Origin of the sequence: Ruegeria sediminis, assembly GCF_005938215.1 — a bacterium.
Taxonomy (GTDB): Bacteria; Pseudomonadota; Alphaproteobacteria; order Rhodobacterales; family Rhodobacteraceae; genus Ruegeria; species Ruegeria sediminis.
On sequence record NZ_VCPD01000010.1, the window covers coordinates 1 to 57090 of the forward strand.

Sequence of the window (57090 nt, forward strand, 5' to 3'; positions counted from 1 at the left end):
GACAACGTCGGCTTCACCGTCGAACTGATCGCGCCGATCGCCATGGAAGACGGCCTGCGCTTCGCCATCCGCGAAGGCGGCCGCACCGTCGGCGCCGGCGTCGTGTCGAAAATCATCGAGTAAGGCGCGCGGGCCGGGCTTCGGCCCGGCACGCCGTCGAACCAAAGAAGGCCGCCCCAACCCGGGGCGGCCTTTTTCTTATGACAACACCGCCTCCCGCGCGGACGGGTCAATACGTGATCCGGAAACCCTCGACATCCGGATCGGGATCCGCCGGTTCCGTCACCACGGCGGTCACACGAGCTGCGCGCGGGCCCTTGTGCAGATCGCGCACCATGTCGTCGACGTCGCGCGCAGGACCGACGATCAGGGCGCGCACCGAGCCGTCGGGTTCATTGCGGACCCAGCCCGAAAGCCCGCGGCGCTCGGCCTCGGCACGGGTCCAGGCGCGGAAGGACACTCCCTGCACCCTTCCGGTGATCCTTGCGGTCAACGCGATCACATCCATCCGGCCATCCTTTCCGCTTCGGACGGCGACAGCATAGCACGGCCGCGGCCCCGCGTGGACCGCGCCGTGTGTCGATGCCGGCTCAGGGCTTGGGCCGCCACGGTTCGCGCCCGACCATCCGGTCCGCCTCGGCGGTGATGTCGTTCATGTGCCGCTCGAGGCTTTGACGCAGCGATTCCATCTCATCCTCGCTGGCCTTGCGCGGCACGGTCTCGGTCCATTCCCGGCACAGGAACACCCCCTCGTTCCGCCAGGGGCGCGGCATCAGCAGCCGGTCCCAGGTTCCGGCCTCGCGCCCGTGCCGGGTGGAGTAGGTGATGCCGAAGACCCGCTTGCCCGAGCTTCGCGCCCAGATCAGCGGCACGGTCGAACAGACCCGTTCCGGCCCGCGCGGACCGTCGGCGGCGATGCCGATCGAGATGCCCTGCTTCATCTTGCCCAGAACCTCGCGCGACAGCGCCACGTGGCGCTTGTGGCTGGACATGGCGATGGTGTCCATTCCAAAGAGCATCTGCACCCGGCCCACCATGCTGCCCGCCCGCGCCGCCGAGGTGATCGAGCAGATCCGCCCCTTGTCCAGCGGAAAGAAATAGGGAGACTGCGCCAGCCGCTGATGCCAGAGTACGACGATCACCGGCTCGCCCTGCTCGGCCAGCCGGTCAAGCTCCTCGTAGCCGATGCGCTGCCACCTGGTGTTGCGGTGAACCATGCGGATATAGCTTGCGATGCGGCGCGCGAACCAGTTCAGCATGGCCTCGCTATCGGCGATCTTCTTGCGCAAACTCACGAACGGCATCCTCCTGCTGGGCCGGTGATTGTCATACCGGACTCCTCCGGTGGCGCAACTCGTTTGTCCCGGCCGAAGGGCGGGCGGAAACTGAAAAAAGCCTCTTGAGTCCGTCGTCGTGCTGGCATATCTGGTGGCTCACCACAGGGGTATAGCTCAGTTGGTAGAGCGACGGTCTCCAAAACCGTAGGTCGCGGGTTCGAGCCCTGCTGCCCCTGCCAGTTTCCGGACAGTCACCTGGTCGATCCGGCGCCTTGCGCCGCGGATTGGCGCATTGCGGCTATTCCGCCGAGCCGCCGGGCATTTGCGACGAATAGTAATAGGCGATGGCCTGCGCGCGGTTCTTGACCGAGAGCTTGTCGTATAGGTTCGACAGGTGGAACTTGACGGTGTTGGTGGAAATCCCCAGCGCCTTGGACAACTCCCTGTTGGACATGCCCTTTGACAGGGATTCCAGTATCGCCCGCTCCTTGCGCGACAGGCTGCTGATCGGATCCTGCTGCAGCCCCCGGACATCGATGAACGGGAACACCATCTTGCCCGCGGCGACATCGACGCAGGTTTCCAGCAGCCCCTCGACCGCGCCCGAGCGGGAAACGAACCCGGCGGCCCCGGCCTTCATCGCCAGCTTCGGCAGGTCGCCCGCATCGTCGCCATAGACCACCAGCCGGGGCGCGTTATCGTGCTCGCGCAGCACCTCGATCAGCTTGGCGGCGCGCAGCACCGGCAGGTTCCAGTCGATCACCCCCACCTGCACCGGCACCCGCATCACCAGCCCCAGGAACCCCTCGGCGGTGGCCGAGGTCGCCACCAGAGAGAATCGGGGATCGCGTTCAAAGATCTCGGACATGGCCGACAGGACCAGCGGATTGCCGTCGGCCAGCATGATGGTGATCGGGGCAGCGGGGGCATTAACCATCTGTATTTCAGCCTTTCAAGCCGGAAACCTACCCGAATGGGTGGGCCTTAATTCGGTACACATCGGTATTCTTGGGCTTTTGGGTGGGGAAGTACCCACCCATTTGGATACCCGAAAGCAGTAGTAACTTCCGTTGCGTCACTTCGCAAGTCGCGGTTTTCTGCTCGCCAGCCAGAACAACGAGGCCGCGTGGCCGCCGACGGAGGAATTCTCAGGATGACCAGCCAGATTTTCCCGCAACTCGACATTCCGCAGACGCTTGCCGCGGGACCGGGGCCGGGCAACACGGATGCGCGTGTGCTGCAGGCTTTCGCCCGCGCCGGCGTCGCCGACCACATGCAGGGCGACGTCCTGCGGGGCATGATCGAATGCAAGCTGATGCTGCGCCAGATCTGGGGCACCCGGAACACCTATACCTTCGCCGTCGCCGGCACGGGCTGGAGCGCGCTCGACACCATGTTCTCGGCGGTGATGCCGGGCGACAAGGTGGTGGCCTTCGTCAACGGCACCTTTTCGGGCATCGACGCGCTGACCCTGCGGATCAAGGCGGCGACCCCGTCGGAACTGGCCGCCAGCCCGCTCGACCCGCAGGCCGCCAGCGTCACAGTGATCGAAGTGCCGCACGGCCAGTCCGTGACCGCCGAAACGATCGAGGCGGCGCTGGCCGAGCACAAGCCGAAATGGGCCTTCATGGCGCATTGGGAAACCGGTTCGGGCCGGATCAACGACCTCCGCGGCTTTTCCGACGCCTGTGAGCGCCACGGGGTCATGGGGCTGGTCGATGCGGTGTCCTCGCTTGGCGTCGAAAACTTCGCCATCGACGACTTCCCGGGCGTCGCCGGCTGGGCCGCGTGCCCGCAGAAGGGGCTCTGCTGCCTGCCGCTCACCTATGCGCCCGTCAGCTTCACCGACGCCTACATCGCCTCGCTCAAGGCGACCGGCGCCTATACCTACGTGCACAACCCGATCTTCGAGGCCCGCCACTGGGGCATCGTGGACGACCGCGACGTCGAGAAGGGCACCTATCACCGGACCCATTCCGGCTATGCGGTCGCGGCCTTCCACGAGGCGCTGCGCCTGACGCTGCAGGAAGGGCTGGCGCGGCGCTCGGACGCCTACCGGCGCCACGAAAAGGTCCTGCGCGACGCGGTGACCGAAATGGGCTGCGAAGTGACCTCGGACATGTCCAGCCTGGTGGTGCTGAACCTGCCCGCCGACCTGGCCGGGCGCGAGATGGAGCTGGTGCAGAACTGCCGCGCCCGCGGGTTCGGCATCTGGCCGACGCTCAGCGCCCCGGTGCAGGTGCGCATCGGCATCCTCAACCAGCTCGACCGCGAGGCCGTCAGCACCATCGTGCGCCTGTTCGCCGACGCCATCCGCGAACTGGGCGGAAACGTCGATCACGCGGCAGTCGAAGCCCTGCTCGAAAGCCGCTACGGCACCTCGATCGCCGCATAAAGGGAAGAGATCAGATGGATATTCACGAATACCAGGCCAAGGAAATCCTGGCGAATTTCGGCGTAGACGTGCCGTCGGGCGCGCTTGCCTACAGCCCCGAGCAGGCGGCCTACCGCGCCCGCGAACTGGGCGGCGACAAATGGATCGTCAAGGCCCAGGTCCACGCCGGCGGCCGCGGCAAGGCCGGCGGCGTCAAGCTCTGCGGCACCGAGCACGAGGTGCATGAAGCCTGCGAGAACATGTTCGGCCGCAAGCTGGTGACGCATCAGACCGGCCCCGAGGGCAAGGGCATCTACCGCGTCTATGTCGAGGCCGCCGTGCCGATCGACCGCGAGATCTACCTGGGCTTCGTCCTCGACCGCTCAAGCCAGCGGGTGATGATCGTGGCCTCGTCGGAAGGCGGCATGGAGATCGAAGAGATCTCGGCCCAGCGGCCCGACAGCATCGTGCGCTCCACCGTAGAACCGGCGGTCGGCCTGCAGGAGTTCCAGGCCCGCGAGATCGCGTTCAAGCTGGGGCTGGACCCGGCGCTGACGCAGCACATGGTGCGCACGCTCAAGGCCTGCTACCGCGCCTTCCGCGAATTCGACGCGACCATGGTCGAGATCAACCCGCTGGTGGTCACCGGCGACAACCGCATCCTCGCGCTCGACGCGAAGATGAGCTTTGACGACAACGCCCTGTTCCGCCATCCCCAGATCGCCGAACTGCGCGACAAGTCGCAGGAGGATCCGCGGGAAAGCCGCGCCGCCGACCGCGGCCTGTCCTATGTCGGCCTCGACGGCAACATCGGCTGCATCGTCAACGGCGCCGGGCTGGCGATGGCCACGATGGACACGATCAAGCTGGCGGGCGGCGAGCCCGCGAACTTCCTCGACATCGGCGGCGGCGCCTCGCCCGAGCGCGTGGCCAAGGCGTTCCGCCTGGTCCTGTCGGACAGCAACGTGCAGGCGATCCTCGTCAACATTTTCGCCGGCATCAACCGCTGCGACTGGGTCGCCGAAGGCGTCGTGCAGGCGCTGCGCGAACTGCAGGTCGACGTGCCGGTGGTCGTCCGGCTGGCCGGAACCAACGTCGAAGAGGGTCAGAAGATCCTCGCCAAGTCGGGCCTGCCGATCATCCGCGCAACGACACTGATGGAAGCCGCCGAACGCGCCGTCGGCGCATGGCGGCAGGATCTGACCCAAGGCACCAAAATGAGGGCTGTCTGATGAGTATTCTTCTTGATCGCGACTCCCGCGTCATCGTCCAGGGCATCACCGGCCGCATGGCCCGGTTCCACACCCGCGAGATGCTGGATTACGGAACCAACGTGGTCGGCGGCGTCGTCCCCGGCAAGGGCGGCGAAACGGTCGAGGGCGTGCCGGTCTTCGACACCGTCAAGCAGGCGGTCGAGGCCACCGGCGCCGACGCGAGCCTGGTGTTCGTGCCGCCCCCCTTCGCCGCGGATTCGATCATGGAGGCCGCGGATGGCGGCATCCGCTACTGCGTCTGCATCACCGACGGCATCCCGGCGCAGGACATGATCCTGGTCAAGCGGTACATGTACCGCTATCCCAAGGACAAGCGCATGATCCTGACCGGCCCGAACTGTGCCGGCACCATCAGCCCCGGCAAGGCGATCCTCGGCATCATGCCGGGCCACATCTACCTGCCCGGCAATGTCGGCATCGTCGGCCGGTCCGGCACGCTCGGCTACGAGGCCGCCGCCCAGCTCAAGGAGCGCGGCATCGGCGTCTCGACCAGCGTCGGCATCGGCGGCGACCCGATCAACGGCTCGTCCTTCAAGGATATCCTCGAGCTGTTCGAGAAGGACGACGACACCCATGTCATCGCCCTGATCGGCGAGATCGGCGGTCCGCAGGAGGCCGAAGCCGCCGAATACATCCGCGACCACGTCACCAAGCCCGTGATCGCCTATGTCGCCGGCATGACCGCCCCCAAGGGCCGCACTATGGGCCATGCCGGGGCGATCATTTCGGCCTTCGGGGAAAGCGCCTCGGAAAAGGTCGAGATCCTGACCGCCGCGGGCGTGACCGTGGCCGAGAACCCGACCGTGATCGGCGAAACCATCGCCAACGTGATGCGGAGGGCGGCGTGATGGCGAAACCTTCGGTTTTCGTGACGCGGCGCTGGCCGCAGGCGGTCGAGGCGCGGCTGCTGGAAAACTACGACGCGGTGCTGAACACCGGCGACGTGCCCCTGACTCCGGTCGAGTTCCGCGAGGCGCTCAGGAAATACGACGCGGTGCTGCCGACGGTGACCGACAGGCTGGGCGCCGACGCGCTGGACGTGTCCGGCGCCCGGACCCGGATCCTGGCCAACTATGGCGTCGGCTACAGCCACATCTGCGAGCCCTCGGCGCGCCACCTCGGCATGACCGTGACCAACACGCCGGACGTGCTGTCGGAATGCACCGCCGATCTGGCGATGACGCTGCTTCTGATGGTGGCCCGCCGCGCCGGCGAGGGCGAACGCGAGGTGCGCGCCGGCAACTGGACCGGCTGGCGGCCGACGCATCTGGTCGGCACCAAGGTCAGCGGCAAGACGCTGGGCATCGTCGGCTTCGGCCGCATCGGCCAGGAAATGGCGCGCCGCGCGCATCACGGTTTCGGCATGAAGATCCTGGTGCAGAACCGCAGCCGCGTCGCGCCCGAGGTGCTGGCCCGCTGCAACGCCACCCAGGTAGAAGGCATCGACGAGATGCTGCCGCAATGCGACTTCGTCTCGCTGCACTGCCCCGGCGGCGCCGCGAACCGGCACCTGATCAACGCCCGCCGTCTCGACCTGATGAAACCCGACGCCTACCTGATCAACACCGCCCGCGGCGAGGTGATCGACGAGGTTGCGCTGACCCAGTCGCTGATGTTCGGGACCATCGGCGGCGCGGCGCTGGACGTGTTCGACGGCGAACCGCGGATCAATCCCGACCTGCTGCACTGCGACAACCTCGTGATGCTGCCGCATCTGGGCAGCGCCACCCGCGAGGCGCGCGAGGCGATGGGTTTCCGCGTGCTCGACAACCTCGGGGACTTCTTTTCCGGGCGCGACCCGCGCGACCGGGTGATCTGACGCCGGTTGCGGCGCGGCGCGACACATCCCGGCGGGCGACCGCCGGGCATCCAAACACACCAGGAGTTATCGTGACATGAGCTTCCATTCATTCGAACAGGCGCCCGCGCGCCTGAACCGCAGCGAACTGGCCGTGCCCGGCAGCGCGCCCCAGATGTTCGAGAAAGCGGCGCAATCCGAGGCGGACGTGATCTTCCTCGACCTCGAGGACGCCGTGGCGCCCGACGACAAGGAACAGGCCCGCCGCAACATCATCAAGGCCCTGAACGAGATCGACTGGGGCAACAAGACCATGTCGGTGCGCATCAACGGCCTGGACACCCACTACATGTACCGCGACGTGGTGGACGTGGTCGAACAGGCGGGCGAGCGTCTCGACCTGATCATGATCCCCAAGGTGGGAACGGCCGCCGATGTCTACGCCGTGGACATGATGGTGACCCAGATCGAGGACGCCAGGGGCTACAAGAAGCGGATCGGCTTCGAGCACATCATCGAAACCGCCCTCGGAATGCAGAACGTACACGAGATCGCCTCGGCGTCGAAACGCAACGAAAGCCTGCATTTCGGCGTCGCCGACTACGCGGCCAGCACCCGCGCCCGCACCACCATCATCGGCGGCGTGAACCCCGACTACTCGGTGCTGACCGACCCGCTCGGGGACGGCAGCCGCGGCGTTCATTGGGGCGACATGTGGCACTATGCGCTGGCGCGGATGGTGGTGGCGGCCCGCGCCAACGGCCTGCGCCCGGTCGACGGCCCGTTCGGAGACTTCCAGGACCCCGAAGGCTATCGCGCCGCGGCCAAGCGCGCGGCGGTTCTGGGCTGCGAGGGCAAATGGGCCATCCACCCCAGCCAGATCGCGCTCGCCAACGAGGTGATGAGCCCCTCCGAGGCCGAAGTCACCAAGGCCAACCGCATCCTTCAGGCCATGGCCGAAGCGGCGGCTTCCGGCAAGGGCGCGGTGTCGCTGGACGGGCGGCTGATCGACTACGCCTCGATCCGCCAGGCCGAGGTTCTGGTCGAAAAGGCCCGCCGCATCGCGGCCGAATAGGCAAGGCTGCCGCGCCAGCCGATGACAGGCACCGGACCGGCTCCGGTGCCTTTCGCGTTTTGCCTGCGCGGAACCACGGGCACTTGACCATGCGTCACCCCGCAGGCGCAGCAATCTCCGTGCTTGACCGGAACGCCCGGAAAGAAAACACTGTATGCCACGGATACCCGGCTTCGGAACGGACCGGGTGCGGTATCGGTCCGCAATGTGACGGGGCAGGCGGTCGCGCCTGACATTGGACAGTATCGTGGGCGAGTCATGAAAGACATCGGGGCATTTCTGGACGGGCTCGGCCTGGCGAAATACCTGCCCGCCTTCGAGGCGAACGAGGTCGAGATCGCGGATGTGCCGCACCTGTCCGACGACGATCTCAGGGAAATGGGCCTGCCGCTGGGACCCAGACGCCGGATCCTCGCGGCCCGCGAAAAGCTGGAGCAGATGCCGCTCATGCCGCATGGCGGCCCGGCGCCATCCCGCCATTCGGGCAAGATCGAGGCCGAGCGCCGGCAGTTGACGGTGATGTTCGTCGACCTGGTCGGCTCGACCCCGCTGTCCGAACGGCTCGACCCCGAGGATCTGGGCGAATTGATCCGCCGCTTCAAGGAAACCTGCACCACCGCCGTCGGGCGTTTCGGCGGCCATGTCGCAAGCTTCATGGGCGACGGCGCGATGATCTATTTCGGCTATCCCCACGCGCACGAGGATGCCGCCGCACGGGCGATTCACGCCGGTCTCGACATTCTCGACGGCCTGGCGCGGATCAAGGCCGACCAGCCGCTGCGCGCCCGGATCGGGATTTCGACCGGCCTTGTGGTCGTGGGCACCATCCACGGCGAGGGGCTCAAGGAACATGACGTGGTCATGGGCGAAACGCCCAACCTCGCCGCGCGCCTGCAATCGCTTGCCGATCCCAACACGCTGGTCATCAGCCCCTCGACCCGGCGGCTGATCGGCAACGCCTTCGAGCTTGAGGACAAGGGGCGGTTCGCGCTCAAGGGGTTCTCGGAAAAGGTGCAGGTCTGGACGGTGACCGGCCTCGCCCGCGTCGAGCGCCGGTTCCAGGTGCGGCCCGATGCGGCGGCGGGGCGGCTGGTCGGCCGGTGGACCGAATTCCGCAAGCTGCGCGACAAGTGGAACGAGGCTCGGCAGGGGGCCGGGCAGGCGGTGATGATCTCGGGCGAGGCGGGGATCGGCAAGTCCCGCCTGATCGAGGGACTGAACCAGGAGTTGCAGGGGCAGGATCATGTGCGGCTCAGCTTCCAGTGCTCGCCCTACCATTCCAGCAGCGCGCTTTATCCGGTGATCCAGCATCTTGAGCTGGCGGCGGGTTTCGCCCCGGCGGACAGCGACGCCGACAAGATCGACAAGCTGCGCCGCGTGGCCCGCAACCAGCCGGACGAGGATCTGCGCCTGATCGCCGACCTGCTGCACGTGCCCACCGAGGACCGGTTCGGCCCGCTGGACATGACCCCGCAGCAACGGCTTGAAAGGACACTGGCGGCCCTGACAGTGCAGCTTGCCTCGGTGGCGCGGCAGAAACCGGTCCTGGTGCTGTTCGAGGACGCTCATTGGGTCGATCCGACCACCCTGTCGCTGATGGACCGCGTGATCGACCAGATCGTCGAGCTGCCGGTTCTCGTCGTCATGACCTACCGGCCCGGCTTCGATCCCGGCTGGGGGCCGCGCCACAACGCGCTGCACCTGCCGCTGACCCGGCTCAAGAACCGCGACGTGGCCGAGATCGTGGCCGAGGTCGCAAGCGGCAAGACCGTGCCGGCCGAGGTCTGCGAACTGATCGCCGCCAAGACCGACGGCATCCCGCTTTACGTGCAGGAGGTGACGCGGGGCCTGCTGGAATCCGGCCAGCTGCGCGAAACCGACGACGGCTATGTCCTCAAGGGCCCGCTGCCCGCGCTGTCGGTGCCCAGCACGCTCCAGGATTCGCTGATGGAGCGTCTGGACCGCCTCGGCACCGCCAAGGAAGTGGCCCAGACCGGCGCCGTCTTCGGGCGCGAATTCAGCCTGTCGCTGCTTTCGCCGGTGTCGCAATTGCCGCTTTCGACCCTGCAGGAGGGGTTGGATCAGCTGACATCCGCGGGCATCATCCTTCATGCCGGTGCGGCAGAGGGCGAAGAGTACGTGTTCCGCCACGCCCTGATCCGCGACATGGCCTATGACAGCCTGCTGCGCACCGAGCGGCAGGTGCTGCACGACCGCGCCGCCGGGGCGCTGCTCGAGGTGCAGCCGCAGCTCGAGCAGACCCAGCCCGAAGTGCTTGCCCATCACTACACGATGGCCAACAAGGTCGACGAGGCCGTGCGCCACTGGCAGGGTGCGGGCCGCCGCGCCGTCGAACGCTCGGCCACCACGGAAGCGGTGACGCACCTGTCCAAGGCGCTCGACATGCTGGCCGGGCAGCCGAAAAGCGATGACCGCGACCGCCGCGAGATCGACATACAGGTCCTGCGCGCGGGCGTTCTGCGCTCGACCGCCGGGATCGCCGGCGAGGCCACCGGCGAGGCCTATTCGCGCCTGCGCGAGCTTTGCGGCCGCACCGGCGAGACGGAACAGCTGTTCCCAGTGCTGAACGGCCTGTACGCCTTTCACCTGGTGCGCGCCGAATACCGGCGCGCGCGTGACGTGGCCGCGCAGATCCTCGATCTGGCCCAGCAGAGCGGCAAGACCGAACACGGCATGGTCGGGCATCGCGCCATGGGGGCGGTGCTGCTGCACATCGGCGATCTGCCCGCGGCCCGCTCTCATCTCGAAGAGGCGCTGGCGCTATATGACGTCGAAGAGCACGGGCGCCTCGCCTATGTCTACGGCACCGACCACGCGGCGATCACGGCGGGGTTCCTGGGCATGTGCCTGTGCCTGACGGGCGATCCGGAACGGGCGTTGCGGGTGCAGCGGCGGGCGGTGGAAGGGGCCGAACGGCTGAACCACGCCCACAGCGTGGCGCAGGTGCTGACCTATCACTGCATCGTGCACCTGCTCCGCCGCGACGTGGACGCGGTGCTCGAGACGGTCGAACGGCTCGAACGGGTGTCCGAGGAGCATTCCTTCGCCTTCATGTCCATGACCGCGCGGTTCTGGCGGGCCTGGGCCGAGGCGGCACGCGCGCCCGACGCCGCGCGCATCGCCGCTTTGCGGCAGGCGACCGAAACCTGGTGGTCCAGCGGCGCGGGCAACTACAAGCCGTTCTTCCTGTCGCTCATCGCCGAGTTCCTGATCGAAGCCGGCGGCGTTCACGCGGCGCAGACCGCGCTGGACCAGGCCCGGCAATCCGCAGAAGAGACCGAGGAAGGCTGGGCGCGCGCCGAGCAGCTGCGCGTCGAGGCGCTGCTGGCGGAGAAATGCGGCCGCGATCCAGAACCCCTGCTGCTCGAGGCGATCGCGCTGGCCCGCGAAAGCCGCGCCGGCCTGTTCGAACTGCGCGCCTCGGTGGCGCTGGCCCGCCACCGCAAGGAGCGGGGCGAACCGGTAGACGCCCTGCTGCTGCCGGTCCTGAAGCGGCTGGGACAGGACACGGAACTGACCGACGCCGCCGAGGCGCGGGCGCTCGCCGAAACAACCACTTGACCGGCAAGGCGGTTTGCTGCCAGCTTGGGCGACTGAGGGGCGAGCAATCAATAATCAATGATTTCAATGACCGAGGCGCGGCCTGCGCTGTTTTCGGGCGCTGGCCGCATTTGATTCGAGGAACGCTTCATGCGCAAGATCAGCAAGACCATTCTGGCCAAGGAACGCATTGCACACAGCCGCACCGACCTGGTGCTGCAACGCTATCACCCGATCGACCCCGACGAGATCCGCGCCTTTGAAAAGGGGTTGGTTGGCTCGGTGGTCCTGCCGACCGATCCCAATTACAACAACGACCGCCAGCTCTGGAACCCGGCTTTCCAGGACTATCCCGAGATCATCGTCTATTGCGAAACCATCGAGGATGTGCGCGCCAGCCTCGCCTTCGCGCGCCAGCACGAACTTTGGGTCGTGTCGCGCTCGGGCCGGCACAGCACCGCGGGCTATTCCGTCAACAACGCGATGGTGCTGGACACCAGCAAGCTCTGCCACGTGGTCGTCGATCCCGACCCGAAGGCGCCGATGGCCTACGTCGGGCCGGGCACGCCGTTCAAGGTGCTGAACTCGGTGCTGAATTCCTATCACCTGCACGTGCCGGGCGGGGCCTGCCAGGACGTCTGCGTCGCCGGTTTCATGATGGGCGGCGGCTATGGCTTCACCTCGCGCCTGTTCGGCATGAACTGCGACAACGTCCTCGGCGTCACCGTGATGCTTTGGGACGGCAGCATCGTGGTGGCGGATGCCGACACCAACCCCGACCTCTACTGGGCGATCCGCGGCGGCACGGGCAACAATTTCGGCGTGCTGCTGGAAATCCGCTACCGGCTCCACGACCTTTACGAGGTCTGGGGCTTTCACATCCAATGGCCGCTGTCCAAGGCCGCGAGCGCGCTGGAATACCTTCAGGCCAACTACATGAAGGACTGCAAGTCCGACAGGTTCGGCGCCTACATCTTCATCGCCTATCAGGGCGACGAAAAGGTCCTGCTGGTCTCGGGTCTCTACCACGGCCCCGAAGCTGAGGGGCGCAAGGTCATCCAGCCGCTGCTCGACGATCCGATCGGCGGCAAGCTGGAAAACCAGAAGACCGGCACCTATCAGGAAATCAACTCGTGGCTCTATGACGAGAAATACGACATCCCCGTTGTTCCCGACCAGGCCCGCGAGGACAAGCAGGGCGGCTACATCGCCCGGCAACTGGACGCGGCCGAATGGCAGCGTGTGGTGGATTACCTGGATTCCACGCCCAACGCCTATGGCGCGGTGGCGATCGAACCCTATGGCGGCGCGATCAACCGCTACCCGGTGGGCAAGGACGGCAACGCCTTCATTCACCGCGACGTCCACATGAATTTCTACGTGGACGTGTTCTGGCTGTCCGACGACGAGCGCGACATCGTGGTGCCCTGGCTCGACGGGTTCATGAAGCTGATGACCGAAGAGGGCTTCTTCATCGACCGCTGCTACCAGAACTACCCGCGCGGCACGCAGCTTAACTACCGCTGGCTCTACTGGGGCGACAATTTCAACTCGCTTCTCTTCGTGAAGCAGAAATTCGACCCGAAGAACTTCTTCCACTACCAGCAGAGCATCTCGCCGGTTCCCGACGACGCGCCGCCGGACATCATTCGGGACAAGTCGAAGTCCTTCTTCTCGGATCCCAAAATCACCTACGAGCCCTATTCGAACCCCTGAGCCAAGATACCCTTCAGCACTTGGCCGCAAGGAGGCTGACCAATGGATTCAATCCGCGAGATCTTCTTTCTGCCGCCGATGGCGGTGGCCCGGCTCGGCCCGGGCAAGGTGCCGCTCGAAAGCTACGAATGGCAGCAGGATCTGGACGCCCACGGCAACAACAAGACCGTGATCCGTTCCAACCTCACCCTGCGCGAGAACGAGGATGGCAGCGTCTCGGCCTATCTGCCCGATCCCAAAAAGATCCGCTTCCGCGACGAAGGCACCGGCGCGCTGCGCCCGGTGGCGCCCTTCTTCGAGCTGTGGGCGCGGATGCACGATGCCGAGACCGGCGAGGAATACGAAACGCCGGTGACGTCCGACCTGCTCGACGCGCAGGGGCTGTCGCTGAAGCACGTCCGCTACCACGTGACGGTGGGCAACCAGAAGGCCGCGCGGCGCACCGGCGACGCCGCCTGCGGCTTCCGGGCCCGCGCCGAGATCGCGGGCGACGATTTCACCCGCAAGCCCCTGTTGGCCTTCAGCCCGCACACCTCGCAGCAGCAGCCGCTGGTCTACGAGCACAATCCGATCCCGCTGGGCGCCGTGCGCGCGATCCGGCCCGTCGCCGTCCGGGGCGCGGCCGACGGGCCGGCCTTCGATCCCGGCGTCCTGCGCCTGCGGTTCACCCCGCCCGCGGGCGAGGTCTATGGCCCGCCCGACGCCGCATACGGCCCGGCCACGCTGGCTGTGCCGGGCTACAAGAACGATCCGCCCAAATCCGAATACGGCCGCATCCACGAGATCGTGCCGCCGCAGAACCGCATCCTGAACCCCGACACGCCCTGGTCGCAATGGATCATGATGACCGGCATGTACGACGACCCGGAACCGCATGACAGCTATGACGGCGCGCGGGTCGGCAACAACCAGTCCTGGGGCGTGGTGGACGACACCAGCGACGGCGTCATCGAAGCCACGCTTTCGGTGCGCGGCGAACGCCTGACCGCGCGGGCGCGGATATTCACCGGCCCGCCCGATTTCGCGCCCGACTGCCGGCCCTTCTACAGCCTCGAGGACGATCTGGCCGACCGCGACCTGTCGCTGATCTCGGTGACGGACGAGAACTACCTGCAAGCCAAGGCCGAGGTGGTGGACATCTTCCGCCGCGCCTTCGAGACCAACAGCCTGATCAATCTCGACGACATCCGCGCCCAGGGCCTCAAGGACAACGCCTCGCTGCAGGCCCAGACCGGCATCGCGCCGACGCCGGGCCTGCCTTCGACCGACGCCGCCTCGATGACCGAGGAGGACGCGGTCAAGCCCGACAAGATCCCCGACCTGATCCGCCCGCAACCCGTCTCGGTCTTCTCGAACTCGGTGCCGAACGACCGGCTGCCCTATACGGTGGCGGTGAAATTCGTGCACGAGCAACTGATCGACGAGGAAAACCTGCTGGATTTCCTGCGCCGCAGGCCGGATTTCGTGAAGACCCTGATGCGTCCGCCCTTCGGCATCCTGTCGCAGTTCGAACCCGACCCGAACCCGGACCAGACCCCGAACCCGGCCTTCCGCGACCCGCGCATCGTGCGCGACATGATGCACGACGCCCGGATGCCGCCCTACATGCGCGATTCCAACTATTTCCCGCTGTCGCTGTCGCGGCGGCAGTACCACCTGGTGATGTCCTTCATCGACCATCTGGTGGCGCACCCGCCGCGTGAGGAAACCGCCGCCAAGGCAGGAGGGCCGCAGGATGCCTGAACCGATGAACCCGATCCGCGTCAAACCCCGCAACCTGACCGCCCGCGCCGCCTACCGCGTGCCGGGCAATCCGGACAACACCCGGCTCGACGGCTCGGTCGGCAACTGCTTTCCGGGGCTCGAGATGGATGTGCGCGACCTCGACCGCCGGTTCTTTCCCGGGCTGGTGTTCAACGCCGTGCGGGTGCCGCTGAGCCCGGTCGCCGAAGCGCCGAAGAACACCCAAGGGTTCCACCTGGTCTTCGTCGACTACATGTACGACCCGATGTTGCCCGACGACAGCCCCGACGACTGGGTGCAGACCCTGCTCTCGGCCTATCGCGGCGAGGTGGGCGCCAAGCTCGGCGAGGGGCGCTGGTTCCTGTCCTGGGTCGAGCAGGGCGGTCGGCGCATCGACTTCCACGACAAGGACCGCACGCCCTATGACGGAATGCTGGTCTGGCGCTTTGTCCGCAGCCTTGAAAGCGGTTCGGACAACCCGGTTTCGGTGGCGCTGGTGCGCCGCGACCACGAGGGCGCCGTCGATGCCGAACCGGTGGTGCTGCACGGCTACCGCCGCCGCTACCGCACCGAGGCGGGCGTGTTCGACGACGCCTACGACCCCGGCGAACTGACCCAGAGCCTGTGCAACCCCTGGTCCCACGACTTCCGCGACTGCGGCTGCCACTACTGGCCGTCGAACCACCCGGACGTGGTGATGGCCGAGGTTCCGCACGATCAGGCGCTGCCGACCGGGCAATCCTACAAGCCCGTTGCCGCCGAAACCCATCTGGACTGGCTGCGCGCGGACAAAAGCCCCTCGGGCAACGTGGCGGCGCTCAACACGGTCGAGCAGAACCGCCCGTTCCAGATCGACCACTACCAGGTCAACCGGATGTGGAGCGAGCTGCCCATCGTCGTCGAGGGCCGCGAGACCGGCGAGGTCTATCAGGCCGATCCCGAGTTGCAGGACGTCGAACCCTATGCCGACGTTCAGGAAATGGTCGCGGACCTGAAAAAGCGACTGGCGCCAATGGAGATGACGCTCAGCCTGCAATATCTCTACGCCTATTTCTCGCTGGCCGACCCGGAAACCGTCGATGCCGCCCGCTGGCCGACGCTGAAGGACGACCTGATCTTCGCCCGCCGTGCGCTGCTTGAGGTCGCGATCGGCGAGATGACCCACATGCGCTGGGCCAACCAGTTGTTGTGGGAGCTTCAGGGCGACGCCTACGAACCGGTGCTGACCCCCGCCGAAATCCTGCGTTTCGGCCCCGGATACGGCAGGGTGCATCCCCGTTCGCTGCGCCCGCTGACGGCCGAGGCCATCGACGATTTCATCGAGATCGAACGCCCCGGCGGCTATATCGACCGCGCCTATGCGCAATGCGTGGCGACGCTGGAAAACAAGGCGCTGTTCGCCCGCCGCCTCTACGCGCTGGCGGTGCGGATCGACTCGGACGGGGACGAGCATTACCTGCGCTTCCGCCAGATGAAGGAGGTGCTGGCGAAATACGACACCGGGCAAGGGCTTCCGGCCTATCTGCGCCCCGTCAAACCCGGCACGAAGGCGCAGGCGAAGCAGGCCCTCGCCCTGTTCAACAGCGTGACCGATGGATTGCGCCAGGCCTACGCGCTCGAAGCCTGTGACAAGTTCGCGCAAGCGCAGGAGCACATCGCCCGCGTCCGCGACACCATGCAGGATCTGCGCGTCACGGGCGACGAACTGGCCGCGAAGGGCATCGGCATCCCGTTCTGGCCGGAAGCCGAGACATGACCCGCCCCGAACCGGACCTGCGCGCGCCCCGCCGCGATGTGCATTTCTTCGACACCGAGCATGGACAGCACATGCTGGCGGTGGACGGCTCGCGCGTGTTCGACGTCCCGCCCGGCACGGCCGAGGCCCATGCCGGCTGGGACGACGCGGCCCGCGCCGGGTTCCTGGACGGGCTGGGCCTGCGTGACGCGCCCTTCATCGACGACGCGCCGCCGCAGGACATGCCCGTCCGGTCCCTGTCGCTGGCGGTGGCGCAGAAATGCAACCTCGCCTGCACCTATTGCTACGCTTCCGGCGGCGAGTTCGGCGGTCCGGCCCGGAACATGTCATGGGAGGTCGCCCGGGCCTCGGTCGATCGTCTCGTTTCAGAAGCGGAACCGGGCGACAGGATCAGCCTCGCCTTTCTGGGCGGCGAGCCCTTGATCAACCGCGACCTGATCCGCCGCGCCACCGACTACGCCGTGCGGCAGGCGCGGGCGAAGGACCTGCGCGTCGGTTTCTCGATCACCACCAACGGCACCCTGCTGCGGCCCGACGATGCCGAATTCTTCGAAGCGCACGGTTTCGCCGTGACCATCAGCCTCGACGGCATCGGCGCGGCCCATGACCGCCTGCGCCCCTACCGCGGCGGGCGCGGCAGCTTCGACGCGATCCTGAGCCGCGTCGCGCCTTTGCTGGAGGCGCAGCGCCGGATGCAGGTCGGCGCCCGCGTGACCGTCACGCCGCGGAACATGGACCTGCCCGAGACGCTGGACCGCTTCGTGGCGATGGGGTTCCACTCGGTCGGCTTCTCGCCCATGCTCGCGGCGCCCAACGGCAAGCATGAACTGGACCGGGCCGGGCTGGACGACATGCTGGCGCAGATGCGCCTCTGCGGCGCGGCTTTCGAGGCGGCGGTCGTGGCGGGGCGGCGCTATCCCTTCTCGAACATGGCGTCGGCGATGCACGAGATCCACCGCGGCACGCACCGGCCCTATCCCTGCGGCGCGGGCGCGGGCTATTTCGGCGTCTCCGCCGATGGCGGCCTGTTCGCCTGCCACCGCTTCGTCGGGGACGAGGCGGCCGCGATGGGCGACGTGACCAGCCCCGACAGCGCCCGCCGCAACGGCTGGTTGGCGGAGCGGCACGTTCATACCCAGTCGCCGTGCAACAGCTGCTGGGCGCGCTACCTCTGCGGCGGCGGCTGCCATCACGAGGTGATCCACCGCGGCCGCCCCGCCTGCGACTACATCCGCGGCTGGCTGCATTACTGCCTGCAGGCCTATGTCCGCCTGATCGAGGCCCGCCCGGATTTCTTCGGCGAAGGCGGGCCGCCAAGCCGGGCCGAGTGACGATGCCCGCGGCAGGCGGCATAGGCGAGGCCGAGATCTGCGTCGTGGGCGGTGGCCCCGCCGGATCGGCCACCGCGCTGCGGCTGGCGCAGCTCGGCCACGATGTCTGCCTGATGGAACGCGACGCTTTCCCCCGCGCCCATATCGGCGAGTCGCTGCCGCCTTCGGTGCTGCCGATCCTCGACGCGCTGGGCCTGCGCGGGCGGGTGGACGGGGCCGGGTTCCTGCGCGCCACCGGCTCGATCCTATATTGGGCCGGCGAGTTCGAGAGGCGCGGCGCCTCTGCCGGCCAGCCCGGGCTGCTTGTGGACCGGGGCCGCTTCGACGCGCTGTTGCTGCAGGCCGCGTCCGACGCGGGCGTCCGGGTTCTGCAACCCGCCCGCGCCCGCCGTCCCCGCCGCCGGGCCGGGGGGTGGGACATCCCCGTTCGCGGCATCCCGGATGTGTCGATGGTGCGCGCGGCCCTCATGATCGACGCGGCGGGCAAGCAGGCCGGGCTGGGGCGCAGGTTCCGGCGCTGTTCCGCGCCGCTGCTGGCGCTATTCGCCTATTGGCAGGCGCCGCCGGGCTTCGGCCCGGAAACCCGGGTCGAGGCGGGCGCGGCGCATTGGTACTGGGGCGCGCTGCTGCCGGACGGCACGGTCAACGCCATCGCCTTCGTCGATCCCGCCGCATGTGTGGGCCTGTCGCCCGCGCAGCGCCGCGACCTCTACCTGAATCTGCTGGCGCAATCGACGCTGCTGTCGCCCTGCCTCGAAGGGCGGCGCATCGGCCCCGTCCGCCGCTGCGACGCCGCCAGCTACATCGAGGAAACCCCGCCCGCCCCGGACCTGCTGCGCGTGGGCGAGGCCAGTTTTTCCATCGACGCGCTTTCCTCGCAGGGTGTCCAGTCCGCGCTGGGGCAGGCGATGCAGGCCGCGGCGGTTGCCCATACCGTCCTGACCCGCCCGCGCGACGCCACCCTGGCGCTGGATTTCCACGCCGCGCGTCAGCAGGAACGGGTGCGCGCCCATGCCAACCTCGCCGCCGAATATTACGCGCGCCAGGCGCGGCACCAGGCGGCGCCGTTCTGGACGGACCGCGCGTCGCCGCCTGCATGGCTGGCACAGCCGTCGCCGGAACCGCCTCCGGGCCAGATGCCCGACGACGCGCCGCTGCGCCTGTCGCCCGAGGCGGAAATCGGCATCTCCGGCATCCAGACTGGCGACCTGATCGCGCCCGGGCCGGTCCTGACACATCCGCATCTGGGACGCCCGGTGGCGCTGCTGGACGGCGTGCCGGTCGCGCCGCTGCTGCGCCAGCTTGACTGCGACGCGTCCGCCGCCGCCATTCGGCATCACTGGTCCGGCCTCGTCGGAGCCGGACGCGCCGACAGGCTGCTGCGCTGGCTCTGGCGCAACCGGGTGCTGGTTCCCGCCTGCCGCCTGCCGATCCCGGTTTCCTCGGACGCGCGGATGGCCTAAAGTCCGCGGGAATCTGAACAGCCCGATGGAGTCACATGTCGCGTTTCGATGGATATTTCCTGCGGCAGTTGCTTTTGCTGTTCGGTTTTTTCACGCTGGTTCTGGTCGGCGTGTTCTGGATCACCCGCTCGGTCAGCCTGTTCGACCGCGTCATCAGCGGCGGCCAGTCGGCGATGGTCTTTCTCGAATTCACCGCCCTGACGCTGCCCACGCTGATCCGCACGGTGATGCCGATGGCGGTCTTCGCCGCCGCCGTCTACGCCACCAACCGCCTCAACCGCGAAAGCGAGCTGACCGTCATGCTCGCCACCGGCTCCAGCCCGTGGAAACTGGCGCGGCCGGTCTTCACCTTCGGCCTGATCGCGGGGCTGATGATGGCGGCGATCAGCGTCTACCTGCGCCCGACCGCGGTGGCGCAGCTGGAACAGCGCCAGCAGGAGGTCGCGGGCGACGTGACCGCCCAGTTGCTGAACGAGGGAGAGTTCCTTCATCCCGCGGACGGCGTCACGGTCTATATCGGGCGCATCGACCGGGACGGCACCCTGCACGACGTCTTCGTCTCGGACCGGCGCGACCCGGACCTGCCCGTGACCTATTCCGGCTCCCGCGCCTTCCTGGTCGGCGGCGAGACCGGGATCAACCTGGTCATGCTCGAAGGCGTCGCACTGCGCTACGACATCGCCGCGCGCACGCTGTCCTCGACCCAGTTCGAGGACGCGTCCTATGACATCTCCTCGCTGACCAGCGGCAGCGGCCTTTATGAACGCAGCATTGGCGCCATACCGACGATGGAACTGATCACGGACCGCGCGTCAATCACCGATACGGAGCGGTTCACCGAAGGCGACCTGATCGAGGAACTGCACCAGCGGTTCTCCTGGATCGCCATCAGCGTGGCGGTGGCCCTGGTGGGCTTTTCGACGCTGATGCTGGGCGGGTTTTCCCGGTTCGGCCTCTGGCCGCAGATCCTGGGCGCCTTCACCATTCTGGTGTTTCTCGAAGGCGTGCGCGGCCTCGTCTCGCCCGTCGTCATCGCCCGCCCGGAAACCTGGTGGCTGCTCTACCTTCCGGCGATTCTCGGCGGTCTCGTCTCCTGCCTGTTCCTCGCGGTTTCGGGCCGGCCGCTGCTGCGGCGGCGCACCCGCGCGCAGGCCCAGCCCGCGGCCGCGTGACTAGCCGTCGGCCTCGTCCATCAGGCTGCGCACCCAGCGCCCCGCGGCCCAGGTCGCCGGGATCCCCAGCGGCACGGACCACAGCACTGCGTCCACCGGGCCGATCGCGGAATAGCCCAGCCCGTGCGCGATCAGCCCCGCCAGGAACAGGTTGATCGCCACCGCCCCGGCGGAAAACGGGTAGAGAACCAACGCCAGTTTCCAGACCGGCCAGCGCCCGTCAGTGGCTGGTTCCTTCCGAGAAGGTGATCTTGTTCCAGACATTGTATTTCCCCGAGGGTTTGCGCATCGGCAGCCGCCGGATCTCCTCCAGCGTCTTGGCATCATAGACGATCACCGCGCCGTCGTCCTCCCAGACCGACACCAGCGCATGGCTGCCGTCCTTGGTGAACTCCACATGCGCCACGGTCTTGCCCGGCGCGGGCCGCAGCGTCTCGACGATCTCGAGGCTCTGCTTGTCGATCACGTGCATCGCGTCCTTGTTCTCGCCGAAGAACACGTCGACCCAGACATAGGGCGAGTTCTCGTGGCTGCGCATGAAGAAGCCGGGGCCTTCGGTCTTGATCCGCTTGACGGTTTCCCAGCTGTCCATGTCGATCACCGACACCACGCCATCGGTCAGGTGCGGCGTAGCCATCACCGTCGTGTCGCCGTGTTTCCAGGTGATGCCCGATCCCAGGTGCGGCATCCCTGGCAGGTCCAGATCGGCCACCTTGTGCCCGATCACCAGGTCGATCACCTGGCCGCCCTTGCCGTCCCGCGACGCGCCCATGACATGCTCGTAGGCCTGGTCGAAGAAAAAGTCGTCCAGATAGTCCGGCGTGGTGATCTTGCGCACCGGAAACGGCGTGGTGTTGGGCGCCGGGCCCTCGATCCGCCAGTCATGGGCAAAGCCGTAATGCGGCGGGTTGGGACCGTAGAACACTTCCCAGATCTCCGGCACGTCCTTCAGCGCCAGCACGAAGCTTTCGCGCGGCGGCGCCTGGTAGACGGCCGATACCCGGCTGGGCGTGCCGTCCTTGCCTTTGACCTCGCGCACGGTGCCGACGCTCAGATCCTCGGTCGACAGGATGGTCAGCGAATTGGGCAGGTAGTTCGCCACCGCCAGCCACTTGCCGTCATGGCTCATGGCGATGTTGCGGCTGTTGACGCCCGCGCGCACCCGCCCCACCTGCTGCAGCGCCCAGAGGTCGTATTTCTGCACCCAGCCGTCTCGCGACATGATGAAGACATAGCGCCCGTCGGGGCTGAACTTGGGCCCGCCATGCACGGCAAACGGGGTCTCGAAACGGTCCAGCACCTCGAACGTGTCGCCATCCAGAACCGAGACATGGTGATCGCCGGTCTCCACCGCCAGCGTGATGTTCATCGGGTCGCTGTCCCAGACCGGCGCATCGACCGCCACGTAATCCTCGTCCAGCGTGCGGCTGGCCATGATCTCGGCCTCGCCCCATACCGGCGAGGTCTCCAGCGGCGTCTTCAGCCAACCCGCCAGTTCCTCGATCCTCAGCGCGTCAAGCTCATGGGAAAAGGCGGGCATCTGCGTGGCCGCGCGCCCCTCGGCGATCACCTCGGCGATGCGCGGCCCGCGCATCCGCTTCAGCGTCTCGGGGATCAGCGCCGGGCCCAGCCCGCCCAGGCGGGTGTCACCGTGGCATTCGGCGCAATGATCGGCATAGTCCTCGGCGGGCCCCGCAAGGGCCGGCGCCGCCATCACAGCCGAGCACAACAGCCCGATCTTCATCTTTTTCCAAATACTCCCGCCGGAGGCTCCCGCACGGGCCGCGCGCGCAGCCGTCGCGGTGCTGGGCGCGGATGTTTCAGTAGAACCGGTGTGCCGGGTCATGGCTCTTTCCTCGGAATGGCGTGACTTGCAGGCGCTCGGCCGCGTCGCTCACGCCGATCTCTTCATTCGACAGGTAGCAGGCCGGGTCCTCGGCCCAGGGATCGCCGGTCAGCTGCAGCGCCCGGATGCGGGTGTTGCCGCCGCAGACATCGCGCAGCGCGCAGGCTCCGCATCGGCCTTTCAGCGGCCGCGGTCGGGTGCGCAGCAGCTCCAGCATCTTGTCGCCGCCGGTCCACAGCTCGGAAAACGGCGTCTGCTTGACGTTGCCCACGGTGTAGTCCGACCAGTAGGTGTCGGGATGCACCCGGCCCAGGTTGTCGATGTTGGCGACGCCCAGCCCCGACGAGTTGCCGCCCCAAGCCGCCAGGTGGCTGCGCACATGCGCCTCCTTCTCGGCGTCGAAATTCTCGCGTACCCAGTTCAGGAAATACCCCGCGTCGGCGTCGTTGTTGCCGGTGACGATATCCAGCGGACGCCCGCCCGAAGCGGCCGCCCAGGCCCGCTCCAGCAGCAGGTCCAGCGCCCGGCGCGTGCGCAGGTGCTCGGCATCCTCGCTGCGGTTCTTGTCGCCGCGCCCGGCATAGACGAGATGGCTCAGGTAGAACTTGTCCACGCCCTCGTCGTCGCAGAGCTTCAGCAGGTCGGGAAGGTGCTGGTGGTTTCCCTCGGTCAGGGTAAAGCGCAGGCCGACCTTGATGCCGCGCTTCTTGCATTCGCGCACCCCGCGCAGCGCGTCGGCAAAGGCGCCCTCGACGCCGCGGAACCAGTCGTTGGTGGCGCCGATCCCGTCGATCGAGATGCCGACATAGTCGAAGCCGATCTCCGCCACGCGGTCGGCGGTCTCGCCATGGATCTTGGTGCCGTTCGTCGACAGCGCCAGCATCCGCACCAGTTGCCGGGCGCGGGAGGCGATCGCGAACAGGTCCTTGCGGTCCAGCGGTTCCCCACCCGAGAGGATCAGGGCCGGGACGCAAAATTGGCCCAGATCCTCAAGGGTTTCCATGGCTTGCTCATGGCTGAGCTCGCCGGGGAACTCGACATCCGCCGAGACGGTGTAGCAGTGGCGGCATTTCAGGTTGCAGCGCCGGGTCAGGTTCCAGATCACCACCGGTTTCACCGGGCCCTTGCCGCGCTTGCGGACCGGGGTCGGCTCGACCAGCTGGTGCATGTATTCGGTCAGGCGGAACATCGTCTCAGCCTTTCTGGCGGAGCCGCAGCCCCGTCTTTTTCAGGATTCGGGTCGAATAGAGGATGTCGCAGCCCCGCAGCGCCGCGCCCAGCAGGGCGCGGATCTCGGCGCGTTTCTCCTCGACTTCCTCGCGCGAGTCGCCATGGACCATGGCGAACAGGTTGTAGGGCCAGTCCGGCAGGGCGCGGGGCCGTTCGTAGCAATGGGTGACGTAGGGCAGGGCGCCCACCTGCGCGCCAAGCTCGGCGATGCGGGCATCCTCCACGTCCCAGACCGTCATGCCGTTGGCGGTCATGCCCAGCTTGTAATGGTTGGGCGCGGCGGCGATGCGGCGGATCACGCCGCGCGCCTTCATCGACCCGATGCGCGCCATCAGGTCGGGTTCGGGCATCCCGATCTGCGCCGCCACATGGGCATAGGGCGCCGGCACCAGCGGCAGGCCGCCCTGCAGCGCCTCGATGATCCGCCTGTCTGTGCTGTCGATTTTCATGCCGCGACCCGGAACCCGATGAAGAACTCTTGCAGTTTGGGGAAACGGAGGACTTGCACCCCCGTCTCCCGTTCGATCGCATCGGCGCAGGCTCCGATCCCCTCGGGCGTTTCGGTAGCCAGGACGAACCACATGTTCAGCCGGTGCGTGCGCTCATAATTGTGCGCCACCTCCGCGTGCGCATTGACTTTGGTCAGGACCGTCTCGAAATCCTCCTCCGGCACCGCCATGGCGCAGAGGCAGAAGGCGCCGCCCATGGCGGCGGCGTCGAAAAAGGGGCCGAACCGGGTGATCACCCGCTCGTCCTTCATGCGGGCCAGCCGTTCAAGCAGATCGTCCTCGGTGATACCCAGCTGCGCCGCCACATCCGCATAGGGATGCGCGGTCAGCGGCAGATCGTCCTGCATCCGGTTCAGGATCGCGCGGTCGGTTGCGTCCAGCGGCGTCATGCGGCCACCTCCCTGGCTTTGATCAGTGCGCCGGTCTGCTTGAAGCAGCGGGTCGAGAACAGCACCTTGTGCGCCGCGCCCGCAAGCTCGGGCAATTCGACCGCGCCGGCCAGCACGCCGCGCGCCTCGGGGCGCGAGCGGGCGTGGATCATGCAATACAGCCGGTAGGGCCAGACCCCTTCGACGGGGCGGCGCTCGTAGCACAGCGTCACGCCCGGATGCGCGGCCAGCGCCGGCCCGGCGGTGGCGACCCGCTCGGCCGGCAGATCCCAGACCACCATCGCGTTGGCGGACCATCCCAGCGCACGATGCCGCACGATCACGCCCAGGCGCGAAATGATCCCGGCGCCGTGCAGCGCGGTGATCCGCTCCATGACGTCGGTTTCGTCGCGCCCCAGCGATCTGGCGAGCGCCGCATAGGGATCGGCCACCAGCGTCAGGCCGGAACTCAGCGCCTGCAGCAGGTCGCGGTCGCCGTCCCGCATCGCGGTCCGGTCCACCTTGCGCGCGCTGGGCACCCGCGGCGTCGCCGCCGACATCCGAAAGCCGAGATCGACGTTGAACGGGCGCACCAGCCGCAGGTCGAGCACCTCCAGCCCCGTCCGCCGCCCGATCCGCGCCAGCGTGTCGTTGACGTGCTCGCGGTCGGGTCCGGTGGCGACGAACCAGAGGTTCCAGTCATCCTCGCGCTGATAGTTGTGATTGACGCCCGGCTCGGCGTCGATCAGCGCCGCGACCTCCTCGATCCGCTCCTCCGGCGCGGCCACCGCGGCCAGCGTGCTGGCCGACACGGTCCCGGGCGCGATCGTCGCGCCGACGCGGGTGATCCGGCCCGCCGCGCGCATCCGCGCCAGCCGGTCGATCACGTCGGCCTCGTCCAGCTCCAGCGCATCGGCCAGAACCTTGAACGGGCGCTCGGTGACGGGAAAGTCGCGCTGCCAGTCATCCAGCAGGCTGCGGTCCTTGGGATCGGTGATGTGGCACATGCGTCAAAGCCCCGTCCTGTGCGCGCGTGCTGTGAAGAAGATGCCCGAGGGGCTCTCTGCCTCGATTTCGCGCAGTTTCTCAAAGGTTTGCGTGTCGTAGACCATGACCTTGCCCGCGTCCCTCACGCTCAGCCAGACCTCGTGGCCGCGCGGCGTGAACTCCATGTGCAGCACCGCCGGTCCCGGCTTGAACTCGTGGACGACCTGCTTGGTCAGCGTGTCGATCACCTGGATCGTGTCGTTCAGCGGGTGGGCGAAATTCACCCAGACCTGCCGCCCGTCGGGGCGCGCCATGGCAAAGACCGGCTGGCCATAGGTCTTGGTCCGCCCGGTTTCCGTGAGTGTGGAGGCATCGACCCATAGCACCTCGTGATGCCCGACGGCCGGCAGGACGAACTCGTCGCCGGTATGCGCCCAGCCTTCCAGATGCGGCATCTTGTAGACCGGCATCTCCTGCTGCCCCCGGCCATAGCCGGGCAGCACCCGGATCGGCTCGGGGTTTTCGGACCACAGGTCCAGCGCCGTCAGCCCGTCCTCTCCGAACAGGCCGGTGATGTAGGTGCGGCCATTGGCGGTGATCAGCGCGTCATAGGGGTTGGCCCCCATGTCGGTGATCTTGGTGATCTGCGGGTCGGCGCCGGCGAAATCGGCGATCCATGTCTCGCCCGAATCCCACATGGTGAAGACAAAGCGCCGGCCCGGCGCATCGACCAGGCCGATGGTCTTGCTGCCGGTGGGGATGTCCGCGACCATCTCAAGCGTGTCCGCATCGAAGACGCGCACCCCGCCCGGCTCGTAATTCGACACCGCGACCAGCTTGCCGTCATCCGAGATGGCGCCGCCGATGGCGTTGCCCGCCTGCACGACGCGATTCACGATCTTCCGGGTGACGATGTCGACCTTCGTAAGCCCGCCGTCGCGCCCGAAGATATAAGCGAACTGCTGATCCGGCGAATAGACCAGCGAGGCATGGGACAGATCGCCCAAGCCCTCGATGCGGGCCAGCGCCGCGCGGTCCGACTGGTCCACCAGCAGCACCGATCCGGTGGCGCGTTCGATCACCAGCCCCAGATCGCCGGTGGCCGTGGGCTCGGCATGTGCGGTGGTTGCCAGAAGGGCGGCCATCAGGCCGAATGCAAGGCGTCTCATTGCTCCTCCGGGGTCAGCAGGTAATGGGCGATCCACTCGGCCTCTTCCTGGGTCATCAGGGGCCGCCAGGGCGGCATGGCGGTGTCGGGAATGCCGTCCAGGATCACGTCCATCAGGACGTCCACGTCGTAATGCTGCAGGTTTTCGGCGCGCAGGTCGGGCCCCAGCCCGCCCTTCAGCGACAGGCCGTGGCACGAGCCGCAGTCCTGGTGCACCAGGCGTTTCAGGGCGGCGGGGTCGATCGTTTCGGCGGCAAAGGCCGAGGTCGCGACGAACACGGCCCCCGTCAGCAGGGTCCGCGCGGTCCAGCCGCGTTTGGGTCTGCGGATGACGTCAGCCATGGGCTTCCACCTGTTCGACAAGCTCGGCCAAAGGCGCTTCAGCATACAGCGACACCACCTTGCCGATGATGAAAAGGGTCGGGGCCGTCAGTTTTGCCTCGCGCACGTCCGCGGCCACCCGGTCGAGGCGCGAGACCAGCCGGCGCTCCTCGGGCGTGGTGGCGCGGCCGACCGCAAGAACCGGGGTCGAACCCGGCAGGTTCTCGGTCATCAGCCCCATGGCGATCTGGCCGATATTGGCCACGCCCATATAGACGACCAGCGTGCTGTCGGGATCGGCCAGACGCTTCCAGTCCAGGTCCAGAACCTTGTCCGCCTGCCGGTGGCCGGTGACGTACTGGACCGAAGTCGCAAGCCCGCGATGGGTCAACGGCACGCCGGTCGAGCAGCTTGCCCCCTGCGCCGCGGTGATGCCGGGCGCGTATTCCACCGCTATGCCATGCGCGGCCAGATAGGCGGCCTCCTCCGAGCCGCGGCCGAAGATCATCGGGTCGCCGCCCTTGAGCCGGGCCACCCTGTGGCCGGCGCGCGCCTGTTCCAGCAGGATGTCGTTGATCCGCTCCTGCGGCACGGTGTGGCACTTGGGGGCCTTGCCGACCGGGATCATCAGCGCCCGTTCCGGGCTCATGGCGAGAATGTCGGCCGAGACCAGCCGGTCATAGACCACGACATCGGCTTCGCGCAGCATGCGGATCGCGCGCATGGTCATCAGTTCGGGGTCGCCGGGGCCGGCGCCGATGAGGAAAACTCTACCGCTCATTTGAAATCTCGCTCGTCCAGAAAGTGGCGGGATCCGGTCGCCCCGCCGCATCCCGCGCAGCCGCGGGGCGGGCTGCGGAACAACGAGAGATGGCTGGGCGAACCGGGCGTTTCATGAGGGCAGACTGGCCGATGTCAAAAGAGGTTGCCTTGACATAAGTTAAGGAGCGCGGGAAATGCCCCCGCGCTCCTTCGCTGCCTGTATCTCTGCCTCGGTTCCCGGTACTTCGCGTCAGGGTTCGACGGTGACCATTCCGATCATGTCCTGGGTTTCCCAATGCGGCCCGCAGAGATAGTCCTGCGGCCCCGGCGTCAGGAATGTCAGCTCCACCGATTCCTCGGGAAAGGCCCGGTCCGTTTCCGGCATGCTGCCGTCCTTCAGCAGCACGCTGTGGCTGGTGCGCTTGTCCACGTTGACCCAGCGCACCGTGGTGCCGACCTTGACGGTCAGCTCGGCTGGGCAGAAGTTGTACTGGTACATCAGCACGACCTCCACATCCTCGACCTCGGCCGAAGGCTGGCCGAACAGTTCGACATACCGCTCCTCGGCCTCGGCGCAGATCGCGGCCTTGTCCTCGTCCTTCGCGGCTGCGGGAAACGCCGCCGCCGCCGACAGCAGTATCGCGGGAAGAAGGCTTGAGTTTCGCATGTCCGATGTCTCCTTTCCGGCTGGGGAACGGCGGCCGGAAATCCCGGCCGCCGCGTTTTCCTATTGCTTCACCACATTGATGATGGCGGATGCGTCATCAAGTGCAAGGCTGGTGTCCAGCGTCACGTGGTGGAAGCGGGCCGCCGCGAAGTCGTCGTGGATCGCGAAGCCGACCGTGTATGTCTGGCCCGGAACCAACGGGACGTCGCCCGGCGCGCCGTTGTCCAGCGGACGCGAGAACACCACCGTCCACATGCCGCCGTCCAGGCTGGCCTCGGCGGCGATCTCGCCGTCGTTCTCCACCCGGCGTTCCAGCAGGTAGCCGTTGCTGGCGCTGCCATCGGCATAGACGCGCAGCAGGTCGAGATAGGTGCCGTCCTTCAGGTACTGCTCGATCTCGGCCTCGGCCTTCAGCAGGTCCCAGCCGCCCAGCGGCTTGTCGCCACGGCCCTTGATCTCGATGTCGGTCCGGCTTTCGCTGAGGTACTTGGTGACCGTTCCCTCGGCCTGCAGACGGCCCGCGACATCGCCATTGGCCGCGATCGCGTCGGCGCCCGGATCGAAGGGCATGAAGGTGTTGTCCGCGTGGCACGAGGCCCAGCAGCCCACCTGATCCCCCATCTCGATTCCGGTGCCGGTGATCATCATGGCGACCTTGATCTGGTTCTCCGGATCCATCTTGCCGCCATCGACGAAGGGCGCGGGGTTGTGCCCGGCATCCGGCCACTGCATGCGGACATAGAGGTTCTCTCCGTCATGCGCCGCCTGCACCGTGGCGTCGATCACGCCGCGCTTGCCCGGGATCGGGGTCGGCTCCAGGTCGCCGCCGGCCACCAGCTTGTTGCCGATCGCGTCAAGCTCCTTGGCGTGGCAGGTCGAACATGCGTCGCCACCCTTGGTCAGCGGACGCGCGCCGCCGTGGTTCTTGCCGTTCTGCACCCACTCGAAAGACGCCTGGCCGGGATAGAACAGCTTCATTTCCGCTCCGGCAACGGCGTTCCAGTCGATGTTCGACGCGACGTCGCCGCCTGCGGCCGCCGCACCGGCGCCGCCGGCGCCATCGCTTCCGGACGCCTCGCCATTGGCCTTGGCGCGTTCCTCGGCCACCGCCGAATCGACGGCCGCGGCGATCTGGGCCTGAACCGCTTCCTGCTGGGCCTGCTTGGCGGCCTTTTCAGCCTCGGCCGCTTCGGCCTCCTTCGCCTCGATCCGGGCCAGGCTTTCCAGGTAGGCCGCCGGGATCTCGCGGACGAATTTCGGGTTCGGCGCCTCGAGTTTCTCAAGATATTCTTCGGCCGCCCGGTCGCGGGCGTCGGAATGCGCGATGCCCTTGTGGCAGTCGATGCAGGTCTGGCCGGCTTCCATCGCGTTCAGGTGCTGCTGCCGCGCCCGCGGTTTCTGGAACTCGGGCATCATCGATTCGAAGTTGTGGCAGTTGCGGCATTCGCGCGAGTCGTTGGCCTTCATCCGCTCCCATTCGTTCATCGCCAGATGCAGGCGCTTGGCCTCGAACTTCTCGCGCGTGTTGATGGTGCCGACCATCTTGCCGTAAAGTTCGCGGGACGCCTTGATCTTGCGGATGATCTTGTGGGTCCAGTCCTTGGGCACGTGGCAGTCGGAACAGACCGCGCCGACGCCCGACCGGTTCACGTCGTGGATCGTGCCCTTGTATTCCTCGTAGACGAAATTCTCCATCTCGTGGCACGAGATGCAGAACTCCTTGGTGTTGGTGGCTTCCATGGCGGTGTTGAAACCGCCCCAGAAGATGATGCCGGCGACAAAGGCCCCGGCTAGCCCGGCCAAAGGCATTCCCCACAGGAAATACCGGCGCCAGATGGGCTTCTTTTCTTCCTTGTCGGTGGGCTGGGTCATTTCCAGGCTCCGTCTTGGCTTTCTTCTCTGGCCTTGGGTGACAGGCCGGTTGCGTTGCTGTGTTCTGGACCCTGGCGCGTCGCGGCATGTCTGATCCGCGAGGCCGGGAACGGGAAAGGGGCGGGCGCGGGGCCCGCCCCTTCCGTCGGCAGATGCCTATGCGTCAGGTGACGTGGTTCGAACGGTTGTAGACGTTGAACTTGCCGGTCGGGGCGAACAGCCCGTCGATGCGGCCGATTTCCTCAAGCGTCTCGGCGTCGAAGATCACGATCTGACCGTTGGGTTCCTTCGAGTCCGACAGGTTCCACTTGGAAACCCAGACCTCGGTGCCGTCCTTGTTGAACTCGAAGTGGACGGCGGCGCTGCCTTCATCCTCGGTGATCTGGATCGTCTTGACGATCTCGCCGGTCTCCTTGTCGATGACCTGCACCGACTGCTGGATCTCGGGCTCGGGGTGCTTGGTCTGGTCAGCCCACACGTACTTGGAATTCGGGTGCGTGCGGATGAACAGGCCGGGCCCGTCGGTTTCGACCTCGTAGCAGACTTTCCAGGCGTCGTCCGGGCGGTTCTCCGGATCGTTGCCCCAGACGGTCACGGTGCCGACGCCAAGGTGGGTCGTACCGGCCACCGGGCCGCAATTCGGATCGTCCCAGTTGGCGCCCGGGCCGGGGTGCGGCAGGGCGGCGGTGTCGATCAGCGCCTCGAGCTTGCGCTCCTTGGTGTCGACGACGACCATCTGGTTCGACGCGTTCGCGGCGATCTGGAAGTACCGGCCTGTCGGGTCGAAGAACCCGTCATGCAGGAACTTGGAGCTGTCGATCTTGTCGATCCGCAGGTTGTCCAGGTCGGAATAGTCCACCTGCCAGATCTGCCCCAGCTCCTTCACGGCGACCAGCCAGGTCGGCTCGTGCGGGGTGGTGTAGATCGCGGCCACGCGGCTTTCTTCCACGTAATCGCCGTCGATGTTCATGCCGCGCGTCGAAACCACCTTGAGCGGCTCCATGGTCTGCGCGTCCACGATCGCGAAGTGCGGAGGCCAGTAGCCGCCACCGATCACGTATTTGCCGTCGCCGGAAATGGCCACGTCGCGGGCGTCGTAGGCGATCTTGACTTCGGAAACCAGCATCTTGTCCGGCGTCTGCCAGAGGTCGATCTTGGTCATCTTGCCGTCGCGGCCCATGGTGTACCAGAAGCGGCCCGGGTTTTCCGGTTCGCTGATCGAGTGGTGCTCGGACGCCTTGATCACGTGCACGGCATAGCCGGTCGGGATGTGGGTCAGGACCTCCTTGGTGTCGCCGTCGATGATGGCCACCTTGCCCACGTCGCGTTCGATCACGACGAAGAAGTTTTCCCAGTTGCGGCCATGCAGCGGCTCGGTCGGATAGTCGGCCTCCTCCACATAGACCTTGCGGGTCTGCTTCATCTGCTCAAGCGACATCTCCGGCGGCTTCGGCGGCTCCATCATGATGTAGGTCGCCATGTCGCGGATCTCGTCCTCGGTCATGATGTCCGAGAAGTTGTTCATGCCGCCCTCGGTGCCCCAGGCGATGATCTTTTCAAGACGTTCCTGGCCGAGTTTGAGGGTGCCGCCCTCGGTGACGGTGCCGTCGGCCGCCGTCTTCTTCCATGAGGGCTCCAGGCCCTTGCCGGTGGCGCCTTTGCGCAGAACGCCGTGACAGCCGGCGCATTGTTCAAAGTAGAGTTGCTTGGAGGCCTCGAAAGCTTCCTCGCTGAGCGTTGGCTCTTCGGCGAAGGCTGGTGCGGCAACAGTGCCCAGCAGCATCGCCAACCCGGCGCCATAGGCGCGCCCGGTTTTCTTGTAGCTGATTCCAAGTGACATGATCACTCTCCATATGCGTGGTGAGGCAGGGCAGAGACTGCGGCAAGGGGGGGTGGTGCCGCCTTGACAAAAGTCAACGATGCTCTCGGAAACGTGAAACGGGGGGGAGTGTCATCCGGACGCAGGGGCGCTCGGCCCACACCCGCGGCGATTTTGGCCGCAGGATTTGATTTTGGTTAAGTGCGGCGGGCCGCTCCGCCGGTAGAGGTCGGTTTCGCGGGGCCGTGCGCATCATTCCATGCGCGCGCCCGCGATAGGGGTCTCATCGGTTTCGCGCCCGGCATTCCCCGATGCGCAGTCCGGGCCAGAGGAGAAAACGAATGTCGGCTGTTGTCGGACGTGTGATGGGCGAGGGGTTCCGGGTGTTCTTCCTGTCCGCCGGGCTCTATGGCGTGTTCACCGGACTGGTCTGGGGAATATGGCTGGCGATGCAGGCCGGCGGCGCGTCGATGGGCGAGCCGTCCTATGCCATGTCACCGGCGATGTGGCACGCGCATGAAATGATCTTCGGCTATTCCACGGCGGCGCTGGGCGGCTTCTTCCTGACCGCTGTGCCGAACTGGACCGGCGCGCCGGGCGCCCGCGCCGCCTACATCTCGGCTGCGGCGGGGCTCTGGCTGGCGGGGCGGATGGCGATGTGGTTCTCGGCGTCGCTGGCGCCCTGGCTGGTGGCGGCGGCGGATCTCGCCTTCGTGCCGGTCCTCGCCGTCAAGATCGCCTCGCAGCTGCTGCGCCGCCCGAAACCGCAGAACATGGTCTTCCTGGCCCTGCTCGCCTTCATCTGGACCGCCAACCTGATGACGCATCTCGAATGGCTGGGCCTGACCGGCGACACGCTCGGCACCGGGCTGCGGGCCGGGCTGCTGACGCTGTGTTCGATGATCGCCATTCTCGGCGGGCGGATCACCCCGGCCTTCACCCGCAACGCCATGAAGCGCGACGGCGAGCCGGAAGAGGCCTGGCCGGTCAGCGTCGAGCGGCTGGAAAAGACCAGCCTGATTCTGGCCCTCGCCCTGCCGCCGCTGATTCTGCTCTTCGGCGCGGGGCCGCTGGCCGGCGCGCTGGCGCTGCTGCTCGGCCTGATCCAGGTTCTGCGGCTGGCCCGCTGGCGCGCCCGCTGGGCCCTGCGCCAGCCGATCCTGATCGCGCTGCACCTGGGGCTGGGAATGCTGGCCCTCGGCCTGATTCTCTGGGGGATGGCGCTGCTGGGAATCGGCAGCGAGGTGGGCGCGCTGCACGTGCTGGGAATCGGTTGCGTCGGCGGCATGACCCTGGCGGTGATGAGCCGTGCGGCGCTCGGTCACAGCGGCCGCGCGCTGGTGGCGCCGCCGCCGATGGCGCTGGCCTACGGGCTGATGGCCGCCGCCGCCTTGCTGCGCTGGGTCGGGGCCGAGTTCGGCGGGATCTACATGGCCGCGCTGCTGGCGACCGACGCGCTGTGGGTCGCCGCGTTCGGGCTCTACCTTGTCTCGATGTGGCCCGCGCTGGTCGGCCCGCGGGCGGCCAAGTCCGGCTGAAGCATCCGCCCCCGCCGTTTTGGAAATCCCCGGATCGCGGCTAGACTTGGCCGCGCAACGCGGGAGAGGACGCGGCATGAAAAAGACGCCCCGGCACGGCGCCGACAGGCTTGAGACGATCGAGAACCGACTCGGCGCGGCCGCGGTCAGCGACGCCACCGTTGCCCACAGGACCGGGGTCGTGCGATCCTACATCGCCGCGCTCAACGCCGCGAATCTCGACGCCGTCGCCGCCGTCTTCAGCGACGATGCGGTCCTGCTCGATCCCCTGGGCGCGGACCCCGTCGCCGGTCTGCCCGCGATCCGCGCCTTCTTCGCCAACGGCCCGTTCCTGCACCCGATCGACGCCGCGCTCGACGGCGAGGTCCGGGTGGCGGGCAACGCCGCCGCCTTCGCCTTCACCGCCCACTCGGACGGCAAGACCATGCGGATCATCGACGTTTTCGAATTCGACGAAAACGGCAAGGTCTCCAGGATGGTCGCGTACTGGTCCGGGGCCAACGTGTCCACCGGCGGCCGCTAGGCCATTTCTCACGTCGAAATTCTCACCGCTCTCAAACCCTTGACTTTGGTTAAGGCGCGGGCGCGCGTTCGCGGCCATGTTCCGGCTATCAGCAAAGCGGCGCAAAGGAGAGCGCAATGCGCGAAGTCATGACAAAAAGCATGGCCCGCAACATATTCTATGGCGGGTCACTGTTCTTCATACTGATCTTTCTGGCTCTGTCCTACCACTCGGTCAGATACATCAAGACCACCTCGACCAACGAGGAAACCCTGACCCACAGCGTGGCTGCGGGCAAAAAGGTGTGGGAGGACAAGACCTGCATCAACTGCCATTCCCTGCTCGGGGAAGGCGCATACTTCGCCCCTGAACTGGCGAACGTGATGGAACGCTGGGGGGTTCTGGAAGATCCCGACGCCGCCTTCGAGACCCTGAAGGGGTGGATGGAGGCGCAACCCACCGGCATCGAAGGCCGTCGTCAGATGCCGAACTTCAATCTGTCCGACGAAGAAATCCGCAATCTCAGCGACTTCCTGATCTGGACCAACACGATCGACGCTCAGGACTGGCCGCCGAATGATGCGGGATAAGGAGACTTGAGGCCATGAAATATCAATCCCAAAGAATTGCGCTGGCCTACTTTGCGGTGGCCATGGCGCTGTTTGCGGTCCAGGTGCTGGGCGGTCTGCTCGCCGGCTGGATCTATGTCGCACCCAACACGTTGTCGGAACTGCTGCCGTTCAACGTGGTCCGGATGCTCCACACCAACGCGCTGATCGTATGGCTGATCACCGGCTTCTTCGGCGCCGCCTACTTCCTGATCCCGGAAGAGGCCGAACGCGAGATCCACTCGGAAAAGATCGCCTACCTGCAGCTCGCCATCCTGGTGATCGGCACGCTGGGCGTGGTCGTGACCTACACTTTCAACCTGTTCGAAGGCCACTGGCTGCTGGGCAAGGAAGGCCGCGAATTCATCGAACAGCCGAAATGGGTCAAGGCCGGCATCGTGGTGGCCGCGCTTCTGTTCCTCTACAACGTCACCATGACGGTGCTGCAGGGCAAGAAGACCGCGATCACCAACATCCTGCTCCTGGGTCTCTGGGGCCTGGCGCTGCTGTTCCTGTTCAGCTTCTACAACCCCGAGAACCTGGCCCTCGACAAGATGTTCTGGTGGTACATCGTCCACCTGTGGGTCGAAGGCGTCTGGGAACTCATCATGGCGTCGATCCTCGCCTACCTGATGCTCAAGCTGACGGGCGTCGACCGCGAGATCGTCGAGAAATGGCTCTATGTCATCGTTGCCGCCGCCCTGTTCTCGGGCATCCTCGGCACCGGCCACCACTACTACTGGATCGGCACCCCCGGTTACTGGCAGTGGATCGGTTCGATCTTCTCGAGCCTCGAGGTGGTTCCCTTCTTCGCGATGATGGCCTTCGCCTTCGTCATGGTCTGGAAAGGCCGTCGTGACCACCCGAACAAGGCCGCGCTTCTGTGGTCGCTCGGCTGCGCCACGCTCGCCTTCTTCGGCGCCGGCGTCTGGGGCTTCCTGCACACGCTGCACGGGGTGAACTACTATACCCACGGCACGCAGATCACCGCGGCGCACGGCCACCTGGCCTTCTTCGGAGCCTATGTCGCGCTGAACCTCGCCATCTTCAGCTACGCCATGCCGATCCTGAAGAACCGCGATCCCTACAACCAGGTGCTCAACATGGCATCGTTCTGGCTGATGGCCGGCGGCATGACCTTCATGACCTTCGTGCTGACCTTCGCCGGTACGATCCAGACGCACCTGCAGCGGGTCCTCGGCGACTACTACATGGACGTTCAGGACCAGCTGGCGATCTTCTACTGGATGCGCTTCGGCTCCGGCCTGGTGTTCGTGATCGGCGCGCTGCTGTTCATCTACGCCATCTGGATGCCGCGGAAAGAGGTTGTTGAACCCGGTCCGGTCGAACAGGATCGTCTCGACAAAGACCCTGACCACGTGGCTGCGGAGGGATGATCATGGACGGTTCAATGAACCTCGGGATGGGGGCGGCAGACGCCCCCTTCTACCTCGCGCAGGGCGATGAATGCGATGTCTTCACCGCCGCGCATGAAAACAACCTGCCGGTCCTTCTGAAAGGGCCGACAGGCTGCGGCAAGACCCGCTTCGTGGCCCACATGGCCGCAAAACTGGGCCGGCCGCTCTATACCGTGGCCTGCCACGACGACCTGGCCGCCGCCGACCTGATCGGCCGCTACCTGCTGAAGGGCGGCGAAACCGTCTGGGTGGACGGGCCCCTGACCCGCGCCGTCCGCGAAGGCGCCATCTGCTATCTCGACGAGGTGGTCGAGGCGCGCAAGGACGTCACCGTGGTGCTGCACCCGCTGACGGACGACCGCCGCATCCTGCCCATCGACCGCACCGGCGAGGAACTGGTGGCCGCGCCCGGCTTCATGCTGGTGGCCTCCTACAACCCGGGCTACCAGAACATTCTCAAGACCCTCAAGCCCTCGACCCGCCAGCGGTTCATCTCGGTCGAATTCGACTTCCCCGCGCCGGATCTCGAGGCGCGCGTCGTGGCCGAGGAAAGCGGCCTGGCGCTCGACCGCTGCAAGCCGCTGATCCGGTTGGCGAACAAGCTGCGCGGGCTCAAGGGGCAGGACCTGGAAGAGGGCGTATCGACCCGTCTCGTGGTCTACGCCGCCACGCTGATCGCGCAGGGCATGTCCACCGACCGGGCCATCCTTGCCGCCATGATCGAACCTCTCACCGACGACGAGGATATCAAACGCGGGCTCCTCGATCTTGTCACGGCCGTCTTTGGGTGAGGCCGGCCAATGGTCAGGATCGACTTCGAGCCATGGGAACCCGAAGAAACCATCGGGAAACTGTGGCACAACCTTGCCAGCCGCCTGGATGCGCCCGAGGCGCATGAAGGAGCCGCAGTCGACCTCTCCGAGGTCGGCGGGCGGCTGGCAGTCCTATTCCGGGGCCTCGGGGGCAGTCCGGGCGTCGAGTTGCGCCCCGTCTCGCCCGAGGTCTCCCGCCACCGGCTGAGCTGGCGCCGCCGTCTGGGCACCGAGGCGGAACTGCTGCCGCGGGCCTCCTTCGACGGCGAGGTGCTGCGCCTTCCCGACCGGCTGGCCGTCTACCCCTCCCGCGAAGCCAATGGCGCGCTCTACGTCTGGCTGGCGGCAACGGCGGCCCACGCGGGCACGCGGATCGACGAGGACGACCCCCTCCGCGCCGATCTCCGCGCCCTGACTGCGGCGCAGGTCATGGTCGAGGCGACACTGGAAAACGCCCCCGGCCTGCGCCCGCTCTACATCGAGCTTTGCAAGGGGCTTCTGCATCAGCGCAACCTGCCGAATCTGCCGCCCGCCGAAGCCGCGGTCGAAGAACTGATCCGCCAGATGCTCGGTGACCCGACGCCGCTGACGCCCGAGGCGCGCCGCCTGCAATCCGCCGACAGCGACCCGACCGCGCCGCGCGGCTATCAGCCCTTCCGCCCGGTGCCGCTCTGGCCGGAACTGCGCGCCGTCGCCTTTTCCGAGCATCAGGAGGTGGAAAGCCGCGACACCGACGGTCCGCCCGAGGAATCCGGCGAAAAGACCCACCGCGCCCGCCGCCGCAAGTCGGACCAGGCCGAGCGCAACGACAGTTTCATTCTGCACAAGTTCGAGGCCATCCTCAGCTGGGCCGAGTTCCTGAACCTGAACCGCCGCATCGACGACGACGACCCCGACAACGCCAAGAAGGCGGCCGACGACCAGGACGAGATCGGCCTGGGCCAGATCTCCAAGGCGCCGCCGACCCGGCTCAAGCTGCATCTCGACCTCGCCCCCGAGGACGTGGACCGCGAGCGCCTCTCGGGCCGGGTGCTCTATCCCGAATGGGACGTACGCTCGGGCCAGTATCTGCCCGATCACGTCAACGTCCTGATCTCGGACGCCGAGATCCGCGAGGACGCCGCCGAGTTCGGCAAGGACCCCGCCACGTCCCGCCGCATCCGCGCCGTCAAGCGCCAGTTCGAGGCGCTGCGCCCGGGCCGGGTGATGACCCGCGGTCATCTGGACGGCGACCAGCTGGATGTCGAGGCCGCAGTGCGCGCGCAGGTGGACAGGCTCGCCAACGGCGAAGGCTCCGAGCGGGTCTGGATGCAATCCCGCCCCGAAGCCCGCGACCTGGCGGTGTCGATCCTGCTCGACGTCAGCCGCTCCACCGAAAGCGCCGTCTCGGGCCGCGCCGTGATCGACATCGAACGCGAGGCGCTGGCCGCGCTGGCCTGGGGCCTCAACGCCTGCGGCGACGATTTCGCCATCCACGCCTTCTCGTCGCTCAAGCGCAGCCGCGTCTACGTCCAGCGGTGCAAGGGCTTCGGCGAACCGATGACCTCGACGGTCGAACAGCGCATCGCGTCGCTGCGCCCCGGCTTCTACACCCGCCTCGGCGCCGCCATCCGCCACGCCTCGGCCGATCTGGCCACCCAGTCGCGCAAGCGCCGGCTGCTGCTGGTCATCACCGACGGCAAGCCCAACGACCTCGACCACTACGAGGGCCGCCACGGCATCGAGGACACCTGCATGGCCGTCCGCGAAGCCCGACGCGCCGGGCAGTCGGTCTTTGGCGTGACCATCGACAAGACCGGCAAAAGCTGGTTCCCCCGCATGTTCGGGCAGGGCGGCTTCGCCGTCATTCCCGACCCGGCCCGCCTGACCATGGCGCTGCCGCAGATCTACCGGCAACTGGTGGGCGCATGAGCGACGCATCCCTCATAGACGAGCTTCCGGGCGAGCTGCTGATGTGGGTGCTCATCGTCTCGGAACTGCTGGTGTTCGGGGCCGGCCTCGTCGCCTTCATGGGCGTGCGCCTGACCGATCCCGCGGGCTTTGCCGAGGCGCAGTCCTATCTCTACCGCACCGGCGCGGCGCTCAACACGGCGGTGCTGGTCTCTTCGGGCTTCCTCGCCGCCCAGGCGCTGCAATGGCGCCGCGCGGCCAACCGCCAGGCGGCGCGCCTCGCGCTGGTCGGGGCCGCGGCGCTGGGCGTGGTGTTCCTGATCATCAAGGGTGTGGAATATGCCGGCAAGGCGGCGCAGGGCATCAATTTCGAAACCCACCCCTTCTTCATGTTCTACTACCTGCTGACCGGATTTCACGCCGCCCATGTGGTGGCCGGGGTCGGCATCCTGCTGCTCGTCGCCTGGCGCGACGATCCCCGCAACATCGAGGCCGGGGCGCAGTTCTGGCACATGGTGGATCTGGTCTGGGTGATGCTCTTCCCGGTCGTCTACCTGCTGGGCTGATGCGATGGAACAGGCTTCACCCCTTCCCAAAGACTGCCGCCGCCGGCGTCCCGACCTGCTGACCGGCGCCTGGCTCGCGTTGCTGCTGCTCAGCCTCGCATCGGCGCTGCTGACCATGCTGCCGATCCTGCCCGAACTCGTCGGCGGCGGCATCCTGCTGCTGGCGCTGGCCAAGGCAAGGGTGATCCTCGCCCGCTACCTGGACCTGGCCGACAGTCCCGCCTGGCTGCGCGGATTCACCATCGTCCTGTCGGGTTTCACGATCCTGGTGTTCGTCCTCTACCTGCTCTGACCGGCCCCCGGCGTCTCAGCCCCGGAACGCCGCCGCCAGATCCTCCGGCAGATCGAATTCGTACAGAACCCGCTCGCGCGCCTCGGGCGACATCTTGCGGGCGGTCTTCTCGACGATGCGCTGGATCTTCTCCGCCGAGTGCTTGCCCGCGAAGGGCGCGAAATACCACTTCAGGAACACGAAGCAGATCACGTCCTCCAGCGCCTGCACCTCGGCGTCGCGCTTGATGCCTTCCTTGCGCAGCATCCGGCCCGCCGCCTCGATCTCTTCGGCGCCGTATCCGGCCTTGGCCATCATACCCATCACCACCTCGGCGTGATGCACGCCCTGCGCCTTGCGCCAGGCCAGGTAGCCGGCGCGGCCCTCGGGATACTCGCTGCGCGCCAGCTTCCAGCGTTCCACGTGCTGGCCGCGCGCCGCGATCTGCAGAACCTCGGACGCCTCCGGGAACAACCGGTTCAGCTCCTCGCTCATCCGCTTGCCGTAAAGCTGCGCCTCGGGCATCCCGTCGTCCAGGTTCCGGTCCGCCGCGTTGGCCGCGTCGATGGCGCGCAGCACCGCCTGCATCCGTTCGCTCATGACTTGCTCCAGTTGTCCGCCGGATCGCTTTCGGCATAGTCGCGCAGCGCCTCGATGTCGTCGATCTCGGCGTGGTTCCGCTTGACCGACACCCCCGCCGATTTCAGGCGCGAGAACGCCCGGCTCAGGCTTTCGGGCTTCATCCCCAGGCGCCCGGCGATCAGCATCTTGTCATAGGGCAGCGTCACTTCGCAGCCGCCATCCTCGGCGTCGCACAGGCTCAGCAGGAATTCCGCCACCCGCTGCGCCCCGGTCTGCGCCTTCAGCTGCTCCAGCTGCGCCACCAGCGAATGCAGATGGGTGAAGGTCGAGGCCAGGATCGAGATGCCGATCTCGGGATCCTCCTTCATCAGCGACACGAAGACCTGGCTGGGGATGTGCATGACCTCGCAGGCAGACACCGCCTCGGCCGAGACCGGGTAGGGCATGTTGCGCAGCGCCACCGCCTCGCCAAAGCTCTCGCCGCGGGTAAAGACGCTCACCACGGCCTCCGCCCCGGTCGGCGCCATCCGGTACAGCTTGACCCAGCCGTTGATCACCACGTGGATCGCCTGCGCCTTTTCCTCCTGCAGGAACAGGGTCTCGCCCCGTTCGTACCTGCGCCAGACGGCGTGATTCAACAGCGTGTCCACGTGCTGATCCGGCAATGAGCGGATCAGCAGCGATCCCCGCGCGATCGTCTTTTGTGCTTCATGCGCCACGAAGGCATCCCCTTTTATCCGTACCGGCTCTTTTCGGCCATTCGGTCCATCCCCGGACCAAGCTATTCCAAAGCTTCGCGCGACGCACCTGCCTTTTCGCGGGCCCTGCTGTCAATCCCATGCCCGCCACTTGACCTTAGTCATGTGCGGCCCGCGCCGCAGCACTTAGGTTGTCCCAAAGCCAGTATTTCCGGGAGACCGTGTCATGGACTACGAGCGATTTTTCACCCAGAGCCTCGACGATCTGAGGGACGAGGGTAACTACCGCGTATTCATCGACCTGCAGCGCCGCTGCGGCGCCTTCCCGAACGCGCGCCAGACCGACGGCCAGACCCAGCGCGACGTGCGGATCTGGTGCTCGAACGACTATCTCGGCATGGGCCAGCACCGCTCGGTTCTGGCCGCCATGCATGACGCGCTCGACCGCTGCGGGGCAGGGGCCGGGGGCACCCGCAACATATCCGGCACCACTCACGATCACGTGCTGCTCGAGGCCGAACTGGCCGATCTGCACGGGAAAGAGGCCGCGCTCCTCTTCACTTCGGGATATGTCTCGAACTGGGCCGCCCTCGGCACCCTCGCCGCCAAGATCCCCGGGCTGATCGTGTTCTCGGACGCGCTCAACCACGCCTCGATGATCGAGGGCATCCGCCACTCCCGCGCGCAGAAGGTGATCTGGAAGCACAACGACCTTGCGGATCTCGAGGCGAAACTGGCCGCCGCCGACGCGGACGCGCCCAAGATGATCGCCTTCGAATCGGTCTATTCCATGGATGGCGACATCGCCCCCATCAAGGAGATCTGCGATCTTGCCGACAAGTACGGCGCGATGACCTATCTCGACGAGGTTCACGCCGTCGGCCTCTACGGGCCCCGCGGCGGCGGCATCGCCGAGCGCGAAGGGCTGATGGACCGGCTGACGGTGATCGAAGGCACCCTGGGCAAGGCGTTCGGCGTGGTCGGCGGCTACATCGCCGCCTCGGCCGCGCTCTGCGATTTCGTGCGCAGCTTCGCCAGCGGCTTCATCTTCACCACCGCCCTGCCGCCGGCGATCGCCGCCGGGGCCGCCGCCTCGATCCGGCACCTCAAGGATTCGCAGAAGGAACGCGAGGCGCAGCAGGCGCGCGTGGCGCAGGTCCGCGCCCGGCTCGACGCCGTGGGCATCCCGCACCTGCCCAATCCCAGCCACATCATCCCGGTGATGGTGGGCGACCCGGTCAAGTGCAAGTTCATCTCGGACACGCTGCTCGAAGAGTTCGGCATCTACATCCAGCCGATCAACTACCCCACCGTGCCCAAGGGAACCGAGCGGTTGCGGATCACCCCGTCGCCGGTTCACACCGACGCCGATGTCGACCACCTGGTCGGCGCGCTGTCGGCCCTGTGGAAACGCTGCCAGATCGCCCGGATGCCCGTCGCGGCACAGTAGCCGCGCGCGTCACGCAAGACCCCCTGAGCCCGTTGCGCGAGCCATGCCCGCCGACGGGCTCGTCGGTTTTTCCGGTTCGGATCGTGCGGAATCGGAGTGTCTGTCCGGGCATTTCGACTGCCGCTGCGTAAGTCTCTCACCGCGTGACAAAAAGTCTCAAAATGGGACTTCACGCACGCTTTGATCCGGCGCATAGTGGCGAAAACTTTGTCGCCAACCTGATATAAGTCAAGTTTTGTCGCGCGGCCAAGGTCTAGGACTCACATCAAGTTTCCCGAGTCGGAGTCTCCATGCTGTCCCACCGCCCGCATCCAAAGTCTTTCGCCCGCGCCCACCGCGCGCTGGCGGGGCTTGCGGGTATCCTCCTGTTGCTGCTGCAACTGCTTTCCCCGGCGCTGGCGAGCGCGGACGAGGGCGTGTGGATGGAGATCTGCTCGGAGGCAGGGGCGGTGTATGTCCAGGTCGACCTCCAAGAAGACGCCGGCGACACCGCGCCCTGCCCGGAATGCGCAAGCTGCGTGCTGTGCGCGGTGACCGGTGTAGGACCCGCGCCGGATCTGCCGGAAACGGCCCGTCCGGACCATGTACAATCCGAAATCTTCCCCTCGCGGAATGTGTACAAACCCTACAATCCGGCCCAGTTCTGGCCGGACAACCGCGGCCCCCCCGCCGCGCCCGAAACAGAATCCGAACGCGCCCGGCGCGCGTCCATGGCGACAATCCAAAGATCAGGAGGTGCGCTGTGGTCGTGAAGCGCGCAATCCAAACCCTGCTGGCCCCCCTGCTGTTCTGCCTGATGGCATTGAGTGCGCAGGCCGACACCCTCGCCAGCTTCCTCCCTGAAATCGAGCCCTCTGAACTCGCCCCCGGCGCCGACGCCTTCGGCCCGATCCGCGAGGACGTCAAGGTCGCCCCTGTCCTGAAGGGCGGCGAGACCGTGGCCTGGGCCTTCCTGACATCGGACTTCGTCGGCACCACCGGCTATTCCGGCAAGCCGATCCACGTGGTCGCGGCCATTGACTCCGACGCGGTCCTGACCGGAGTCAAGCTGGTCGATCACTCGGAACCCATCGTTCTGATCGGCATCCCGAACTCGAAAATGGTAGCTTTGACAGAGGGTTACGCAGGTCTTGACCTCAAGCGCGAGGCCGAGACCGGCGGCGAGGGACATGACCTCGACATCATCTCGGGCGCCACCGTGACGATCATGGTGATCGACGACAGCCTGGTGCGCGGCGGCCTCAAGGTGGCCCGCGCGCTGGGGCTGGGCGGCCTGTCGCAGGTTCAGCGCGAGGGGCCGGAGCGCGAGATCGACATGTCGCAGGACGCCACCTACGACTGGGCGACGCTGTCCGGCGACGGATCGATCCGGCGGATGACGCTGGACGTGGGCCAGGTCAACGCGGCCTTCGAAGCCACCGGCGACCAGCGCGCCGCCGCCCGCCCCGAACCGGGCCAGCCCGACGACACCTTCATCGACATGCACCTGGCGCTGGTCTCGGTGCCGTCGATCGGCAAATCCCTGCTGGGCGAAGCGGAGTACAACAACCTGACCAAATGGCTGGAAGAGGGCGAACAGGCCATCCTGGTATTGGGCCGCGGCGCCTATAGTTACAAGGGTTCGGGCTATGTCCGAGGCGGCATCTTCGACCGCATCCAGCTGATCCAGGGCGACCGGTCGGTGCGGTTCTTCGACCGCCAGCAGCGGCGCATCGGCAAGGTCGCCGCGGCCGGCGCGCCGACCTTCACCGAACTGGACATCTTCAAGGTCCCCGCCGACGCCGAATTCGACCCGGCAGCGCCCTTCCGCCTGCAACTGCTGGTGCAGCGGGCCGTGGGCGCCGTGGAAAAATCCTTCCTCACCTTCGACCTCGGCTACCGGCTGCCCGAGCAGTACCTGCTGCCCGTCGCCGCCCCGGCGGTGGTCGACGACGCCGGCGGCGAGGCCGCCGCGAAGGCCGCCCTGTGGCAGCGGATCTGGCGCGACCGGAAGGTCGAGATCGCGGTCCTCGGCACGATGCTGCTGGTGCTGACCGGAACCTTCTTCTTCCAGTTCCAGGCGACGGCCAATGCGCGTGTCTTCTACTGGTTCCGCATCGGCTATCTGACGGCCACGCTGTTCTTCATCGGCTGGTACGCCAACGCGCAGCTTTCGGTGGTCAACCTGATGGCGCTGGCGGGGTCGCTGCGCTCGGGCTTCACCTGGGACGCCTTCCTGCTCGATCCGCTGGTCTTCATCCAGTGGTTCGCGGTGGCTGCGGCGCTGATCTTCTGGGGCCGCGGCGCCTATTGCGGCTGGCTCTGCCCGTTCGGCGCGCTGCAGGAACTGACCAACAAGATCGCGCGCGCCCTGAAAGTCCCGCAATGGACGCTGCCCTGGGGGCTGAACGAACGCCTCTGGCCGCTGAAGTACATGATTTTCCTTGGTCTTTTCGGCCTGTCCATCGTCTCGATCCCGCTGGCCGAGAAATTCGCCGAGGTCGAGCCGTTCAAGACCGCGATCATCCTCAAGTTCGTGCGGGAATGGCCCTTCGTGGTCTTCGCCGTGGGCCTGCTGGTGATCGGTCTGTTCATCGAGCGGTTTTACTGCCGCTACCTCTGCCCGCTGGGCGCGGCGCTGGCGATTCCCGCACGGGTCCGCATGTTCGACTGGCTGCGGCGCTACAAGGATTGCGGCAACCCGTGCCAGACCTGCGCCAACGAATGCCCGGTCCAAGCGATCCACCCCTCCGGAGAGATCAACCCCAATGAATGCGTCACCTGCCTGCACTGTCAGGTGCTGTATCAGTCCGAGAGCAAATGCCCCGTCGTCATCCGCCAGCTGAAACGGCGGGCCAAGACCGGGTCAGTCAACCTCAAGACCCCTCTCGGACAACCACCGGCGAACCATCCGAACGCCAAACCGCAAACCGTTTCCTGAAAGGAGGAACGACCATGTCGGACCACGAAAACAAACTGAACGTCACCCGCCGCGGCCTGCTGGGCGCGACAGCGACCGGCGCGGTACTCGCCGGGACCGGTCTGGGCTCGACCCTGATGACGGCCCGCCAGGCCAGCGCCGCCGCAAAGGTCAACCTGGAACCGGGCGAACTGGACGAGTACTACGGCTTCTGGTCCTCGGGCCAGACCGGCGAGTTGCGCATCATGGGCTTCCCGTCCATGCGCGAGCTGATGCGGGTGCCGGTGTTCAACCGCTGCTCGGCCACCGGCTGGGGCCAGACCAACGAGTCGCTGAAGATCCTGACCGAGGGCCTGACCGAAGAAACCAAGGCCTTCCTCGCCAAGCAGGGCAAGAAGACCTACGACAACGGCGACCTGCACCACCCGCACATGTCTTTCACGGACGGCACCTATGACGGTCGCTACCTGTTCATGAACGACAAGGCCAACACCCGCGTCGCCCGTGTGCGCTGCGACGTGATGAAGTGCGACAAGATCATCGAGATCCCGAACGCGCACGACATCCACGGCATGCGGCCGCAGAAATACCCGCGCACCGGCTATGTCTTCGCCAATGGCGAGCATGAGGGGCCGCTGGTCAATGACGGTACTATTCTCGACAAGCCCGAAGAATACGTGAACATCTTCACCGCAATCGACGGCGACACGATGGAGATCGCCTGGCAGGTGATCGTGTCGGGCAACCTCGACAACACCGACTGCGACTATCAGGGCAACTATGCCTTCTCGACCTCGTACAACTCGGAAATGGGCATGAACCTGGCCGAGATGACCGAGAACGAGCTGGACCACGTCGTCATCTTCAACCTCAAGGAAATCGAGGCGGGCATCGAAGCCGGCGACTACCAGGAGCTGAACGGCGTCAAGGTGATCGACGGGCGCAAGGGACAGAACAAGAAGTATACCCGGTACGTCCCGATCCCGAACTCGCCGCACGGCATCAACACGGCGCCCGACGGCAAGCACGTCTGCATCAACGGCAAGCTGTCGCCCACCGTGTCGATCATGGACGTGACCAAGCTCGACGCCCTGTTCGAAAGCGACGCGGATCCGCGGTCGTGCATCGTGGGCGAACCGCAGCTGGGTCTCGGCCCGCTTCACACCGCCTATGACGGCCAGGGCAACGCGTTCACCACGCTGTTCCTGGACAGCCAGGTCGTGAAGTGGAACATCGAGAAGGCGATCAAGGCCTATGCCGGCGAGGATGTGGATCCGATCATCTCCAAGGTCGACGTCCATTATCAGCCCGGCCACAACTCGACCTCGATGGGCGAAACCAAGGAGGCCGACGGCAAGTGGCTGATCTCGATGAACAAGTTCTCGAAAGACCGGTTCATCAATACCGGACCGCTCAAGCCCGAGAACGAGCAGCTGATCGACATCTCGACCGACGAGATGAAGGTGGTGCACGACGGGCCGACCTTTGCCGAGCCGCATGACTCGATCATCGTGCGCCGCGACATCGTCAACCCGGTCAACGTCTGGGATCGCAACGACCCGACCTGGGAAGATGCCCGCAAGCAGGCCGAGGCCGATGGCGTCGATCTGGACTGGGGTCATGAAGAGGTGATCCGCGACGGCAACAAGGTGCGGGTCTACATGTCCTCGGTGGCGCCGGAATTCTCGATGGAGAAGTTCACGGTCAAGCAAGGCGACGAAGTCACGCTCTATGTGACCAACATGGATGACGTTGACGACGTGACCCACGGGATCACGATCTCGAACTACGGCATCGCGATGGAGATCGGGCCGCAGGCCACCGCCTCGGTGACCTTCACCGCTGACCGTCCGGGCGTGCACTGGTACTATTGCCAGTGGTTCTGCCACGCGCTCCACATGGAGATGCGCGGCCGGATGTTCGTGGAACCGCAGGGAGCATAACCCATGCGCTGGCCCCTGCTCTTGACGCTCCTGCTCGGCACGCCCGTCTGGGCGGCGGATTGGGACGTGCCCAACCGGGCAGGGGCCATTGCCGAAACACTGGCGCAGGCGGAAGAGGGCGACACCCTCCGCCTGTCGCCCGGTATCTACACCGAAACCCTGGTTCTGGACCGTCCAGTCACAATCGACGGGCAGGGACATGCCACGATCGACGGACAGGGCGCAGGCAGCGTCATCACCGTCATCGGCCCGGGCGTCACCGTGCGCGGGCTGACGGTAATCGGATCGGGTTCGGACCATGAAGAGATCGACAGCGGCATCAAACTGACCAAGACCGCGCGAGCGCCGCAGATCATCGACAACGTCCTGATCGGCAATCTTTATGGCGTGGACATCCACGGCGCCCGGAACAGCCTGGTGAAAGGCAACCGGATCGAAGGCCGCCAGGATCACCGCATGAACGCGCGCGGCAACGGCGTCTATGTCTGGAACGCCCCCGGCGCGGTGGTCGACGGCAACGACATCCAGTTTGGTCGCGACGGGATCTTCGTGAACTCTTCGAAGAAGAACGTGTTCAAGAACAACCTGTTCCGCGATCTGCGCTTTGCCGTTCACTACATGTATGCCGACAATTCCGAGGTCTCGGGCAATGTCTCGATCGGCAACGATCTGGGTTATGCGGTGATGTTCACCAAGCGGGTGAAGGTCACCGACAACGTCTCGATCGACGACCGCGAACACGGCGTCATGCTGAACTATGCCAACCACAGCGTGATCTCGGGCAACGTGGTGAAGGGCGCAAAGGAAAAATGCACCTTCCTCTACAATGCCAACAAGAACGAATTCACCGGCAACTGGTTCGAGGGATGCGGCATCGGCATCCATTTCACCGCCGGCTCCGAGGGCAACCGCATCGTCGGCAATGCCTTCATCGGCAACCGGACGCAGGTAAAATACGTCTCGACCAAGTGGGTCGAATGGTCCGAGGATGGCCGCGGCAATCACTGGTCCGATTTCGCCGCCTATGACGTGGACGGCAACGGCATCGCCGACGCTCCCTATCGCCCCAACGACAGCATGGACCACGTGCTGTGGACCCAACCCGCAGCCAAACTTTTGCTCGGCTCCCCCGCCGTGCAACTGGTGCGCTGGTCGCAATCGGCCTTTCCGGCGCTGCTGCCGGGCGGCGTGATCGACAGCAATCCACTGATGCAAGCCCCCAAACCCCCAGCAATGCAAAAGGTGCCTCATGACGGATAAGGCCCTGACCATCCGACACGTCTGCAAGGACCGTGGCAAGACCCGCGTCCTCAGCGATATCGACCTGACCCTTGCCCCCGGCGAGCGCGTGGCGCTTCTGGGCCACAACGGCGCGGGCAAGTCGACCCTCATCAAATCCATCCTCGGGCTGATCCCAGTCGAAAGCGGGACGATCCGCGTGGGCGACGCCGTTCCCGGCAGCGCCTCGGCCCGGCGCGACACCGCCTATCTGCCCGAAGCCGTTTCGTTCCATCCGGCCCTGACCGGGCGCGAGCAGTTGACCCTGTTCGCGCGCCTCTCCGGCGAAAGGGCCGACGTGCCCGCCCTGCTTGACCGGGTGGGCCTGAGCGATGCGCTCGACCGCCGCATCGGCACTTATTCCAAAGGTATGCGGCAGCGCCTCGGCCTGGCGCAGGTTCTGCTGGGCCGGCCCAAGGTCGCGCTGCTGGACGAACCGACCAGCGGGTTGGACCCGATCTCGAGGCAGGATCTCTACGCCATCATCGACGAACTGGCGGGGCAGGGGACGGCGGTTCTGATCGCCAGCCATGCGCTGACCGAGGTCGAGGCCCGCACCGACCGAATCGCCATCCTGCGCAAGGGGGTGAAGGTGGCCGACGACACGCTGGCCAACCTGTCGGAACTGGCCGGCCTGCCGATCAAGCTGCGGGTGCGCGCCAGCGAAAACGCTGACGCTCTGGCCGCCGAGCTGGGCGGCAGCCGCGTCAACGGCGCTTCGGTCGAACTGCTCTGCTCGCCTGCCGACAAGATGGAGGCGCTGCGCCGCATCGCCGCCATGGGCGAGGCGGTGGCCGACGTCGAAATGGCGCCGCCGAAACTTGAGGATCTCTACCGCCACTATGCACGGGAGGCGCTGCAATGACCCGTTTCTTCGCCATTACCCGCGCCGAAATGCTGATCCTGCGCCGCAACCGCTGGCTACTGGTGGCGACGCTCATCATGGTGCTGTTCGCCCTGGCGCTGACTTTTGCCGGCAGCGCACCCACCGGCACCCTGGGCGTGGACATGCTGACCGTGTCGGTCGCTTCGATGACCACGCTGTCGGTCTATCTTGCGCCGCTGCTGGCGCTGATGATCTCTTTCGACGCCATCGCCGGTGACGTGGACAGGGGCAGCCTTGCGCTGCTGCTGTCCTATCCGGCGGGGCGCGGGGAAATCCTGCTGGGCAAGTTCACCGCCCATCTTGCCGCTCTCGCCTTCGCCATGACGGTGGGCTTCGGCACTGCGGGAGCGGTCGCCGCCTGGTTCGGCGGCGCGGGCCCCGAAAGCCTGACGGCGCTGGCGCGTCTCATCCTCACTTCCATCCTGCTGGGCGCCGTCTTTCTGGCGCTGGGATACCTGCTGTCCGCCCTGGCACGGGGCGCCACCGCGGCGGCAGGTCTGTCGGCCGGGCTCTGGCTCGTCTTTGTCGTTCTCTATGACCTGGGGCTTTTGGGGGCTGTGGTCATGGATCAGAGCGGCACCTTCACCCGATCCGTCTTTCCTTGGGTGATGGTGGCCAACCCGGCCGACGCATTCCGCTTGTGGAACATCGCCGCGACCGAAGGCGTCGCGATGGCGTCGGGCATGACCGGCGCGGCGCAGGCCCTGCCGGCCTGGGCAGCCCCCGCCTCGCTGTTGATCTGGCCGGTGCTGGGTTTCGTCCTCGCCCGCGCCGCATTCCGGAGGGTCGAACCATGAAACGCTTCGCCCTGATCGCGCTGGTGGCGCTGGCCGCCTGCAAGGAGGAACAGGCCGCGGCGCCGCCGCCGCCTGTCGACCTGACCGAAGCCGCGCTCAGCTATTTCTGCCAGATGAACGTTGCCGAACATGGCGGACCCAAGGGGCAGATCCACCTCGAAGGTCATCCCGCCCCGTTGTTCTTCGCCCAGGTGCGGGACATGCTGGCCTATCTCGCAAGCCCCGAACGCGACGCCGAGATCACCGCCATCTATGTCAGCGACATGGGCGCGGCCGCCAGTTGGCAGACGCCGGGGATCTCGAACTGGGTTCTCGCCGACGGAGCGGTCTTTGTGGTCGGCGCGAATGTTGCCGGCGGCATGGGCGCGCCCGAAGTGGTGCCCTTCGCAGATCCCGAAGCGGCGCAGAGTTTCGTCACCCGATACGGCGGCGCGGTGCTGCCGCTGTCCGACATCCCCGACACCGAGGTTCTGGGCCCCGTCGATCTGGACCTCGCATTGGAGACTCCGGCATGACTCAGCTTTCGCGCCGCCGCTTTCTGACCATCTCTGCCGCCTGCGCGGCGCTGCCCACGGGAGCCCTTGCGGCACCCGTTGCCCGGTGGCGCGGTACCGCAATGGGGGCAGGGGCAAGCCTGCGCCTTGAAGGACTGAACGAGGCGCAGGCCGCTCCCATCATCGCCGCGGTCGAGGCGGAACTGGAACGGCTGGAGCTGATCTTCAGCCTCTATCGCCCCGCCTCGCAACTCAGCAGGCTGAACCGAGATGGGCGCCTGAACGATCCCGCGCCGGAACTGCTGGACGTGCTGAGCCTGTGTGCGTCGTTGCACGCCGCGACGGGCGGCGCCTTCGACCCCAGCGTGCAGCCGCTCTGGCTGGCGCTGGCAAGGGGCGACACCGCGGACGAGGTCGCACGCGCCAAGGCGGCAGTAGGCTGGCACGGTGTCCGGGTCGTGACGGGCGCGGTCGTCCTGTCACAGCCCGGCCTGTCGGGCCTGACCCTCAACGGCATCGCGCAAGGGGCGGTGACGGACCGGATTTCCGGGCTGCTCAGGTCGCACGGCCTGACCGATGTTCTGGTCGACATGGGCGAGATCGCGGCGCTCGGCGGACATGCCGACGGCAGCGACTGGCGTGTCGGGCTGGCGGGTCCCGACGGGACCATGCGTCAGAGGATCACACTGCGCGACAGGGCCGTTGCAACCTCGGCGCCGGCGGCTACAGTGCTGGCCGAAGCGCAGGGACACATTCTCGACCCGCGCGGCGGCAACGCATTGCACCGGGCGGTGTCGGTTTCCGCCCCAAGTGCGGCTGTCGCGGACGGATTGTCGACTGCGCTATGTCTGGTACCAAAGAACCGGATCGGTTCTGTTCTGAGTCGGTTCCCGCGGTCCAAACTGGAAATGCTGATTTAAAATACGGAAAGGAAGAAAACATGATCAAGCGCACGCTGATCCTTACCTCGCTGGCAACGGCGCTGGCCCTGCCTGCATTTGCCGAAGGCGATCCCGAAGCCGGCGAGAAGGTGTTCAAGAAGTGCAAGGCCTGCCACGCGGTCGGCGAGGACGCCAAGAACAAGGTCGGCCCCGCGCTGAACGGCATCGTGGGCGCAACCGCGGGTCAGGTCGAAGGGTTCAAGTACTCGGACGCCATGATCGAAGCCGGTGCAGGCGGGCTGATCTGGGACGAAGAGACCCTCTCGGCCTACCTGGCAAAGCCCAAGGACGTGGTGCCGGGCACCAAGATGTCCTTTGCCGGCCTCAAGAAGGAAGAAGACCAGGCCGACGTGATCGCCTATCTCAAAGGCTTCTAAGCCAACGGGAACCCGGCCGGTACTGGCCGGGTTCCCCGCCACCCGGTCCTTTGCGCCCGGGATGATTGCGGCGGTATATTCGGGAACATGCTCGCAATTGCCGCCGTTTTCCAAACATCGTTGCCGGCATCTCCTCCCAAGGCGGACGTGGCTTGCGGACACGCGCAGGCTCGCGCATGGCGGGTGAAATCGCGCTGCGATGCACGATCTTTTTCTATACATCAACAGAATGCAAAATTTGCCCGTACTTGTGTATAGTGGGGAAACGATTGAACTGTTTTCAGTGATTTTGAAGGGCCGTAGATGGGGGGCACGACTGCGACCACGGCTGCTGAGGAATTGGGAGGCCAGGCCCTGCAGCGCTCATCCAAGACCGTGGTTTTCGCGGATGTCGTGGATTCTGTCCGCCTGATCGAAAGTGACGAAGAAGGCACGGTGCGCCGCTGGCTCGGCTTCGTGGATTCGGTCGAAGAGGAAATCAGCCACGGAAAAACCGGCCGTATCGTCAAGCGCCTGGGCGATGGCGTGATGCTGGAATTCGGAGACCCGTCCGAGGCGGTGCAGACGGCACTGAAAATGCGGGAAGACCTCGCCATCATGAACCAGGGCGAACCCGAGGCGCAGGGAATCGCCATTCGCATCGGCATGCACGCCGGAGAAGTATTGCGCAGCCTTGACTCGGATCTTTACGGGCGGGACGTCAATATCGCCGCCCGTCTCGCGGCTGCGACCATGCCGGGCGAGATCATGGCTTCGGCCAGCGTCCGCGACTCGCTGGCCAACAGCGTCGATGCCGAGTTCGAGGATGTCGGACCGGTCTTCCTCAAGAACGTTCCGGATCCCGTCCATACGTTTCGCGTCGTCGCGCCGCACGAGTTCCCCCGTGTCGCACCGCTTCTGTCGCCCGAGGATCTGCTGCCGACGATCGCGGTCCTGCCGCTGGTGATGCGCCAGGCGGATGTCGTTTCGGTCTGGGGCGACATGCTGACCGAGGATCTGATCGCGGCGCTGTCGCGGTCGCACCAGATGAACGTGATTTCCCGCCTCTCCACGATGGGGATATCGGTCGAGAAATTCTCTTTGCCGCAGATATCCGAGACGCTGGAGGCCGATTTCCTTTTGTCCGGCTATTGCGCGATCGGGGAGCGTCATCACACGCTCGACCTCAGCCTGTCCGACGCGCGGACCGGCCGCGTGATCTGGTCGGACCGCATCGACGTCGAGGCGTCGGCCCTTTTGCAGAAGAACTCGATTTTCTCGGAAGTGGCGAGTCAGATTCATCTCGCGATGCTCGATCTGGAAATGAAGCGCGCAATGAGCCATCCAGTGCCGACACTGGACAGCTACGAGATCCTGATGGCCGCCGTCGCGCTGATGCACCGGCTGTCCCCGACCGATTTCGCCCGGGCCGGAGAACTGTTGGACGCGCTGATTGAACGCATTCCGAACACGCCGGTCCCGCTGTCGTGGAAATCGCGCTGGCATGTTCTGAAGGTCGTACAGGGCTGGTCATCGGATCCGAAGCAGGAGGCGACGCTGGCGCTGAACCACACGCATCGCGCGCTGGATCTGGACCCCACCAACAGCGGCGCGTTGATTGCCGAGGGTTTCGTTCAGACCAACCTGATGCACAACCTGGACGAGGCCGAAGAACTTTACGACAGCGCCCTCGAATACACGCCCAACGAGGCGACAGGGCGTGCGCTGCGCGGCACACTCTATGCGTTCCGCGGCGAGGGCGCGCGTGCCGTCCGCGACACCGAGAGGTCGCTGCATCTTGCGCCCCGGGATCCGCACCGGTTCTTTTTCCAGTGCCTTGCAGGCAGCGCCAGTCTTGCCGCCGAGGATTATCCGCGCGCGCTTGAATTGATCAAAAGCTCGTTGCGGCTCAACCGCCTGCACATGTCGTCGCTAAGGATGCTGGCCGTGACCGAGTGGCGATTGGGCATGCACGACAAGGCCCGGGGCACTGCGGCCAAGATCCTGAGATTGAACCCCGATTTTACCGTCAGCAAATGGAAGCGGAACGCACCCAGCGCGGATTTCCCTGTTGGCCAGGCCTTTGCGGACACTTTGCGAGAGATTGGAGTGCCGGACTGAAACCTATTTGACCTGAGGATTGAAAGGGAGGAATTGACATGGCAGACGCGGCGAACCTGGGACCCGAGGGTGCATTCGGAGCCTTCGGAGCATTTGGTGCTTTCACCGGAAGCGGGGCGTTCGGAGCCTTTGGCGCATTCGGAGCCTTTGGTGCTTTCGGCGCTCCGGGCCCTGCCAATCCGCCCTTGATCTCGCAGGCGTTGATCACGAACCATGACGGGATTGCCGGCACCTGGATACCGGTCGCGGCTGGTGCGGTGGACGCGAATGCCGAAGAGGACACCGCCTATCTCGAGCGTCTGTCGCCGGCGGTACGGGCCAGCATCTACGCCCTGGAACTGGGCACCCATATCGGCTTTGTCTTCGAGCCGGGTGCGGATGCGGATGATCAGGGATGGGGCCGCGTGTTTCACCTTGAAACGACGCTTGCCAATCCGGTGCCCAACGCCAAGTACCAGGGGCTGATCGCGATGCGCCGGCCGACACAGGACATCTTTGCCGAACAGTTGACGCTTGTGGCGAACTACGCCGACCTGCGCCAGGACCGCATGGCCGAGATTCTGGCCCAGCTTGGCACGCCGACCGAGTTCCTGCGCGCCATCGCCTATATCGAACCTTCGCGGACGCCCTATACGATCGAGCTTTTGGCCACGGCGCATTGGTTGGCGAATTTCGTTGAGATGCGGCTGAAATACGCTCTGGGCTGCAAGCGGCCGATCGAGTATTCCCCGCAGATTCAGCCGATGATCTGGACGCCCTCGCACGGGACCTTGCCCAGCGGGCACGCCACCGAGGCGTTCACCATGGCGCGCGTGTTGTGGCTGCTGCTGCGGGCCAATGCCGTCAAGCCGTATTCCAAGGGCATCTGGGGCGAGATGCTGATGCGGCAAGCGGCGCGGATCGCTATCAACCGAACCGTGGCCGGAGTGCATTTCCCGGTGGACAGCGCAGCGGGTGCCGTGCTGGGCCTGACGCTGGGCCGTTATTTCGTGGACCGCTGTACCCACGCGGCGCCTTCCGAGAGCTGGGAATTCGACGGAATCGCCTATCCGGGCGATCAGGATTTCGACTGGCGCAGCTACTTCCATCCCAACGATCCGGCCGGAGGAACTCATCCCGAACAGGAACAAACGGCCTGGGCGACGAAAGACGACATCGGCGACGCCGACGCGAACCAGATGATGTCGGCACCGCTGAACTGGCTTTGGGGCAAGGCCGCCGATGAGTGGAAGGATCTGGTGACAGTCGTTCCCGCCATCGCCGAAGACGACGAGTCGTGAGGGGGGCGGGCAATGACATATGACTGGACCGAACTGGACCCGGAGAAACTGCCCCGCGATCCCCGGACGGATTTCGTCCTCAATGAGCTGGAACGGTTTATCGCTGCCGATCTTGGGCTGGGCGACGAGGATCCCGACAGCGACCACGATGTGGATCTGCTGGCCCGGCGCAGCACGGCTTTTGACAAACAGTGGTGGATGGCCGTGGTGTCCGTTGCCAGGTCCGGCGACAAAATCAGCAGTCTGACCATCAATGAACTCATCAAGAAAGCGGAGGAATACCAACCTGTTCCGCTTTCCGATTTTCTGTTTGTTCCGCGCGAATATGACGAAGGCCAAAGAACCAGCACAAATCTGGACGTGATCACCATCTATGCTCAGAGGGCTTATCTCGATGCGGTGAACGCGCCGGATGGCGAAGAGAAACTGGGAATAAGGTCGATTCTGATCAGTACCCCGCTGGAAGACGAAACCTTGAATCCAGGGGCTGAACCTTTCGCGCCGCCCGATCTGGAGGTTGACGTCAACCAGCAGACGGTCGTGGTCGCTGTCATCGATCACGGAATTGCCATCGCGCACGATCTTTTTCGCAGAAGAAACGGGGCGGGTGAGCTTGAACTGAGTCGTATCGATTTTTTCTGGGACATGGACGGCGCACCGGAGCCGGCCGCAGATGTTCAAAGCAGCGTCGGGCGTGTCTGGACCCGGCGCGAAATCCAGAACGTTCTGGATCACAATATCCACAACGGGTTGTTGGACGAGGCCGCGGTCTATCGCGAGTTGGGGTTGATCGACTGGCGGTTTAGCCGGTTCAAGGCTTGCGCGCAGCGGGTGTCGCACGGAACGCATGTAATGGGCCTTGCCGCCGGATACCCGCCAGATGAAGACACCGGGGAGGACAGGCGCATCATTGCCGTGCAGTTGCCGACCAGGCTGGTCGGCAACACCTCGGGGAATGGCCTGAAGTTGCCGCTTGAGCAGGCGTTGCGGTTCATCGCGGCGCGATTGTCGAAATACAAGATTGGTCGCGCCTCTCACCTGCCGCCCCTCGTGATGAACTTCAGCTTCGGCAACTTCATGGGGCCGCATGACGGCACCGGCGAGATCGAACGCGCCATTGACAAGGAATTGACCGACATGTCGGCCGCAACGCATCGTGCAAGGCTGCTGCTCCTGCCGTCAGGTAACGGCAACCTTTCGCAGTGCCATGCGGTGATCAACCTGACGGGGGCGGCCCCGAGGGAACGGCTTGACTGGAATCTTCAGCCCGCCGACCGCAGCGCGTCTTTTCTCGACGTCTGGTTGCCGGTCCTGAACCCGGTTCCGAACAATGCGATGCGGCTCAAACTGAAAGGTCCCGGTTCGGTCGGGTCGATCACGCTTCCCGCAGGAATGGTACCTCAGCATGCGGTGCTGATCGATACGGATGAAAACGGAAACCCTTTCGTTGTTGCAGCCTTGGCTTATCGCCCACCGAGTGCACCGACCTTTCGCGGCAAGTTCACGGTGATGACAGTTCCCACGGATCACCCGATGAACGTCGGGCCCGTGGCGCCTTCCGGCAAATGGAAGCTGACCTTCAAGAAAGGTGCTGCGGTCGAGGACCTGGCCCTGAACGTCTGGGTGCAGCGGGACGACACGTTGCCGGGTTTTCCCGAGTTCGGGAGGCAG

General features: G+C 66.1%; 51 protein-coding genes and 1 tRNA gene (1 of these 52 only partly in view). 35 read left to right on the plus strand and 17 right to left on the minus strand.

The window, feature by feature from the left end; genetic code table 11:
- Positions 1-123, plus strand: a 123-nt coding sequence (locus tag FGK63_RS19315) for an EF-Tu C-terminal domain-related protein (protein WP_449421237.1), incomplete at its 5' end; no start/stop codon positions are given.
- Positions 124-229: 106 nt separating this feature from the next.
- On the opposite strand, the gene FGK63_RS19320 is transcribed toward FGK63_RS19315, so the two are convergent.
- Both FGK63_RS19320 and FGK63_RS19325 read right to left on the minus strand, forming a co-directional pair.
- Positions 230-508 (minus strand): acylphosphatase, encoded by a 279-nt coding sequence (locus FGK63_RS19320; protein ID WP_138845368.1) that lies wholly within the window; start codon positions 506-508, stop codon positions 230-232.
- An 82-nt stretch (positions 509-590) separates the two neighbouring features.
- On the minus strand, positions 591-1295 hold the full coding sequence (locus FGK63_RS19325) for a lysophospholipid acyltransferase family protein (protein ID WP_138845370.1): 705 nt from the start codon (positions 1293-1295) through the stop codon (positions 591-593).
- 145 nt (positions 1296-1440) lie between these two features.
- Here FGK63_RS19325 and FGK63_RS19330 point away from each other — a divergent pair.
- Positions 1441-1516: transfer RNA gene (locus FGK63_RS19330), tRNA-Trp, on the plus strand.
- A gap of 59 nt (positions 1517-1575) precedes the next feature.
- On the opposite strand, the gene FGK63_RS19335 is transcribed toward FGK63_RS19330, so the two are convergent.
- Entirely contained in the window at positions 1576-2214 is a 639-nt protein-coding gene (locus tag FGK63_RS19335; protein ID WP_246044091.1) for a LuxR C-terminal-related transcriptional regulator, read from the minus strand.
- Positions 2215-2430: 216 nt separating this feature from the next.
- Between FGK63_RS19335 and FGK63_RS19340 the strand changes: the two genes are divergently transcribed.
- The 12 genes from FGK63_RS19340 (at position 2431) to lptF (ending at position 20540) form a co-directional block, all read left to right on the plus strand.
- Entirely contained in the window at positions 2431-3672 is a 1242-nt protein-coding gene (locus FGK63_RS19340) for an aminotransferase class V-fold PLP-dependent enzyme (protein ID WP_138845372.1), read from the plus strand.
- A gap of 14 nt (positions 3673-3686) precedes the next feature.
- The gene (locus tag FGK63_RS19345) at positions 3687-4883 is read left to right on the plus strand and encodes a malate--CoA ligase subunit beta (RefSeq protein ID WP_138845374.1); all 1197 of its coding nucleotides are present in this window, start codon (positions 3687-3689) and stop codon (positions 4881-4883) included.
- Positions 4883-5773 (plus strand): succinate--CoA ligase subunit alpha, encoded by an 891-nt coding sequence (sucD, locus tag FGK63_RS19350; protein ID WP_138845376.1) that lies wholly within the window; start codon positions 4883-4885, stop codon positions 5771-5773. Before FGK63_RS19345 ends, sucD begins: the two co-directional genes overlap by 1 nt.
- Positions 5773-6744 (plus strand): 2-hydroxyacid dehydrogenase, encoded by a 972-nt coding sequence (locus FGK63_RS19355; protein ID WP_138845378.1) that lies wholly within the window; start codon positions 5773-5775, stop codon positions 6742-6744. The genes sucD and FGK63_RS19355 overlap by 1 nt, the downstream gene beginning before the upstream one ends.
- A 76-nt stretch (positions 6745-6820) precedes the next feature.
- Complete coding sequence (locus FGK63_RS19360) at positions 6821-7798, plus strand: HpcH/HpaI aldolase/citrate lyase family protein (protein WP_138845380.1); 978 nt, start codon at positions 6821-6823, stop codon at positions 7796-7798.
- Positions 7799-8056: 258 nt separating this feature from the next.
- Entirely contained in the window at positions 8057-11380 is a 3324-nt protein-coding gene (locus tag FGK63_RS19365; protein WP_138845382.1) for an adenylate/guanylate cyclase domain-containing protein, read from the plus strand.
- A gap of 129 nt (positions 11381-11509) precedes the next feature.
- Positions 11510-13075: an FAD-binding oxidoreductase gene (locus FGK63_RS19370; protein WP_138845384.1), complete on the plus strand. Its 1566-nt coding sequence runs from the start codon at positions 11510-11512 to the stop codon at positions 13073-13075.
- 42 nt (positions 13076-13117) lie between these two features.
- Positions 13118-14818 (plus strand): hypothetical protein, encoded by a 1701-nt coding sequence (locus FGK63_RS19375; RefSeq protein WP_138845386.1) that lies wholly within the window; start codon positions 13118-13120, stop codon positions 14816-14818.
- Entirely contained in the window at positions 14811-16574 is a 1764-nt protein-coding gene (locus FGK63_RS19380) for a ferritin-like domain-containing protein (RefSeq protein WP_138845388.1), read from the plus strand. The genes FGK63_RS19375 and FGK63_RS19380 overlap by 8 nt, the downstream gene beginning before the upstream one ends.
- Positions 16571-17905: a radical SAM/SPASM domain-containing protein gene (locus FGK63_RS19385; RefSeq protein ID WP_138845389.1), complete on the plus strand. Its 1335-nt coding sequence runs from the start codon at positions 16571-16573 to the stop codon at positions 17903-17905. The genes FGK63_RS19380 and FGK63_RS19385 overlap by 4 nt, the downstream gene beginning before the upstream one ends.
- A gap of 2 nt (positions 17906-17907) precedes the next feature.
- Positions 17908-19368 carry a flavin-dependent monooxygenase QhpG gene (gene qhpG, locus FGK63_RS19390; RefSeq protein WP_138845391.1) on the plus strand — a complete coding sequence of 487 codons (1461 nt, stop codon included), beginning with the start codon at positions 17908-17910 and terminating at the stop codon, positions 19366-19368.
- A 35-nt stretch (positions 19369-19403) separates the two neighbouring features.
- The gene (lptF, locus tag FGK63_RS19395) at positions 19404-20540 is read left to right on the plus strand and encodes an LPS export ABC transporter permease LptF (RefSeq protein ID WP_138845393.1); all 1137 of its coding nucleotides are present in this window, start codon (positions 19404-19406) and stop codon (positions 20538-20540) included.
- Here the strand turns inward: lptF and FGK63_RS19400 are convergent, their stop codons facing one another.
- The 12 genes from FGK63_RS19400 to FGK63_RS19455 all read right to left on the minus strand — a co-directional run bounded on the left by FGK63_RS19400 (position 20541) and on the right by FGK63_RS19455 (position 32110).
- Positions 20541-20804 carry a hypothetical protein gene (locus FGK63_RS19400; protein ID WP_138845395.1) on the minus strand — a complete coding sequence of 88 codons (264 nt, stop codon included), beginning with the start codon at positions 20802-20804 and terminating at the stop codon, positions 20541-20543.
- A complete protein-coding gene (locus FGK63_RS19405) occupies positions 20761-22284 on the minus strand; it encodes a nitrite reductase (RefSeq protein WP_138845396.1) in 1524 nt (507 codons plus the stop codon). The genes FGK63_RS19400 and FGK63_RS19405 overlap by 44 nt, the downstream gene beginning before the upstream one ends.
- 76 nt (positions 22285-22360) lie before the next feature.
- Positions 22361-23575, minus strand: a complete 1215-nt coding sequence (gene nirJ, locus FGK63_RS19410) for a heme d1 biosynthesis radical SAM protein NirJ (protein ID WP_138845398.1) — start codon at positions 23573-23575, stop codon at positions 22361-22363.
- A gap of 4 nt (positions 23576-23579) precedes the next feature.
- Complete coding sequence (gene ahbB, locus FGK63_RS19415; protein WP_138845400.1) at positions 23580-24065, minus strand: siroheme decarboxylase subunit beta; 486 nt, start codon at positions 24063-24065, stop codon at positions 23580-23582.
- Complete coding sequence (locus FGK63_RS19420; RefSeq protein WP_138845403.1) at positions 24062-24514, minus strand: Lrp/AsnC family transcriptional regulator; 453 nt, start codon at positions 24512-24514, stop codon at positions 24062-24064. The genes ahbB (FGK63_RS19415) and FGK63_RS19420 overlap by 4 nt, the downstream gene beginning before the upstream one ends.
- Complete coding sequence (gene ahbB, locus FGK63_RS19425; RefSeq protein ID WP_138845405.1) at positions 24511-25500, minus strand: siroheme decarboxylase subunit beta; 990 nt, start codon at positions 25498-25500, stop codon at positions 24511-24513. The genes FGK63_RS19420 and ahbB (FGK63_RS19425) overlap by 4 nt, the downstream gene beginning before the upstream one ends.
- 3 nt (positions 25501-25503) lie before the next feature.
- Positions 25504-26649, minus strand: coding sequence for a cytochrome D1 domain-containing protein (locus FGK63_RS19430; RefSeq protein ID WP_138845406.1), 1146 nt, complete (start codon positions 26647-26649; stop codon positions 25504-25506).
- Positions 26646-26990, minus strand: coding sequence for a c-type cytochrome (locus FGK63_RS19435; protein WP_138845408.1), 345 nt, complete (start codon positions 26988-26990; stop codon positions 26646-26648). The genes FGK63_RS19430 and FGK63_RS19435 overlap by 4 nt, the downstream gene beginning before the upstream one ends.
- Positions 26983-27750, minus strand: coding sequence for a uroporphyrinogen-III C-methyltransferase (gene cobA / locus FGK63_RS19440; protein WP_138845410.1), 768 nt, complete (start codon positions 27748-27750; stop codon positions 26983-26985). Before cobA ends, FGK63_RS19435 begins: the two co-directional genes overlap by 8 nt.
- Before the next feature lie 231 nt (positions 27751-27981).
- Positions 27982-28398 carry a cupredoxin domain-containing protein gene (locus tag FGK63_RS19445; RefSeq protein WP_138845412.1) on the minus strand — a complete coding sequence of 139 codons (417 nt, stop codon included), beginning with the start codon at positions 28396-28398 and terminating at the stop codon, positions 27982-27984.
- 60 nt (positions 28399-28458) lie between these two features.
- Positions 28459-30270: a NapC/NirT family cytochrome c gene (locus FGK63_RS19450; RefSeq protein ID WP_138845414.1), complete on the minus strand. Its 1812-nt coding sequence runs from the start codon at positions 30268-30270 to the stop codon at positions 28459-28461.
- A gap of 163 nt (positions 30271-30433) precedes the next feature.
- Positions 30434-32110: a cytochrome D1 domain-containing protein gene (locus FGK63_RS19455; protein ID WP_138845416.1), complete on the minus strand. Its 1677-nt coding sequence runs from the start codon at positions 32108-32110 to the stop codon at positions 30434-30436.
- A 320-nt stretch (positions 32111-32430) separates the two neighbouring features.
- Between FGK63_RS19455 and FGK63_RS19460 the strand changes: the two genes are divergently transcribed.
- From FGK63_RS19460 to FGK63_RS19495, 8 genes are all read left to right on the plus strand, one after another.
- The gene (locus tag FGK63_RS19460; protein ID WP_138845418.1) at positions 32431-33627 is read left to right on the plus strand and encodes an NnrS family protein; all 1197 of its coding nucleotides are present in this window, start codon (positions 32431-32433) and stop codon (positions 33625-33627) included.
- A gap of 76 nt (positions 33628-33703) precedes the next feature.
- A complete protein-coding gene (locus tag FGK63_RS19465; protein WP_138845419.1) occupies positions 33704-34150 on the plus strand; it encodes a nuclear transport factor 2 family protein in 447 nt (148 codons plus the stop codon).
- 116 nt (positions 34151-34266) lie between these two features.
- Complete coding sequence (locus tag FGK63_RS19470) at positions 34267-34719, plus strand: c-type cytochrome (protein ID WP_138845421.1); 453 nt, start codon at positions 34267-34269, stop codon at positions 34717-34719.
- 14 nt (positions 34720-34733) lie between these two features.
- Positions 34734-36134 (plus strand): cbb3-type cytochrome c oxidase subunit I, encoded by a 1401-nt coding sequence (locus tag FGK63_RS19475; RefSeq protein WP_138845423.1) that lies wholly within the window; start codon positions 34734-34736, stop codon positions 36132-36134.
- Positions 36135-36136: 2 nt separating this feature from the next.
- Positions 36137-36946, plus strand: a complete 810-nt coding sequence (locus FGK63_RS19480) for a CbbQ/NirQ/NorQ/GpvN family protein (RefSeq protein ID WP_246044092.1) — start codon at positions 36137-36139, stop codon at positions 36944-36946.
- Between the two features lie 9 nt (positions 36947-36955).
- On the plus strand, positions 36956-38878 hold the full coding sequence (locus FGK63_RS19485; protein WP_138845427.1) for a nitric oxide reductase activation protein NorD: 1923 nt from the start codon (positions 36956-36958) through the stop codon (positions 38876-38878).
- Positions 38875-39423 carry a cytochrome c oxidase subunit 3 gene (locus FGK63_RS19490; protein ID WP_138845429.1) on the plus strand — a complete coding sequence of 183 codons (549 nt, stop codon included), beginning with the start codon at positions 38875-38877 and terminating at the stop codon, positions 39421-39423. The genes FGK63_RS19485 and FGK63_RS19490 overlap by 4 nt, the downstream gene beginning before the upstream one ends.
- Positions 39424-39427: 4 nt before the next feature.
- On the plus strand, positions 39428-39715 hold the full coding sequence (locus FGK63_RS19495) for a cytochrome C oxidase subunit IV family protein (RefSeq protein WP_138845431.1): 288 nt from the start codon (positions 39428-39430) through the stop codon (positions 39713-39715).
- Positions 39716-39730: 15 nt separating this feature from the next.
- Here the strand turns inward: FGK63_RS19495 and FGK63_RS19500 are convergent, their stop codons facing one another.
- Positions 39731-40294: a DUF4202 domain-containing protein gene (locus tag FGK63_RS19500; protein ID WP_138845433.1), complete on the minus strand. Its 564-nt coding sequence runs from the start codon at positions 40292-40294 to the stop codon at positions 39731-39733.
- The gene (locus FGK63_RS19505; protein ID WP_138845435.1) at positions 40291-40995 is read right to left on the minus strand and encodes a Crp/Fnr family transcriptional regulator; all 705 of its coding nucleotides are present in this window, start codon (positions 40993-40995) and stop codon (positions 40291-40293) included. Before FGK63_RS19505 ends, FGK63_RS19500 begins: the two co-directional genes overlap by 4 nt.
- A 205-nt stretch (positions 40996-41200) precedes the next feature.
- Here FGK63_RS19505 and hemA point away from each other — a divergent pair, with 205 nt between their 5' ends.
- The 13 genes from hemA to FGK63_RS19575 all read left to right on the plus strand — a co-directional run.
- Positions 41201-42424 (plus strand): 5-aminolevulinate synthase, encoded by a 1224-nt coding sequence (gene hemA / locus FGK63_RS19510; RefSeq protein WP_138845438.1) that lies wholly within the window; start codon positions 41201-41203, stop codon positions 42422-42424.
- 290 nt (positions 42425-42714) lie between these two features.
- Entirely contained in the window at positions 42715-43176 is a 462-nt protein-coding gene (locus FGK63_RS19515) for a DUF2946 family protein (protein ID WP_171052716.1), read from the plus strand.
- 44 nt (positions 43177-43220) lie between these two features.
- Positions 43221-45344 (plus strand): NosR/NirI family protein, encoded by a 2124-nt coding sequence (locus FGK63_RS19520; RefSeq protein ID WP_138845516.1) that lies wholly within the window; start codon positions 43221-43223, stop codon positions 45342-45344.
- A gap of 14 nt (positions 45345-45358) precedes the next feature.
- The gene (gene nosZ / locus FGK63_RS19525) at positions 45359-47266 is read left to right on the plus strand and encodes a TAT-dependent nitrous-oxide reductase (RefSeq protein ID WP_138845441.1); all 1908 of its coding nucleotides are present in this window, start codon (positions 45359-45361) and stop codon (positions 47264-47266) included.
- A gap of 3 nt (positions 47267-47269) precedes the next feature.
- Positions 47270-48526, plus strand: a complete 1257-nt coding sequence (locus FGK63_RS19530; protein WP_138845443.1) for a nitrous oxide reductase family maturation protein NosD — start codon at positions 47270-47272, stop codon at positions 48524-48526.
- The gene (locus FGK63_RS19535; RefSeq protein ID WP_138845445.1) at positions 48516-49409 is read left to right on the plus strand and encodes an ABC transporter ATP-binding protein; all 894 of its coding nucleotides are present in this window, start codon (positions 48516-48518) and stop codon (positions 49407-49409) included. The genes FGK63_RS19530 and FGK63_RS19535 overlap by 11 nt, the downstream gene beginning before the upstream one ends.
- On the plus strand, positions 49406-50227 hold the full coding sequence (locus FGK63_RS19540) for an ABC transporter permease (protein WP_138845447.1): 822 nt from the start codon (positions 49406-49408) through the stop codon (positions 50225-50227). The genes FGK63_RS19535 and FGK63_RS19540 overlap by 4 nt, the downstream gene beginning before the upstream one ends.
- Positions 50224-50742 carry a nitrous oxide reductase accessory protein NosL gene (locus FGK63_RS19545; RefSeq protein ID WP_138845449.1) on the plus strand — a complete coding sequence of 173 codons (519 nt, stop codon included), beginning with the start codon at positions 50224-50226 and terminating at the stop codon, positions 50740-50742. The genes FGK63_RS19540 and FGK63_RS19545 overlap by 4 nt, the downstream gene beginning before the upstream one ends.
- Positions 50739-51641, plus strand: a complete 903-nt coding sequence (locus tag FGK63_RS19550) for an FAD:protein FMN transferase (protein WP_138845451.1) — start codon at positions 50739-50741, stop codon at positions 51639-51641. Before FGK63_RS19545 ends, FGK63_RS19550 begins: the two co-directional genes overlap by 4 nt.
- Before the next feature lie 20 nt (positions 51642-51661).
- On the plus strand, positions 51662-52039 hold the full coding sequence (locus FGK63_RS19555) for a c-type cytochrome (RefSeq protein ID WP_138845453.1): 378 nt from the start codon (positions 51662-51664) through the stop codon (positions 52037-52039).
- Between the two features lie 303 nt (positions 52040-52342).
- Positions 52343-54139, plus strand: coding sequence for an adenylate/guanylate cyclase domain-containing protein (locus FGK63_RS19560; protein WP_138845455.1), 1797 nt, complete (start codon positions 52343-52345; stop codon positions 54137-54139).
- Between the two features lie 38 nt (positions 54140-54177).
- Positions 54178-55419 carry a phosphatase PAP2 family protein gene (locus tag FGK63_RS19570; protein WP_171052717.1) on the plus strand — a complete coding sequence of 414 codons (1242 nt, stop codon included), beginning with the start codon at positions 54178-54180 and terminating at the stop codon, positions 55417-55419.
- Between the two features lie 12 nt (positions 55420-55431).
- Positions 55432-57090 carry the 5' portion of a S8/S53 family peptidase gene (locus tag FGK63_RS19575; protein ID WP_138845459.1) on the plus strand. 525 nt of this gene lie beyond the right edge of the window, so 1659 of the gene's 2184 nt are visible here — the first part of the coding sequence; its start codon is at positions 55432-55434; its stop codon lies off the right edge, out of view.

Excerpts from the sequence above, each read along its gene's own strand:
- FGK63_RS19345 (WP_138845374.1), top strand. The coding sequence starts at position 3,687 with ATGGATATTCACGAATACCAGGCCAAGGAAATCCTGGCGAATTTCGGC.
- FGK63_RS19490 (WP_138845429.1), top strand. The coding sequence starts at position 38,875 with ATGAGCGACGCATCCCTCATAGACGAGCTTCCGGGCGAGCTGCTGATG.
- sucD (WP_138845376.1), top strand. The coding sequence starts at position 4,883 with ATGAGTATTCTTCTTGATCGCGACTCCCGCGTCATCGTCCAGGGCATC.
- FGK63_RS19380 (WP_138845388.1), top strand. The coding sequence starts at position 14,811 with ATGCCTGAACCGATGAACCCGATCCGCGTCAAACCCCGCAACCTGACC.
- FGK63_RS19435 (WP_138845408.1), bottom strand. The coding sequence starts at position 26,990 with ATGGCTGACGTCATCCGCAGACCCAAACGCGGCTGGACCGCGCGGACC.
- FGK63_RS19375 (WP_138845386.1), top strand. The coding sequence starts at position 13,118 with ATGGATTCAATCCGCGAGATCTTCTTTCTGCCGCCGATGGCGGTGGCC.
- FGK63_RS19355 (WP_138845378.1), top strand. The coding sequence starts at position 5,773 with ATGGCGAAACCTTCGGTTTTCGTGACGCGGCGCTGGCCGCAGGCGGTC.
- FGK63_RS19540 (WP_138845447.1), top strand. The coding sequence starts at position 49,406 with ATGACCCGTTTCTTCGCCATTACCCGCGCCGAAATGCTGATCCTGCGC.
- FGK63_RS19560 (WP_138845455.1), top strand. The coding sequence starts at position 52,343 with ATGGGGGGCACGACTGCGACCACGGCTGCTGAGGAATTGGGAGGCCAG.
- qhpG (WP_138845391.1), top strand. The coding sequence starts at position 17,908 with ATGCCCGCGGCAGGCGGCATAGGCGAGGCCGAGATCTGCGTCGTGGGC.
- FGK63_RS19545 (WP_138845449.1), top strand. The coding sequence starts at position 50,224 with ATGAAACGCTTCGCCCTGATCGCGCTGGTGGCGCTGGCCGCCTGCAAG.
- FGK63_RS19535 (WP_138845445.1), top strand. The coding sequence starts at position 48,516 with ATGACGGATAAGGCCCTGACCATCCGACACGTCTGCAAGGACCGTGGC.
- FGK63_RS19555 (WP_138845453.1), top strand. The coding sequence starts at position 51,662 with ATGATCAAGCGCACGCTGATCCTTACCTCGCTGGCAACGGCGCTGGCC.
- FGK63_RS19570 (WP_171052717.1), top strand. The coding sequence starts at position 54,178 with ATGGCAGACGCGGCGAACCTGGGACCCGAGGGTGCATTCGGAGCCTTC.
- nirJ (WP_138845398.1), bottom strand. The coding sequence starts at position 23,575 with ATGTTCCGCCTGACCGAATACATGCACCAGCTGGTCGAGCCGACCCCG.
- FGK63_RS19515 (WP_171052716.1), top strand. The coding sequence starts at position 42,715 with ATGCTGTCCCACCGCCCGCATCCAAAGTCTTTCGCCCGCGCCCACCGC.
- FGK63_RS19450 (WP_138845414.1), bottom strand. The coding sequence starts at position 30,270 with ATGACCCAGCCCACCGACAAGGAAGAAAAGAAGCCCATCTGGCGCCGG.
- FGK63_RS19335 (WP_246044091.1), bottom strand. The coding sequence starts at position 2,214 with ATGGTTAATGCCCCCGCTGCCCCGATCACCATCATGCTGGCCGACGGC.
- FGK63_RS19470 (WP_138845421.1), top strand. The coding sequence starts at position 34,267 with ATGCGCGAAGTCATGACAAAAAGCATGGCCCGCAACATATTCTATGGC.
- FGK63_RS19360 (WP_138845380.1), top strand. The coding sequence starts at position 6,821 with ATGAGCTTCCATTCATTCGAACAGGCGCCCGCGCGCCTGAACCGCAGC.
- FGK63_RS19485 (WP_138845427.1), top strand. The coding sequence starts at position 36,956 with ATGGTCAGGATCGACTTCGAGCCATGGGAACCCGAAGAAACCATCGGG.
- FGK63_RS19445 (WP_138845412.1), bottom strand. The coding sequence starts at position 28,398 with ATGCGAAACTCAAGCCTTCTTCCCGCGATACTGCTGTCGGCGGCGGCG.
- FGK63_RS19385 (WP_138845389.1), top strand. The coding sequence starts at position 16,571 with ATGACCCGCCCCGAACCGGACCTGCGCGCGCCCCGCCGCGATGTGCAT.
- FGK63_RS19365 (WP_138845382.1), top strand. The coding sequence starts at position 8,057 with ATGAAAGACATCGGGGCATTTCTGGACGGGCTCGGCCTGGCGAAATAC.
- nosZ (WP_138845441.1), top strand. The coding sequence starts at position 45,359 with ATGTCGGACCACGAAAACAAACTGAACGTCACCCGCCGCGGCCTGCTG.
- cobA (WP_138845410.1), bottom strand. The coding sequence starts at position 27,750 with ATGAGCGGTAGAGTTTTCCTCATCGGCGCCGGCCCCGGCGACCCCGAA.
- FGK63_RS19550 (WP_138845451.1), top strand. The coding sequence starts at position 50,739 with ATGACTCAGCTTTCGCGCCGCCGCTTTCTGACCATCTCTGCCGCCTGC.
- hemA (WP_138845438.1), top strand. The coding sequence starts at position 41,201 with ATGGACTACGAGCGATTTTTCACCCAGAGCCTCGACGATCTGAGGGAC.
- FGK63_RS19370 (WP_138845384.1), top strand. The coding sequence starts at position 11,510 with ATGCGCAAGATCAGCAAGACCATTCTGGCCAAGGAACGCATTGCACAC.
- FGK63_RS19500 (WP_138845433.1), bottom strand. The coding sequence starts at position 40,294 with ATGAGCGAACGGATGCAGGCGGTGCTGCGCGCCATCGACGCGGCCAAC.
- FGK63_RS19495 (WP_138845431.1), top strand. The coding sequence starts at position 39,428 with ATGGAACAGGCTTCACCCCTTCCCAAAGACTGCCGCCGCCGGCGTCCC.
- FGK63_RS19460 (WP_138845418.1), top strand. The coding sequence starts at position 32,431 with ATGTCGGCTGTTGTCGGACGTGTGATGGGCGAGGGGTTCCGGGTGTTC.
- FGK63_RS19340 (WP_138845372.1), top strand. The coding sequence starts at position 2,431 with ATGACCAGCCAGATTTTCCCGCAACTCGACATTCCGCAGACGCTTGCC.
- FGK63_RS19480 (WP_246044092.1), top strand. The coding sequence starts at position 36,137 with ATGGACGGTTCAATGAACCTCGGGATGGGGGCGGCAGACGCCCCCTTC.
- FGK63_RS19430 (WP_138845406.1), bottom strand. The coding sequence starts at position 26,649 with ATGAGACGCCTTGCATTCGGCCTGATGGCCGCCCTTCTGGCAACCACC.
- FGK63_RS19400 (WP_138845395.1), bottom strand. The coding sequence starts at position 20,804 with ATGTCTGGAACAAGATCACCTTCTCGGAAGGAACCAGCCACTGACGGG.
- ahbB (WP_138845405.1), bottom strand. The coding sequence starts at position 25,500 with ATGTGCCACATCACCGATCCCAAGGACCGCAGCCTGCTGGATGACTGG.
- FGK63_RS19320 (WP_138845368.1), bottom strand. The coding sequence starts at position 508 with ATGGATGTGATCGCGTTGACCGCAAGGATCACCGGAAGGGTGCAGGGA.
- FGK63_RS19455 (WP_138845416.1), bottom strand. The coding sequence starts at position 32,110 with ATGTCACTTGGAATCAGCTACAAGAAAACCGGGCGCGCCTATGGCGCC.
- FGK63_RS19530 (WP_138845443.1), top strand. The coding sequence starts at position 47,270 with ATGCGCTGGCCCCTGCTCTTGACGCTCCTGCTCGGCACGCCCGTCTGG.
- ahbB (WP_138845400.1), bottom strand. The coding sequence starts at position 24,065 with ATGAAAATCGACAGCACAGACAGGCGGATCATCGAGGCGCTGCAGGGC.
- FGK63_RS19475 (WP_138845423.1), top strand. The coding sequence starts at position 34,734 with ATGAAATATCAATCCCAAAGAATTGCGCTGGCCTACTTTGCGGTGGCC.
- FGK63_RS19520 (WP_138845516.1), top strand. The coding sequence starts at position 43,221 with ATGGCATTGAGTGCGCAGGCCGACACCCTCGCCAGCTTCCTCCCTGAA.
- FGK63_RS19465 (WP_138845419.1), top strand. The coding sequence starts at position 33,704 with ATGAAAAAGACGCCCCGGCACGGCGCCGACAGGCTTGAGACGATCGAG.
- FGK63_RS19405 (WP_138845396.1), bottom strand. The coding sequence starts at position 22,284 with ATGAAGATCGGGCTGTTGTGCTCGGCTGTGATGGCGGCGCCGGCCCTT.
- FGK63_RS19420 (WP_138845403.1), bottom strand. The coding sequence starts at position 24,514 with ATGACGCCGCTGGACGCAACCGACCGCGCGATCCTGAACCGGATGCAG.
- lptF (WP_138845393.1), top strand. The coding sequence starts at position 19,404 with ATGTCGCGTTTCGATGGATATTTCCTGCGGCAGTTGCTTTTGCTGTTC.